Here is a 55,749-nt window from a genome sequence, read left to right as displayed (position 1 = left end):
GTAAGGGGCTCACGGCGTCCAGCCTCGGCCAGCTGCTGACCGCGCGGGGCCTGCAGGTCACGATGCAGAAGCTCGACCCGTATCTCAACGTCGACCCCGGCACGATGAACCCGTTCCAGCACGGTGAGGTCTTCGTCACCGAGGACGGCGCCGAAACCGACCTCGACGTCGGCCACTACGAGCGCTTCCTCGACCGGAACCTGTCCGGGTCGGCGAATGTGACCACCGGGCAGGTGTATTCGACGGTCATCGCCAAGGAGCGCCGCGGCGAGTACCTCGGCGACACGGTGCAGGTGATCCCGCACATCACCGACGAGATCAAGCGCCGGGTGCTGGAGATGGCCGCCCCCGACGCCGACGGCAACCGGCCCGACGTGGTGATCACCGAGGTCGGCGGCACCGTCGGCGACATCGAATCGCTGCCGTTCCTGGAGGCCGCGCGCCAGGTCCGCCACGAGGTGGGCCGCGACAACTGCTTCTTCCTGCACTGCTCGCTGGTGCCCTACATGGCGCCGTCGGGTGAGCTCAAGACCAAGCCGACCCAGCACTCGGTCGCCGCGCTGCGCAACATCGGTATCCAGCCCGACGCGCTGATCCTGCGCTGCGACCGCGACGTGCCGGAGCCGTTGAAGGTCAAGATCGCGCTGATGTGCGACGTCGACATCGACGGGGTCATCTCGACCCCGGACGCGCCGTCGATCTACGACATCCCCAAGGTGCTGCACCGCGAGGAGCTCGACGCGTACGTCGTGCGCCGGCTCAACCTGCCGTTCCGCGACGTCGACTGGACGCAGTGGAACGATCTGCTGCACCGCGTCCACGAGCCTCGCGACACCGTCCGAATCGCGTTGGTGGGCAAGTACATCGACCTGTCGGATGCGTATCTGTCGGTCGCCGAGGCGTTGCGGGCCGGCGGGTTCGCCCACCACGTCAAGGTGGACATCCGCTGGATCCCGTCCGATGACTGCGAGACCGAGGCCGGTGCCGCCGCCGCGCTGGGCGACGTCGACGGGGTGCTGATTCCCGGCGGGTTCGGGATCCGCGGCATCGAGGGCAAGCTCGGTGCCATCCGGTTTGCGCGCAGGCGCGGCCTGCCGTTGCTGGGGCTGTGCCTGGGCCTGCAGTGCATCGTGATCGAGGCCGCCCGCTCGGTGGGGCTGACCGAGGCGAACTCCGCCGAGTTCGATCCCGACACCCCCGACCCGGTGATCTCCACGATGGCCGATCAGCGCGACGCCGTGGCCGGCGAGGCCGACCTCGGCGGCACCATGCGGCTGGGCGCATATCCCGCTGTGCTGGAGAAGGATTCGCTGGTCGCCAAGGCCTACGGAGCCACCGAGGTCTCGGAGCGGCACCGGCACCGCTACGAGGTGAACAACACCTACCGCGAGCGGATCGCCGAGAGCGGGCTGCGGTTCTCCGGCACCTCACCCGACGGGCACCTGGTCGAGTTCGTCGAGTATCCCGCCGACGTGCACCCGTTCCTCGTCGGCACTCAGGCCCACCCGGAGCTCAAGAGCAGGCCGACCCGCCCCCACCCGTTGTTCATCGCGTTCGTCGGTGCGGCCGTCGAGTACAACAACGGGGAACGACTGCCCGTCGAAATTCCGGAGCTTCCGGACTCGCAGGCCAACGGTGCCGAGCAGCACGCACTCGAGGACGCCCCGGCTCGTGGCTGAGGACGACCCGGGCACCCACGAGTTCTCCACCGCAAGTTCGGAAACCCTGCACGTCGGCAAGATCCTGGCGTTGCGCGCCGACGAGGTGCGGATGCCCGGCGGGGGAACCGCCCGGCGCGAGGTGGTGGAGCACTTCGGTGCGGTGGCCGTGGTCGCACTCGACGAGGACGGTCGGGTGGTGCTGGTCCATCAGTACCGCCACCCGTTCGGCAGGCGGTTGTGGGAGCTGCCCGCGGGGCTGCTGGATTTCGGCGGCGAGGAGCCGCATGTGACCGCGGCCCGCGAACTCGTCGAGGAGGTGGGGCTGGCGGCACGCGAGTGGCACACGCTGGTCGACACCGCGTCCGCGCCGGGTTTCTGCGATGAGAGCGTCCGGATCTTCCTGGCCACCGGACTCAGCGAGGTGGAGCGCCCCGAGGCCCACGACGAGGAGGCCGACCTGACCGTGACCCGGGTCGACCTCGCCGACGCGGTGGCCCGGGTGTACTCCGGGGACATCGTCAACTCCATCGCGGTGGCGGGCATCCTGGCCGCCCACGCGCTGCCGGACCCCTCGTCGTTGCGGCCGGTCGACGCGCCGTGGGTGGACCGGCCCCGGGCGTTCGCCCGCCGGATCGGGCATACGTGAGCGAGGCGGCGGCGATGGACGTCGGAACCGCCCTCGACGATCAACTCCAGGGCTACCTCGATCACCTGGCGATCGAGCGTGGGGTCGCCGCCAACACGCTGAGCTCCTACCGGCGCGATCTTCGCCGCTACGCCGAACATCTGCGGGCACGGGGAATCGGCGACCTCGCCGAGGTCGCCGAGACCGACGTCAGCGAGTTCCTGGTCGCGCTGCGCCAGGGTGACCCCGACAACGGCGTGGTGCCGCTGTCGGCGGTGTCCGCCGCGCGGGCACTGATCGCGGTGCGGGGTCTGCACCGGTTCGCCGCATCCGAGGGATTCGCCGCGATCGACGTGGCCCGCGACGTCAAACCGCCGACCCCGAGCAGGCGGCTGCCGAAGAGCCTGACCATCGACGAGGTGCTGGCGCTGCTGGACGCCGCCGGTGGTGACAGCGAGGCCGACTCACCGCTGACGCTGCGCAACCGGGCGCTGCTGGAACTGCTGTACTCGACCGGCGCCCGGATCTCCGAGGCGGTCGGGCTCGACGTCGACGACGTGGACACCGAGGCCCGGTCGGTGCTGCTGCGCGGTAAGGGTGGCAAGCAGCGGCTGATCCCGATCGGGCGCCCCGCGGTCAGTGCACTGGACACCTACCTGGTGCGGGGCCGTCCCGACCTGGCCCGCCGCGGACGCGGGACCCCGGCGATCTTCCTCAACGCCCGCGGTGGCCGGTTGTCGCGGCAGAGCGCGTGGCAGGTGCTGCAGGACGCCGCCGAACGCGCGGGCGTCACCGCGACGGTGTCCCCGCACGTGCTGCGGCACTCGTTCGCGACCCATCTGCTCGACGGCGGCGCCGACGTGCGGGTGGTGCAGGAACTGCTCGGCCACGCCTCGGTGACGACCACGCAGATCTACACGATGGTCACCGTCAACGCGCTGCGCGAGGTGTGGGCCGGCGCCCACCCGCGGGCCCGCTAACCGACCAGGTACTCCGATTCGAGCACCAGGTCGGGCAGCAGCGACTGGTATTCGACATGGGTCTTGTGCTCGACGGTGTCCCACCGCACGCCCTGCTGTTCGCGCATGTAGCGCCGGTAGCCCGGTGCGCCGGGGATGCGCACGTTGTCGGCGACGACGATCGAGCCCCGGTGCAGCCAGCCGCGTTCCTCGATGGCGAGCAGATCGGGCAGGTACGCGCTCTTGTCGTGGTCGATGAACAGCAGGTCGACACCGCCCGCGGTGACGTCGTGCTCGCCGGCGAGGGTGTCGAGGGTGTGCCCGCCGTCCCCGATCGTGCCGACGACGCAGGTGACCCGGCCGGCGACCCCGGCGTGGGCCCAGATGCGGCGCGCCACCTCGGCGTTGGCCGCGGAGAACTCCACCGACAGCACCTTGACGAGCATCGCCTCGCGGGTGGCGAAGGTGTCGATCGCGGCGAGCGCCGCAGCCACGTCACCGCGCGGTGCGGTGGCCTCGACGAAGTCCGCGCACGCGGTCTCCCGGCCGTCACCGAACTGGCCGGTGCGCACGAACGACGGCATGCCCAGCGCCAGCCGGGCCCACCTCCGCAGACCGTTCATGGCGTGAGATTAGCCGCGATATCCGGCCTTCGTGCGGGTCTGCCTCACCGATTCGTCTCTCCCCGTTAAACTTGCCCGGATGTCCGCCATGCCTGCAGGTTGCCTGACCAGCGAAGGTCTGGCATGACCGACCCGACAGGCGCCCCGGACCCCGAACCCACTCCCGGTCTGACCGGCCGGCTCCCACGTCAGACCCCCGAACCCACGCCCCGCACCTCGCACGGACCCGCGAAGGTCATCGCGATGTGCAACCAGAAGGGCGGCGTCGGAAAGACCACCTCGACGATCAACCTCGGCGCGAGCCTGGCCGAGTACGGCCGACGCGTGCTGCTCGTCGACCTGGACCCGCAGGGGGCGTTGTCGGCCGGGCTGGGTGTGCCGCACTACGAGCTCGAGCACACCGTGCACAACCTGCTGGTGGAGCCGCGGGTGTCGATCGACCAGGTGCTGATCAAGACCCGGGTGCCCGGGCTGGACCTGGTGCCGAGCAACATCGACCTGTCCGCCGCCGAGATCCAGCTCGTCAACGAGGTCGGCCGTGAGCAGACGCTGGCCCGCGCGCTGTACCCGGTGCTGGACCGCTACGACTACGTGCTGATCGACTGCCAGCCGTCGCTGGGCCTGCTCACCGTCAACGGGCTGGCCTGCAGCGACGGGGTGATCATCCCGACCGAGTGTGAGTTCTTCTCGCTGCGCGGGCTGGCGCTGCTCACCGACACCGTCGAGAAGGTGCACGACCGGCTGAACCCGAAGCTGGAGATCAGCGGCATCCTGATCACCCGTTACGACCCGCGCACGGTGAACTCGCGCGAGGTGATGGCCCGTGTCGTGGAACGCTTCGGGGACCTGGTGTTCGACACCGTGGTGACCCGCACCGTGCGATTCCCCGAGACCAGTGTGGCCGGCGAACCGATCACCACGTGGGCGCCGAAATCTGCTGGCGCCGAGGCATATCGGGCGCTGGCGCGTGAGGTCATCTACCGGTTCGGCGCGTGAGCGAGACCACGACCGCGGATCAGCCCACCGATGCGTCGCCCCAGGCCGGGTTCAAGGTCCGGCTCAGCAACTTCGAGGGCCCGTTCGATCTGCTGCTGCAGCTGATCTTCGCGCACCGGCTCGACGTCACCGAGGTCGCGCTGCACCAGGTGACCGACGAGTTCATCGCGTACACCAAGCAGATCGGGCCGCAGCTGGGCCTCGACGAGACCACGTCGTTCCTGGTCGTCGCCGCGACACTGCTGGACCTGAAGGCCGCGCGTCTGCTGCCGGCCGGCGAGATCCACGACGAAGAGGATCTTGCGCTGCTGGAGGTCCGTGACCTGCTGTTCGCCCGGCTGCTGCAGTACCGGGCGTTCAAGCACGTCGCCGAGATGTTCGCCGAGCTGGAAGCCGCGGCGATGCGCAGCTACCCGCGGGCGGTGTCCCTGGAGGACCGGTATTCCGAGCTGCTGCCCGAGGTGATGCTCGGCGTCGACGCGGCCCGGTTCGCCGAGATCGCCGCCGCGGCGTTCACCCCCCGCCCGGTGCCGTCCGTGCGCCTCGACCATCTGCACCAGGTGTCGGTCTCGGTTCCCGAGCAGGCGGCCAAGCTGGTCTCGTTGCTGGAGCAGCGCGGGGTCGGGGAGTGGGCGTCGTTCTCCGAGCTGGTCTCCGATTGTGAGGTGCCGATCGAGATCGTCGGGCGGTTCCTCGCGCTCCTCGAGCTGTACCGGGCGCGGGCGGTAACATTTGAGCAGCCCGAGGCGCTTGGCGTGCTCCAGATCGCGTGGACCGGAGAGCGGCCGACCAGCCAACAGTTGGCGACCGCGGACGCGGAATAGAAAAGACTATGACAGAAGAGATCTCGACGGACAGCCCCTCGGATGTGGAGACCGTCGACACCGACGGGCATGACCCGGCCGAGGCCGACGGCGACGAACTCGTCGACTTCGCACCGGCCGAACTGGACGACACCGAACTGGATTCCGTCCTCGAAGCGCTGCTCCTGGTGGTCGACACCCCGGTGACAATCGACACACTGGCCACCGTCACCGAGCAGCCCGCCGAACGCATCACCGACCGCCTGCGGCTGCTCGCCGACGGGTACGTCGCCCGCGACAGCGGCATCGACCTGCGCGAGGCGGGCGGTGGCTGGCGGATGTACACGAGGGCCCGCTATGCGCCGTATGTGGAGAAACTGCTGCTCGACGGGGCCCGCTCGAAGCTGACCCGCGCGGCGCTGGAGACCCTGGCGGTGGTCGCGTACCGGCAGCCGGTGACGCGGGCCCGGGTCAGCGCGGTGCGCGGGGTCAACGTCGACGCGGTGATGCGCACGCTGCTCGCGCGCGGGCTCATCACCGAGGCGGGCACCGACGCGGATTCGGGGGCGGTGACCTTCGCGACGACCGAACTGTTCCTCGAGCGGCTCGGGCTGACATCGCTGACCGATCTGCCCGACATCGCGCCGCTGCTGCCGGACGTCGACGTGATCGACGACATCAGCGAAAACCTCGGTGAGGAACCGCGATTCATGAAACTCAACGGCGCCCGGGCTCCCGAAGCCCCGGCCGCCATCGACGTCGATCAGGACTGAGGATGACAGAAAACGACGGAGTGCGCCTGCAGAAGGTGTTGTCCCAGGCCGGAATCGCGTCGCGGCGCGTCGCGGAGAAGATGATCCGCGACGGCCGCGTGGAGGTCGACGACCAGATCGTCACCGAACTCGGCACCCGTGTCGACCCCGCGGTGCAGGTGATCCGCGTCGACGGCGCCAGGATCACCGTCGACGAGGAGCGGGTGTACCTCGCGATCAACAAGCCGCGCGGCATGCACTCGACGATGTCCGACGACCGCGGCCGGCCGTGCGTCGGCGATCTGGTCGAACACCGGGTCCGCGGCACCAAGAAGCTGTTCCACGTCGGGCGCCTCGACGCCGACACCGAGGGATTGCTGTTGCTGACCAACGACGGTGAGCTCGCGCACCGGTTGATGCACCCGTCCTACGAGGTGCCCAAGTCCTATGTCGCCACCGTGCTCGGATCGGTGCCAAAGGGGCTGGGCCGCAAGCTGCGCGACGGAGTCGTACTCGACGACGGGCCGGTGCGGGTCGACGATTTCGCGTTGGTGGACACGGTGCCCGGACGCACCCTGGTGCGGGTCACCCTGCACGAGGGCCGCAAGCACATCGTGAGGCGGCTGCTGGCCGAAGTCGGCTTCCCCGTGCAGGAACTCGTCCGCACCGACATCGGCTCGGTGACGCTCGGCGACCAACGCCCGGGCAGCATCCGCGCGTTGACCCAGAAGGAGATCGGCGAACTGTACAAGGCGGTGGGACTGTGAGCCCCTCTGTGGTGATCGCGATCGACGGCCCTGCCGGAACCGGAAAGTCCTCGGTGGCACGAGGTTTGGCCCGCGCACTGCACGCCCGCTATCTCGACACCGGGGCGATGTACCGCATCGTGACGCTCAGCGTGCTGCGCGCCGGCATCGATCTGGCCGACGCCTCGGCGATCGCGGACGCCGCCCGCCGGGTGGATCTGGCGGTCGGTTTCGACCCGGACGAGGACCGCTCGTATCTGGCCGGTGAGGACGTCTCGGCCGAGATCCGTGGCGATGCCGTCACCAAGGCCGTCTCGGCGGTCTCAGCGGTGCCGCAGGTCCGGGCCCGGCTGGTCGAGTTGCAGCGTGAACTCGCCTCTGCGCCGGGCAGTGTCGTCGTCGAGGGCCGCGACATCGGCACCGTGGTGCTGCCGGACGCGGACGTGAAGATCTTCCTGACCGCCTCGGCCGAGGTGCGTGCCAGGCGGCGCACCGACCAGAACATCGCCAACGGCAGGCCCGCCGACTACGACGCGGTCCTCGCCGACGTCAAACGCCGGGACCACCTGGACTCCACCAGGGCGGTGTCACCGCTGCGGGCGGCCGACGACGCGATCGTCGTCGACACCAGCGAGATGAATCAGGACGAGGTCGTGACGTACCTGACCGAACTCGTTGCACAGAGAGCAGGAGTGTCCCGATGACCGAGGACGGCGCCGGCGACGGCGTGTGGTTCGACGAGGGCGACTGGGAGCTGGGCGCCGAAGAGGTCGCCGAAGCCATCGAGGAGGCCTCGGCTCCGCCGCCGGTGGTCGCCGTCGTGGGCCGGCCCAACGTCGGCAAATCCACTCTGGTGAACCGGATCCTGGGCCGGCGTGAAGCCGTCGTACAGGACGTGCCCGGCGTGACGCGGGACCGGGTGTCCTATGACGCGTCCTGGGGCACCCAGCGATTCGTCGTGCAGGACACCGGCGGGTGGGAACCCGACGCCAAGGGTCTGCAGCAGCTGGTGGCCGAGCAGGCGTCGGTCGCGATGCGCACCGCCGACGCGATCATCTTCGTCGTCGACGCGGTGGTCGGAGCGACCACCGCCGACGAGGCCGCGGCAAAACTGTTGCAGCGCTCCGGGAAACCGGTGTTCCTGGCCGCCAACAAGGTCGACAACGAGCGCGGCGAGGCCGACGCGGCCGCGCTGTGGTCGCTGGGGCTGGGGGAGCCGCATCCGATCAGCGCGATGCACGGCCGCGGCGTCGCCGACCTGCTCGACTCCGTCGTCGCGGAGCTGCCGTCTGTCTCCGAGGTTTCCGGGGCAGGAGGCGGCGGCCCGCGCCGGGTCGCGCTGGTGGGTAAGCCCAACGTCGGGAAATCGTCTCTGCTGAACCGGCTTTCGGGCGATGTGCGCTCGGTGGTGCACGATGTCGCGGGCACCACCGTCGACCCGGTCGACTCGCTGATCGAGATGGACGGCAAGCTCTGGCGTTTCGTCGACACCGCGGGCTTGCGCCGCAAGGTCGGGCAGGCCAGCGGACACGAGTTCTACGCGTCGGTGCGCACCCACGGCGCGATCGACGCGGCCGAGGTCGCGATCGTGCTCGTCGATGCGTCCCAGCCGCTGACCGAACAGGACCAGCGGGTGCTGTCGATGGTGATCGAGGCGGGCCGGGCGCTGGTGCTGGCTTTCAACAAGTGGGACCTGGTGGACGAGGACCGCCGCTACGTGCTGGACCGCGAGATCGACCTGCAGCTGGCCCAGATCCAGTGGGCGCCGCGGGTGAACATCTCGGCCAAGACCGGCCGCGCCGTGCAGAAACTGGTGCCCGCGCTGGAGACGTCGTTGGCGTCCTGGGACAAGCGCATCACCACCGGGCAGCTGAACTCCTTCCTCAAGGAGGTCGTCGCCGCGACCCCGCCGCCGGTTCGTGGCGGCAAGCAGCCCCGCATCCTGTTCGCTACGCAGGCGGCGTCGCGTCCGCCGACGTTCGTGTTGTTCACCTCCGGCTTCCTGGAGGCCGGTTACCGCCGCTTCCTGGAGCGCCGGCTGCGTGAGACGTTCGGGTTCGAGGGCAGCCCGATCCGGATCAACGTGCGGGTGCGTGAGAAAAGGGGTTCGAAGTCGCGGCGGTGACTTCGCTAGGGTCGGTTGAGTGTCCGTACTCGACATGGTCCTCATCGCGCTCGCGGGTGTCGGGGCGGGAGCCATCAACGCCGTCGTCGGTTCCGGCACGCTGATCACGTTTCCCACCCTGGTGACGCTGGGTTTCCCGCCGGTCACGGCGACGATGTCGAACGCGGTGGGCCTGGTCGCCGGCGGGGTGTCGGGGACCTGGGGTTACCGCCGCGAGCTGCGCGGTCAGTGGCACCGGCTGCGCTGGCAGCTGCCCGCGTCGTTCATCGGCGCTGCCGGCGGTGCGTGGCTGCTGCTGCATCTGCCGGAGAAGGTCTTCATCCAGGTGGTGCCCGGGCTGCTGATACTGGCCCTGGTGCTGGTGGTGCTCGGTCCGCGGATCCAGAACTGGGCCAAACAGCGCGCCGAAGCTGCGGGCCGGTCCGTCGACCACGTCTCGACGGCCCGGATGATCGCGCTGGTGGCCGGGACGTTCGCGGTCGGCGTCTACGGCGGCTATTTCACCGCGGCACAAGGCATTCTGCTGATCGCGGTGATGGGTGCGCTGCTGCCCGAGGATATGCAGCGGATGAACGCCGCGAAGAACCTGCTGTCGTTGGTCGTGAACATCGTCGCGGCGGTCGCCTACACGGTGGTCGCGTTCGACCGGATCAGCTGGGCGGCGGCCGCGCTGATCGCGGTCGGGTCGCTCGCCGGCGGATTCCTCGGTGCCCACTACGGGCGCCGGCTCTCGCCGGCGGCGCTGCGCGCGGTGATCGTCGTGGTGGGGCTGATCGGGTTGTGGCGCCTGCTGGCGGTGTAGCTCAGAACGTGCGGCGGTGCGCCTCCTGCTCCAGCACGGCATCGAGGTCCCCGAGACGCTCCATCGAGGACACCGCGCGGCGGGTGCGCATGTTGGCGGCCAGCCGGTCGCGGTGGCGATGGGTGAAAGCCCAGTAGCCGGCGGTGAACGGGCACGCGTCGTCGCCGAGGCGCTTCTTCGGGTCGTAGGCGCAGTCGCGGCAGTGGTCGCTCATCTTGTTGATGTAGGCGCCGCCGGAGGTGTAGGGCTTGGTGGCCAGGCGCCCGCCGTCGGCGTGCTGGCTCATACCGACGACGTTGGTCGGCATCACCCAGCGGAAGCCGTCGACGAACGCGGTGGCGAACCATTCGGTGAGTTCGTCGGGTCGGTAGCCGCGCTGCAGTGCGTGGCTACCGAGGATCATCAGGCGCTGGATGTGGTGGGTCCAGCCGCGGTCGCGGACGCCTTCGAGCGCGTCGTGCAGGCATCGGGCGGTGACGGCGTCGGCGTCGAGGTCGGCCCACCAGTCAGGCAGCTCGGTGTGGGCATTCAGTTCGTTGGCCTGGGTGTAGCCGGGCCCGAAGTGCCAGTACAGGTGCCACATGTATTCGCGCCAGCCCAGGATCTGGCGGATGAAGCCTTCGACGGCGGACAGCGGGGCCGCACCGTCGCGGTAGGCGCGTTCGGCGGCCTCCACGGCGTCGAGGGGATGCAGCACACCGAGGTTCAGCGGCACCGACAGCAGGGAGTGCGACATCGCCCAGTCCTCAGTCAGGATCGCGTCCTCGTAGCGGCCGAAGTGGGGGAGCCGGTGCTCGATGAAGCGGGCGAGCGCGCGTTTCGCCTCGGCCGGGGTGACGGCGAACAACCGCGGTCCGTCCGCGCCGACGGTGTCGAGGCCCATCGTGTCGAGGTCGTGGCGGACGTGCGCGTCGATGTCGTCCTCGCGCGGTCGGTACGGGGCCGGTACCCCGAGGGTGGGTGTCTTGGGTGGCGGTTCGCGGTTGTCCTCGTCGTAGTTCCAGCGGTTGCCGACCGGGTCGGCGCCGTTCATCAGCACGTCGAAGCGGCGCCGCTGATCGCGGTAGAAGTCCTCCATCCGGAACCGGGTGCGCGCCCCGGCCCACTCGGCGAAGTCGTTGCGGGACAGGGCGAAGGTGGGCGCGGGCAGCACGTCGGCGACGAGGCCCTGCTGCATGAGCCGGTGCACGAACTGTTCGGCAGCGTGCGAGGTGGGCTGGTGGACCAGCACGGGGCGGCCGAAGCGTCGCAGGCCCTCGGTGTAGGTGCCGGCCTGGATCAGGGTGGCCCGGTCGCCGAGGTCCCGCGCGGCGTGGCGCAGCGCGGACAGCACCAGGTGCAGTTTCTGGCGGTGATGGCGGCGCTTGCGCAGCGCGGAGGTGGCCTCGATCAGCACGATGTCCCGGTGGGCGTGCTCGCCGCCGTACACGGCGGGGCCGAGCTGGTCGGCGAACAGCCACAGCGCAGTGTCGTCGGTGGGCACGGTGTCGGGATGCCCGATCTGCGGGGCGACACGCGGTTGGGATTCCGGTGTCACGCTGATGTAAGCTTTCGACCGCCTACCGGCGATCCCGGAAGGCACCGCGGGCTGTGGCGCAGCTTGGTAGCGCACTTGACTGGGGGTCAAGTGGTCGCAGGTTCAAATCCTGTCAGCCCGACGCGAGAACGAAGGCCAGGACCGGCGTAAACCGGCCTGGCCTTCGTGCTGCGGAGGTCACGAGGCGCTCTCTCAGCCTGAGGACGCGTCAGGTGCCCAGACGCCATACCCAGACGGGCCGCAGGCCGAGTGCGCACCCCATCACGTGCTCATGTCGTGCTGTCCTGCAGGACGCGGACGACGTGGTGGAGGGGTTCGGGCACCGTGGAGACTGCGCCGACGTACGGGTGGGAGAGTTCGACGACGAGGAACAGTTGGGCGCCGACCAGGGTGCCGATGATGGCGACCATGGCGTAGTGGTTGGTGGCTTTCTCGACGCCGTAGATGATCGCGCAGCCCAGAAGCAGACCGCTGGTGACGAATATGACCGCCCACAGCGACCAGGGTGGGCCGGTGTCTGTCCGGGCCTGCAGAACGCGTTCGGCGCGATTCTTGCTGGCATCGTTCAGGTTGCTGAAAGAGGATGCGAGAAGCGTCTTTTGGGCATCTGTGCTCGCTTGCACGTTCTCGTAGGCGGCGTAGAGGCGATCGAGTGCGCGGTCCGCCTCGGGAAAGGAGCGCCCTTCGTTGACTTCGTCCCATTCGGTGATCGCTGCCTGTTCGTATTCCAGCAGGGCTTGCCGAATCCGGTCCCTGTCGGGCTGGTCGAAGATATGCGAATCCCTGGCCAGTTGAGCACCAGCGGTGCCCTCGGTGCGCACGAGGTCATCGGCATGGCTGATCTGTCCCCACATCGCCGTGACGACGAAGCCGATGAAGAACGCGAACACGAAACCCACAACGCCGAACGCGAACTTGATGACGTCGTTGTGTTCCTCGCCTCGCAGGTTGGGGAATCGACGACGCACGACGGTCTGGGCCACGACCGCGATGCCCGCGGTGCAGGTGACCATGAGAAGCAGGAGCAGCCACGGCGGCACGTGCGAGACCATCCACTGACTCACATTTCCCCCTTGGCTCGCGATCTCCGGCCCGGCTGGGCGCGGCGCCGAAACATGACTGTAGGTGTGGGGCACCCAGGGTGGGAGCGATCCGGGATTCCGCTCCCTGGTCCGGCCTACGGCCGATTCGCGGGGGCTCCGTGCCGGCCTGGTGCTTCGAGTTCGGTCGAGAGTGTCCGGACACGCTTCTCGATGTCGTCGCGGATGAGGCGGACGGCGTCGACCCCTTGGCCTGCCGGGTCGGCGAGTTCCCAGTTCTCGTAGCGCTTCCCGGGGATGTAGGGGCATTCGTCGCCGCACCCCATGGTGACGACCACCTGGACGGATTCCAGATCGTCCATGGTCCAGCGTCGGGGTTGTTCTCCGCTGATGTCGATGCCCTTCTCTGCCATGGCTTCGACGGCAGCGGGGTTGACGTGGTCGGCGGGTTCAGAGCCACCCGAGTAGACGGTGACGCGATCGCCCGAGAAGTGTTTCAGGAAACCCATGGCCATCTGGGAACGCCCGGCGTTGTGGGTGCACAGGAACAGCACGGCGGGTTTCGCGTCGGTCACGGGTTTGGCCTCTCTGTCGCTGGTGCGACGGTGTGCGGGTCTCTGAACTTCTTGCGGAGCAGCAGGGCCACGTAGACCAGTGCGACGAGGACGGGCACTTCGATGAGCGGGCCGACCACGCCGGCCAGCGCTTGACCGGACGTGGCGCCGTAGGTGGCGATGGCGACAGCGATAGCGAGTTCGAAGTTGTTGCCTGCGGCGGTGAACGCCAAGGTGGTGGTGCGCTCATAGCCGAGCCCCAGTACGGCACCCAGGAGGTAGCCGCCGCCCCACATGATCGTGAAGTAGGCCAGCAGCGGGATCGCGATGCGAATGACATCCATTGGGCGGCTGGTGATCTGAGCACCTTGCAGCGCGAACAGGATCACGACGGTGAACAGAAGACCGTAGAGCGCCCACGGCCCGACCCTCGGGAGGAACTGAGTCTCGTACCAATGCCTGCCTTTCGCTCGCTCACCGAGCCGTCGAGACAGGTAGCCGGCGGCGAGCGGGATTCCCAGGAAGATCAGCACGGATTTGGCGATCTGCCACGGTGATGTGCTGATCGTGGCTTGTTCCAGGCCGAGCCAACCCGGCAGCACCGACAGGTAGAACCACCCCAGCACCGCGAACATCACCACTTGGAAGATCGAGTTCAACGCCACCAGGACTGCTGCTGCTTCCCGGTCGCCGCAGGCGAGGTCGTTCCAGACGATGACCATGGCGATACAACGCGCCAGACCCACGATGATCAGCCCGGTGCGGTACTCGGGAAGGTCAGGCAGGAACAGCCACGCCAAGGCGAACATCAACGCCGGGCCTACCACCCAGTTCAGCACCAGGGAACTGACAAGCAGTTTGCGGTCGCCGGTCACGGTATCGAGGCGGTCGTAGCGGACCTTGGCCAGCACCGGGTACATCATGACCAGAAGCCCGAGGGCGATCGGCACCGAGATGCCGTCGAACTGGACACTGTTGAGCCACGTATCGAGGCCGGGCACCCCTCTGCCGAGGAGCAGGCCCGCCGCCACAGCGACGCCGATCCACACCGGCAGGAGCCGTTCCAGCGTCGACATCCTCTCCACGACCGCGATACGCGGCGCGGACTCACCGCTATCGGTTGGCGCCATCAGCAGCAGGACTGCGCGGGCTCGGTCTCGGCTGTCTTGGCAGCGGGACCGCCACAGCACACCCCCGACTCGCCGGCGGTGCTCTCTTCGAGGTGCTGCGGGCTGGTGCCGAACGTCTCCGAATCGGCGAGCACGGTGTAGACCTCCCACTTCTCGCCGGCGGGGCCGGTCACCCAGACCTTGTCCTGTGTGGCGAAGCAGCAGGTGGTGTTGATCTCCTCCTCGGTGAACAGGCCCTCGCCGGTGAGGCGCGCGATCTCGGCGTGGACGGTCTCGCTGGACTCGACCTCGACGCCCAGGTGGTTGATCGTTCCGCCCTTGCCGGGGTTCTCCAGGAGCACGAGCTTCAGCGGCGGCTCGGCGACCGCGAAGTTGGCGTAGCCCGGCTTCACCTTGGCAGGGGTGGTGTTGAACAGTTTCGAGTAGAACGTGACCGCCTCGTCGAGGTCGTCGACGTTGAGCGCGAGTTGCATGCGGGACATGGGAACCTCCAGAACCTGTGTGACATATATCGAACTACCAGTGGAGGTCAGAATGCCACCTTTTTGATAAATGTCAATCTAGTGGCACACTGGGTTCGTGCCCAAAGCTCTGCCAACCATCGACATGTCGGCTCCGGTGTGCTGCGCCCCGGTCGCCTCGGGTCCGATGAGCGAGGACGACGCGCTCCAGGTGGCATTGCGGCTGAAGGCGCTTGCCGACCCGGCGCGCGTCAGAATCATGTCGATGCTGTTCAGTTCCCCAGCGGGCGAGGAGAACAGCGGCGATTTGGCGGCGGCGTTGGAGTTGACCGAGTCCACGATCAGCCACCATCTCGCCCAACTGAGGCGTGCTGGATTCGTCGTGTCGGATCGCCGGGGAATGAACGTCTTTCATCGGCCGGCCTCCGCTGCGCTGGGGGCGCTGTGCGCCGTACTCGACCCGAACTGCTGTCGCTGACTCAGCCTCCATAGTTTCGGCCTGCATGAACTGGCGGTTTCAGGGACCACAGGCCCTAGCGGCGCATCCTGGCATCGCCGCACGCTCGGTGTATGAATCATCAACTGGCGACAAGCGTGGCCGTTGTCGGGGTGTTGTATGCGGCGCGCCGCTACTTCCGGGACTGGAACACCACCAAAGAGGAGTCGCACGGCGCGCTTGCCGGTGACGCTCTCATGGCGCGGCCGATGATGCAGGCCACGGAGGCGGTCTGGATCGACACCGACGCTGAACTGGTATGGCCGTGGCTTGTGCAAATGGGGCAGGACCGCGGTGGTCTCTACAGCTTCACGCGGCTGGAGAATGCCGCAGGGTTGCACTATCGCAACGCTGACCGCATACATCCCGAATGGCAGAAGCTCAGGGTCGGTGACTGTGTCCGCCTGGCACCTCCGGGGTGGCTCGGTCTCGGCGACGGCGTCGCATTGGAGGTCGCCGACGTCGATGAACCCGCCGCGATCGTCCTGCGCGCGACTCCACCGGCGTCGCGGTGGGAGATGGTGTGGTCCTTCCATCTGGTGCCGCACGGGCAGGACCGCTGCCGGCTTATCGTCAGATCACGGCTCGCGCTCAGGCATCCTGGCGATGTCTTGTGGGCCGAACTGTTCGGGCCGGCCCGTGCGTTCCTCACGCGGGGCATTCTGATCGGCATCAAGCGGCGCGCGGAGTCCCAGCCGCCTGCGAAGGCGCCCAAGAGCGTTGTGCAACAGTGATGTTCGAACCTTTCTGGCCGCTGACGTGCCGCGTTGCCATGCCGGTTGCCGTCGGCTGGTCGACGGGGCATCGCCGAGGGCAGGGGAGGCCGCGACGCTCGCCGCGCGTCATAGGTGGGGGACTTTCGCCAGTGAAATGGGGACCAAAGACTGTGGGAAGCGCCGTCGATCGTCCGTAGCGTCGGTTCGCAGCGGTCAGCGGCATCGCCCGAACGGAGACTCGTCGTGAACTCACACCTGGCATCGAAGCCCCACGGCATTGTGGCCGCCGTCGACGGTTCTGCGGGATCCCGCACGGCGGCGGTCTGGGCGGCGCGAGAGGCCGCGATGCGTGGCCTCCCCCTGACGGTGGTTCACGCACAGACGCTGGACGACCTCATTGTTTGGGCGGACTGGCCGGTGCCCGAGGAGTACCTCACAGCCCGTGCCAAGCAGGTTGCCGAGGTGATGAACGCCGCGCTCGGCGTGGTGCATGCGGCATTGGCGGGTGGACGGGCAGTACCGGTCAAGGAGATGGTGGTCCCGGGTTCGGACGCGCAGGTGTTGATCGATGTCTCGAAAGAGGCCGACATGATTGTCGTCGGGCGTCGGGGTCTGGGAGCCCTGGAGGGACTGCTGCTCGGGTCCACAAGCTTTGCACTGGTCCATCATTCGCATTGCCCGGTGGTGGTGCTCCACGACGGCGGGGATGAGGTGGGGCCGATGCCGCCGGCCTCGGCGCCGATTGTCGTCGGAGTGGATGGCTCGCCTGCCTCGGAACAGGCGGTCTCCATCGCCTTCGAGGAGGCGTCGTTTCGGAATGTCGAACTCATCGCCGTGCACACCTGGATGAATCCCGCCGACTTTTATGTCGATTTCGATTCGACGGCGGCGGCCGATCAAGCTTCGGAGGAACTGGCCCAGCGCTTGGCGGGATGGGGCGAACGTTACCCCGATGTCGTGGTTCGCCGCGTTGTCGGGCAGGACAATCCGGCACATCGGCTGATCGAGGAATCGCGCGACGCACAATTACTCGTTGTGGGCAGTCGCGGCCGGGGCGGTTTCGCCGGGATGCTTCTGGGTTCGGTCAGCTGGGCGGTAGCCCAGGCTGCGCGGGTGCCGGTGATGGTGGCGCGTCCTTCCTGACCACGACACCGGCGCCCGGTAGGGGCGTTCGACCGACGGTGGGGACTTTTGACTCTGCTGCCGCGTCGGGCAGCCGACGACGATGAGGTGACCACGGTCAGACGTCGAAGGTATCGGAGTCCAGCCCATGCAGACTGCAACGCTTCCCCTCATGGTCTGGCTTCGGCGCTTGATGCTGCCCCACCCGCTCGTGCGCGCTGCAGACCGTATCGAATCGGCGGCGATCCTGGTGATCGCCGTACTTGCACTGCTCGCCGTACCGGTGGCCGGAGCCGTCGGCACGGCGCAGTATGACCATTTGCGACATACCTTTGCCGCCGACCGCGAGGCTCTGCATGAGGTGCGCGCCAGCGCGGTCAGTGACAGTCGCACCGATCCCGGCGGCTATCAGACGTCGTATCGCACGGACGTTCAATGGGTGTTCGGCGGCGAGCTGCACCGCGCGGAGATCGTGACGCCGGGCATGTCCGGCGGTGAGGAGATGGTGCTGCAGGTCGACGACGAGGGCCACCCCGCGGGACCCGTGCCAAGTGACCAGGACGCCGCGGTGGAAGCGGTGATGACGGCCGTGTTGGTGTGGTCGGCCGTGGTGGGCGTCGCACTCGCGGTCGGGGTGATGGTGCGTATTCGATTGAATCTGACCAGATTTGCAGCTTGGGACCGTGAGTTGACAGATCTGGTCGGCGACGGAGGTCACCAGTCGAACGGCCCGAGTTGACCGTCACCTCGGTGCTCAACGGCGTATTTGAAACTGGGAAAGGAAACCTGATGAACGCGATTGTCCATCCCCGCCGAGGCATCAAGGACCTGGCCATCACCAACGGGTTGATGGACACGCACTCCATCCCGACAACGATCGGGCTGGTGGCCGACGAGCAGATCGACTCCGCCTGCGACGTTTTCAAGGATGCGTCACACTCCGAAGCGTTGAAGGTGCTGAGGACGGCGATCCCATGAGGGCAGCGCTGTGGTTCGATGACGGGCCGGTCGTCGTGGGCATGGACGGCTCACACGCCGCGCTGAATGCCATGCGGTGGGCCGCTGAGGAGGCCCTTGCGCTCCACAGGTGCCTTCGGCTGGTGCACGCGGTCGTTGCGCCGTCCGAGGGTGCCGTGCCAGCGGTTGATGAGGACGCAGTGCTGGTGCAGGCTGCACGGCTTGCGCAGGCCTCGTCGGGTCAGTTGCGGGTACAGACGGCGGCGATCGTCGGAGACCCCTGTGCGGTGCTACTGCGCGAATCTGAGGAGGCGGCGCTGGTGTGCCTCGGCGCGGAGGCGCCACGATTGCCGGGGCAGCGCCCGTTCGGCGTCGTCGCCGAGGCGTTGGCGGGCGAGGCCGGGTGCCCGGTCGCTGTGATCCGGTCCCGCCCTGACGGCACCCCGCAGATCGACGGCGTCATCTCGGTGGTGTTGGACGATAGCCCTGACAATGAGGATGTGCTTCGTGTGGCGATGCACGAGGGGCGGGTGCGTCGCGCCGTGGTGCGACAGATCGACCAGCGCGCTGATAGTTGGGTGCGCCGGTACCCGGATGTGCGGGTGGAGATCGTCGCCGCCGGGACAGGGCAGCAGTACCGGCGGGATGACTCCCACAGCAGCAGTGTGGGATTGGCCGTCGTCGGTCGCAGCGATTCCGACGCGGCGGCCTCCGGGCGCGTTTCCGGGTGTCATGCCATCCCGAACTATCCTGATTGCTCGGTGTTGATGGTGCGCCGCCGCTTGGGTGCGGCGCTGCATGCCCAGCTTCACCAGTAATCGGGACACATAGTTCTTCACCGTTTTCTCGGAAAGGAACATGCGCTCGGCGATCTGCTTGTTGGTCAGTTCCTCACCGGAGTCGGGCCATCAATGCTGCCGCGCCGCGGTTGTCGAGCAGTGAGCGGCCCGCGCCCACATCCTTGACCGCCTGGGCCAGCGCCAGCCCTTTGATGTCTTTGATCACGAAACCGCTGGCGCCGGCGAAAACGGCGTCGAGCATCGCCTCGTCGGAGGTGTGGGAAGTCAGCATCAGGCAACGTAGTTCGGGCAACTCGGCGCACAGATCAACACGTCGAAACAGAGATCAGCTGCCCCGGCGTCCCGGCTGACGTCGAGGAACTCCGCGATCCCGGTGGCCCGGATGCCGGGAACGACTGCCAGACCGATCCGATGCCGTTGGCGGGCCAGGTAATTCAGGATGTTTCCCGGTGTGGCTTCGACCCGGACATCGAGTTGGGAGTGGTGAGCCCGAAACGGAGTCAGGTGGCGCTGCCAGGCCGCGCGGACCATCCGGGCCTTGGCCGCCTGCGCCCGGTTGTCATAGACGTCGGGATATCGCGACGGCCAGGTGGCCACGACCCGCAATGGACGCCTGCGCAGCATCGCTTCCTCGACGGCATATCCGAGCACGCCGTCACCGGTGGGGAATTCGCCGACCTCGGCGACAACCCAGCGAGAATTGTCGGTCTGGCTGGAATCGGAATGGATGATCGCCACTGCGCAATTCGTGCGCGACGGGAGCGCCGCGGCAGTGGAGCCGAGGCGCCCGATCCCGCCATGGCGACGTCCGACAGAGCCCAGACAGAGCATGGCGGCCGTGCGTGACTGCTGGATGAGGACGTCGACCGGTTCGCCGCGCAGGACATGGGCTTCACACCTGACAGCGTGTGTACGGGTGTGGATGAGAGCGAGCATCTCGTGCACGAGCGCATCCGCATCATTGGTGCTGCGGGGATCCTGGAGGCCGGCGACGACGTGGATCAAGCGCAGCGGCAGGTCTCGGGCCGAGGCCTCCTCGATCGCCCACAGCGCCGCGGCGGCGGACGAGGGGGAGCCGTCGATGCCGACGAGGACGGCCTGCGAGCTCGGCATCACGGTCAGGTCTCGCGCTGGAGCACATCGTCGACGCGACGGCGGGGTGTCAGCGGGCCCGGTCGGGCAAGGGAGGGTGCGCATCCCACGCGCACGAGGACTTGCGGTATGAGGGCCGCATCGGTCACTGCGGCGACGATGTCGCGGCTTGCGGGGATCTCGGTCAGATGCGACAGGGTGCAGGTGGCGAACCCCGCGAGGGTCGCATCCAGCAACAGCGAGGACAGTCGTTCTCCGCAGGCCACCGCATCCTCGCGCGTGGCTTCTTCTGTCGAGAGGACCACCACCCTGGCGTGGTCCGTCTGGACGGTGCTGCGGCGGTCATGATCACCCGAGGAGGGGAAATCCCTGCCGATGTCGACGCGTTCGCTCTCCGTCGGCGAGAGCAGGGTCGCGGTGGGAATTCCCTCAGCGACGACGACGTCGGCGGTCCAGCCGAGAAGCTCAGCGTGGTAAAGCGAGTCGTAGCGGCGGATGGCCCGCACCAATTTGGAGGCTCTGGCCAGTTCGCCGTGAAGCTCATCGGGGACGAGGTGCAGGTGCACCCCGGATGCGACGAGGGGGTCGGTGAGTTCGGCGATGAAATCGTTCCAGTCCGGCGGTGCGGTGAACGGCAGCCGATCGGTGTGCCGGCGCAGGATGGCCCGGGCCCGGTCGAGATGGGCGTCGGTGACAAAGTCGACCGGAGTGAAATCGATGGATGCCAGGTGATCGCGGTAATTCGGGTTGGGGAAACGATCGACGTTGGCCCGCCACCCCGCCGCGGCCATCGCCACCCGGAAGTGATCGAGGACCGCGCCGCAGCTGATGAGCAGCTCGCGTCCGGTGGGGTCCGTGTATTTCGGTGCCGGCGCGGCGTCGAGGAACAGGTCGACGGTGGAACCTCTACAGACAAAGCGCCAGGGCTGGCTGTTGTGCAGCGAGGGCGCCCGGCACGCCAAAGCGACTGCATCCCTGATGACATCGATGTCTACGATTGCGTCTCGCATCGCTGGACCTCCGTCTGCGTTCCTCCCACCCTGCACCGATGCCGCGCACTCGAACCAGGGCCAATGGTCCCCAACGCGGGCTTACCGCCGAGAATCCCTGATTCTCGGGTCGATGTCCTTGAGCGAGGCCGAGGGACTTATGCCTCTGGTCGCGCGCGTGGTCGAAGTCGAACATGGATCCCGGGAACCGCAGTGAGGAGCTCGGGTGATGACGGAGCCGATCTTTGTCGATCCCCGCGACCGGGACGCCGTGTTGATCGAACTCGACTCTGTGATCGCCGGGGCACGCCTGCAGCGCAGGCCCTACCACCGCACCCGTGAGTTCGTTCGTGAGCTGTCCGCGGCAGGGGTTGCCGCGGCGGTGTACTGCGCAGCCGGCGGCTCCACGCCGAAACTGTCCTCGACCGGACTCACCGGCGTGTTCACCGCCGTGGTGGACGGTACGGCTACCACGGCCGCCGAACGGCTCGGTCTTTCGCCGAATCGTTGTGTCATCGTCGATCACACCGTGTCCGGGGTCGCGGCCGCGCATGCGGCCGGTTTCGGACTCGTGCTCGGCGTCGCGCACGAAGGTAAGGGTGAGGACCTCCTCGAGGCCGGGGCCGACGCGGTGGTACCTGACATCGTCACGGTCAATGTGCGGAGCGGATTCGCCCGGGTCAGCGACATGCCCGACGCCCTGTCGGCGTACGACGAGTTCGCCTCCCTGGCCGCGACCAGACGGCCGGTGGTCCTGCTTGACTTCGACGGCACCCTATCGACCATCGTGGATGATCCGACCGCGGCGGAACTGTTGCCACAGGCCGCCGACATCGTCCGATCTCTTGTCACGCACTGCCCGGTCGCCGTCCTGAGCGGACGCAGCCTCGACGACATCCGCGCCCGCGTCGGAGTCGACGGTCTGTGGTACGGCGGCACCCATGGCGTCGAGCTGGTGTCCCCAGAGGGCGTGACACTCCAGAACCCGATGATCGGCGGTGCCGCCGCCCCGTTGCGGCCCGCGATGACCGAGCTGACCGCCCAGCTCGGGCCGGTGTCAGGGGTCTATATCGAAGACAAACAGTTCGCGATCGCGGTGCATTACCGCAACGTCGCGCCCGAGGCAGTCGACCGGGTGATCGCCGTGGTGCGCAACGTCGCCCGAGGTCACCGTCTCCGCGTAACCGTGGGACGCAAGGTGGTCGAGATCGGTCCCGACGTCGCCTGGGACAAAGGGCAGGCGGTGAACTGGATTCTCAACCAAATCGACGGGACCGACCTGGTATTACCGATCTACATCGGCGACGACAGCACCGATGAGGACGCCTTCGATGTGCTGCGCCACACCGGCGTGGGAATCGCCGTGCGCCACAACGTCTCTGATATCCGCCGATCCTCGGCGCGCTTTGCGCTGGCCGACCCGGAGGCGGTGTGCGCATTCCTGGACCGGCTCAACGACCAACTCAGCGCCGACGCCGACGGTCCCGACGACGCCTGGATGCTGACGTTCACCGGCTATGATCCCCATCAGGAGAGGCTCCGAGAAACGCTGTGCACGAACGGAAACGGCTACTGCGGGGTGCGGGGCGCCGCGCCCGAAAGTGGCGCAGGGGAGTTCCATTATCCCGGCCACTACGTCGCCGGTATCTACAACCGGCTGACCGACACCGTGCAAGCGACATCGGTCACCAACGAAAGCTTGGTGAATCTGCCCAACTGGCTGCCGGTGACATTCCGGATCAACGGAGGGGACTGGTTCGACCCCGATCGCTGCCCGCCGAAGTCCTATCAGGTGACCTTCGATCTGCGTCGCGCGCTGCAGACCCGCGTGCTCACCGTTCGCGACCAGCACGGGCACACCACCGAGGTGATACAGCAACGGTTCACGAGCATGGAGCGGCCGCATGTGAGCGCGATGCGCACCGTGGTGCGCGCCCTGGACTGGTCGGGGTTGCTGGAGTTGCGATCGAGCATCGACGGCGCTGTCACCAATTCCGGTGTCGAACGCTACCGGGAGTTGTCCAGCCGGCACCTGCGCGTCACCGACATGCGGACACTGGGCGAGGACGGCCTTGTGCTGGCCGTGGAGACAACCCAGTCGAAGATCCGAGTAGCACTCGCGGTGAAGAACACCCTCCGCTACGACGCCTCCGACGGGGGCAACCACCACCTTCGACACGGCCCGGTCGTGGGAGACCTGACCATCGGTCACGATTTCGCCGTCAGCATCGACGCGGGCGAAGACGTCACACTCGACAAAATCGCCTACACCTACACCAGCCGTGACCACGGGATCGGCGAACCGGTCGACGCCGCGACCGGCGAACTCGACCGCACGCCAGATTTCGCGGAGCTCCAGCGCGGCCACCAGCTGGCATGGGCGCACCTGTGGGACCGCTTCGCCATCACGGTGGGCCACGACCCCGAGGTCTCGCGGATCGTCCGGTTACACCAAGTCCATCTGCTCCAGACGCTCTCGCGCCACACGGCCGACCTCGATGCCGGTGTCCCGGCACGCGGACTGCATGGTGAGGCCTACCGGGGACACGTCTTCTGGGATGAGTTGTTCGTCTTCCCGGTCACCAATCTGCGCATGCCCGAGGTGACCCGCTCACTGTTGATGTACCGGTACCGGCGGCTTCCCGCAGCGCGTATCGCCGCTCGTGAACGCGGCTACCGCGGCGCCATGTTTCCCTGGCAATCCGGCAGCAGCGGCAGCGAAGAGAGCCAGCAACTGCACCTCAATCCGCAGTCCGGGCACTGGAACCCGGACCCGAGCGCTCGCGCGCACCACGTCGGCATCGCGGTGGCCTACAACATCTGGCAGTACTACCAAGCGACCGGCGATTCCGGATTCGCGGTCGACTACGGCGCGGAGATGCTGTGCGAAATCGCCCGGTTCTGGGCCAGCCTGGCCAGACTCGATCCCGACCGCGGCAGGTATGTGATCACCGGGGTCATCGGTCCTGACGAGTTCCACTCCGGCTACCCGGGCCGCCACTACGACGGAATCAGCAACAACGCCTATACCAACCTGATGGCCGTCTGGGTGATCCTTCGCGCCCTGGAGGGCCTGGACCGGCTACCGCTGTCCTACCGGCTGGCGTTGCTGGAGAAACTGGGCATCGACGATGACGAACTCGTGCGCTGGGAAGACGTCAGCCGCAGAATGTTCGTGCCGTTCCACGACGGAGTGATCAGTCAATTCGAAGGCTATGAGAATCTGCGCGAGCTCGACTGGGACGGCTACCGTCACCGCTACGGCAACCTCCAACGGCTCGACCGCATCCTCGAAGCCGAAAACGACAGCGTGAACAACTACAAGGCCGCCAAACAGGCCGACACTCTGATGCTGTTCTATCTGCTGTCGGCCGACGAACTCTACGAGTTGTTCGACCGCCTCGGCTACGCCTTCTCGCCGGAGCAGATCCCCGCCACCATCAACTACTACCGGGCGAGGACGTCGCACGGATCGACGCTGAGCGCGGTGGTGCACGCCTGGGTGACAGCGCGCGGCAACCGCGCCGAAGCCATGCGGTATTTCCAGCAGGCGCTGGACTCCGACGTCGTCGACATCCAGCGGGGTACCACCGCCGAAGGCATCCATCTGGCCGCCATGGCCGGCAGCATCGATCTTTTGCAACGCTGTTTCACCGGGTTGGAGCTGCGCGGCGACCGCATCGTCGTAGGTCCACTATGGCCGCAAGCGTTGGGCGGGTTGGCCTTCCCGTTCCGCTACCGCGGACATCGGCTCCGCCTCAGCGTCGCCGGCCGTGGATTCACCCTCAGCGCCGAACCTGGTGAGGCGGGGCCAATCGTCGTGGAATGCCGTGGCCACTGCCAAACGTTGGTGGCCGGTGCTACCGTCCGCTTCACCCAATAGCGACTCCGACACGTGCCCGAACCGGGTTGCGGGGCAAAAAACCGCCGTGCGTTGTCAGCGTTGCCCTTCGGCGCACAAACAAGTGACTTTATGCCACAGACATGCGAGGGTGGCCCCACCTACGGTCGTGACATGGCTGACGTAGCCGTACCTTCCGTTCTCTCGGTGACCGAGTGCGGGGAAAACGGCACCTCATCCGTATCCACCCGCGCAACGTCACCGGCCGACGATTCCAGTTCGCGGCCGGAGCCACCGCAGCATCCGCTGCTGAAGATCCTTTTCGGGATGATCCCGTAGGAAGGCGGGCCGCCATGACCACCACACAACGCGCCAACCGAGAACGTCCGCGGCGGGTCTTTCGCGACCGCAGGGAAGCCGGCCGGGTGCTCGCCGACCTACTTGGCGCCTACCGTGGCCGCGACCGCGTGATCGTGCTCGGCCTCGCCCGCGGCGGCATCCCGGTCGCCTGGGAGATCGCCGCAGCACTGGCGGCGCCGCTGGACGCCTTCATCGTGCGCAAACTCGGCGCTCCGGGAAATGACGAATTCGCAATGGGCGCCCTGGCCAGCGGCGGTCGGGTGGTCCTCAACGACGACGTGGTACGGGCACTGCGGGTTTCGCCCCAGCAAGTGCGTGACGTCGCCGAACGTGAAGGCCGAGAACTGCTGCGACGGGAAGCCGCCTACCGCAGCGGACGACCGCCGCTGGACCTGGCCGGCAGGACGGTGATCCTCGTCGATGACGGACTGGCCACCGGGTCAACCATGATGGCCGCCGTCCAGGCGATACTAGAGATGAGTCCTCGTGAAATCGTCATCGCCGTGCCGGCGGCACCGGAGTCCACCTGTCGAGAGTTCGCTCGGATCGTCGATGACGTGGTGTGCGCGTCGATGCCCACACCGTTTCTCGCCGTAGGCGAATCCTTCTGGGATTTCACGCAAGTCAGTGACGACGAGGTGCGCCGGCTACTCGCCACACCGACCACCGGGCTGGCCACCGCCGCCCGCCGTCTGGCCGAGACGCCCGCCGAGGTCATCGACCGCGCCGCGATCGACGCGCCGTCCGGTGTGCCGCCGCGTGAGGCACTTGAGGAACTGATCGGCGACGCCCGTGTGGTGCTCATCGGCGAAAGTTCACACGGCACAGAGGAGTTCTACGCCGCCCGTGCCGAGATCACCAAGTGGCTGATCGAGGAAAAGGGGTTCTGCGGCGTTGCCGCCGAAGCGGACTGGCCTGATGCCTACCGGGTGAACAGGTACGTGCGAGGGCAAGGCAGCGACATCTCGGCTGACGCCGCGCTCAGCGGGTTCGAACGCTTCCCCGCGTGGATGTGGCGCAACACCGTGGTGCGCGATTTCGTGGATTGGCTGCACCGCCACAATGGGCGCCAGCGCGGCCTCGGCGCCCGCGAAGCGGGCTTCTACGGCCTTGACCTGTACAGCATGCACCGTTCGATGCGCGAGGTGGTCGACTACCTGGACAGCGTTGATCCCGCTGCCGGGCAGCGGGCACGCGAAAGGTATGCCTGCTTCGACCGCGCCTCCGCCGACGACGGGCAGGCCTACGGGTTTGCCGCAGCCTTCGGCGCCGGCCTGTCCTGTGAACGGCAGGCGGTCGAACAACTCGTCGAAATGCAGCAGTCCACGTTCGACCACGTGTTGCGCGACGGCATGTCGGCCGAGGATGAACACTTCCACGCACAGCAGAACGCCCAGCTCGTGCGCGACGCCGAAGCCTATTACCGCGCCATGTTCGGCACCCGGGTCAACTCTTGGAACCTGCGTGACCGGCACATGGCACAGGCTCTCGACGCGCTGCTGGCTCATCTGGACCGGCGCACGGATGGTCGCGCGCGCTTGGTGGTGTGGGCACACAATTCTCACGTCGGTGACGCCCGCGCCACCGAGGTCGGCGGCGACGGGCAACTGACCGTGGGGCAATTGGCACGCCAACGCTACGGCGAGCGTGCCCGGCTGATCGGGTTCACGACTTACGCCGGCTCAGTGACCGCGGCCAGTGACTGGGGTGCAATCGCAGAACGCAAGGTGGTGCGCCCCGCCCTCAACGGCAGTGTGGAAGAACTGTTCCACGAAGTCGACAGGCCGGCCTTTCTGATCTCCTCACTGCTGACCCGTGCGGCGGCCCAACCGCTGGACACCATCCGGCTCGGACGTGCGATCGGCGTGATCTACCTGCCCGCCTCCGAGCGGCAGAGCCACTACTACCATGTCCGTCCCGGCGAGCAGTTCGACGCGATCATTCACATCGACCGAACCACCGCGCTGCAACCCCTGGAGGTCACCAGCGGGTGGATTGCCGGGGAGACACCCGAGACCTACCCCTCCGGGTTATGAGCCGCCCAGACATCGTCACGCTGACGGTGAATCCGGCTCTCGATGTCACCGCTGCCGCCGAAAAAGTCGTTCCCACCGAGAAGATCCGTTGTCAGGCCGAGCGTTACGATGCCGGCGGCGGCGGCCTCAACGTCGCACGGTTTGCCACCGCGCTGGGCGCGGCGGTGGCCGCGGTGTACACCGCCGGCGGCGCGACCGGGACCCGCATCACCGAAATGCTCGCCGCCGAAAACGTCTCCGGCACGGCGATTCCCATCAAGGGCCCCACCCGGGAAAGTTTCACCGTCAACGAACTATCGACCGGAAGGCAATACCGATTCGTGCTCCCTGGACCCACGCTGACCGCCGGGGAGCAAGCCCAATGTCTCGATGCGCTTCGGCGGGCCGCCGCCGAAGCACAATTCGTGGTCGCCAGCGGAAGTCTGCCACCGGGCGTGCCACCGGACTTCTACCAACTCGTCGCCGGCCTGTGCGCGGACCTCGGTGCCCGGCTCATCCTCGACACCTCCGGAGGCGGATTGACGCACATCAGCTCCGGAGTTTTTCTGCTCAAACCCAGCGTCCGGGAACTGCGCGAGTGCGTGGGCCACGAGGTCGACACAGTCGAAGGGCAACGCAGCCGCGCGCGCCCTGATCGATCGTGGCGTGGCAGAAACCATCGTGGTGTCCCTGGGTGCAGGCGGGGCGCTTCTGGTCACCTCTGCTGTGAGCAAACACTTTTCGGCGATTCCGGTGACCACGGTCAGTGGTGTCGGTGCCGGCGACGCGATGGTCGCCGGCATTACCTTAGGACTTACCCGCAGATGGGATCTGCCGCATGCGGTCCATTACGGGATCGCCGCAGCGACAGCCAAGCTGAGCACTGTCGGCACCTCGGCGTTTCGCCGCGACGAGGTCGATCGTTTGTTCGGCCTGCCGTCTGCGCCTTGCGCAAATTAGCGTTGATCTTGTGTGCCCTGGCCCGATCGGTGGCACCATGGCGGTGTGTCCGAGAAGAGCCCGGCGGACGCTGACAATGGCAGTCGTCCCCTGCGCGACACGTTGTCTCAACTCCGGCTCCGGGAGTTGCTCAACGAGGTCCATGATCGCGTCGAACAGATCGTCGAGGGCCGCGACCGCCTCGACGGATTGCTCGAGGCCATGCTCGTGGTCACCTCCGGCCTCGAGCTCGACGAAACGCTGCGCACCATCGTGCGTACCGCGATTGATCTGGTCGATGCCCGCTACGGCGCGTTGGGCGTGCGCGGTCACGGCCACGAACTCGTGGAATTCATCTACCACGGCATCGACGAAGAGACCCGGGAGCGCATCGGTCACCTGCCTGAAGGTCGAGGGGTGCTAGGCGTTCTGATCGATGACCCGAAGCCGATCCGGCTGGACACCATCGCCCACCATCCGGCCTCGGTGGGATTCCCCGCCCATCACCCACCGATGCGGACGTTTCTCGGGGTGCCGGTGCGCATCCGCGACGAGGTGTTCGGCAATCTCTACCTGACAGAGAAAGCCGACGGCCAGGCGTTCAACGAAGACGACGAGGTCCTCGTCCAGGCGCTGGCCGCCGCGGCGGGGATCGCGATCGAGAACGCCCGCCTCTACCAACAAGCCAAACTCAGGCAGTCCTGGATCGCCGCCACCCGCGATATCGGCACCGAAATGTTGTCCGGCGTCGACCCCTCGCGGGTGTTTACGCTGGTGGCGGACGAATCACGGCATCTCAGCGGTGCCCAGGCCACGCTGGTGGCTGTGCGCGCAGACCTCGAGGCGACCGACGACCGGCCCGAGGAACTGGTGGTAGCCGCCACCGCGGGCGATGGGCCCGCCACCGCGCTTCGCACGATCCTCATCGGCGACAGCCCTATCGGCGCGATCTTCACCAGCCAGGACCCGGGATGCTTCGACAGCCTGAGTCTCGGGGATGCGCTCACCACCGGGCCGGCATTAGTGTTGCCGTTCCGCGCTGCCGACAGTTCCGCGGACACCGTGGCCGGCATCGTCATCGCCGTGCGGCAGCCCGAGGACCGTCCATTCACCGCGGACGAACGCGACATGATGGCGGCCTTCGTCGACCAAGCAGCGTTGGCGTGGCAATTGGCCATCGCCCAACGCCGGGTGCGTCAACTCGACGTCCTCACCGACCGCGACCGCATCGCCCGCGACCTCCATGATCACGTCATCCAGCGGCTGTTCGCCGTCGGTTTGACCTTGCAGGGCACCATCCCGCGCGTACGCCCCGCAGATGCCCATGGCCGGCTCAGCGAGTGCGTCGACGATCTGCAACAGGTCATCCAGGAGATCCGTACCGCGATCTTTGATCTGCACGGGGGTCGATCCGCCAGCACCCGGCTACGTCAGCGCCTCGACGACGCTATCGCCGCATTCACCGACTCTGACCTCCACGCCAGCGTGCAGTTTTCCGGCCCGCTGTCGGTCATCGACGCACAGCTCGCCGACCACGCCGAGGCGGTCGTGCGTGAAGGGGTCAGTAACGCTGTGCGGCATGCCAAGGCCAGTCGGCTCGCCGTCAGCGTCGCCGCCGCCGACGAACTCTGCATCGAGGTCGTCGACGACGGCCGCGGCCTTCCGCCCGATATCACCGGCAGTGGGCTGACCAACCTGCGTGAGCGCGCCGCCGCGGTGGGCGGCAGCTTCACTGTCGAGGCAGGCCCGCAAGGTGGCACCCGGCTGCGGTGGTGTGCGCCGCTGCGCTGACGGGATCGCGAGGCTCCGTCGTCAGCGCAGCCCGTCCCTCATCGTCGCATCGGCCGACAACCCGTCGGTGTAGAGCTCAAGGGCCGGGCCGATCATGTCGCGGGCGTAATCGCGTAGCACAGCGGCCATGTCGCCGGGTGTCGGATGACGGTGGCGGTACAACAGAAATCCACCGGCATTGTTCAGCGCAAGGAAGGTCGCGCGGGCCCGGGGGTCGCGGCTGGCCTTGACGGTTCCGGCGCGCACCCCGTCGTCGAGGTACGCGACGACGTTCTCGATCATTCTGTCCAGTAAACCGTTACCCAGGTCCTGGCCATCTTCCATGCTGCGGATCAGGTAGGACATCAAAGGCGCGAAGGACTCGATCCCGGCGAGGGCAGCCTGCCATGTCGCGGGGTCGTGCGATTGCAGCGCCTGGGATTTCGTGGCGCGATCGCGGCATTGCGGATGCGTGCGCGAAGCTGCTCCTCGGCGGCGTGCGCCGCGAGCTCTTCGTTGTCCAAAACGGTCATGGTGGGCTCCTGGCGAATAGCTGTCTACGCCTAGGGTCGCGTGGTGAGATCCGCTCGCGTTAGGGGCTTTCGGTGTGCTCGGAGGAGGCGAAAGTCCTCTGCGGCGGCCACCAGCCGATGTAGACCAAATACAGTCCAGCGGCTCCGAATCCGAGATCAACGATGAGCCACAGTGCGCTGGCGCCGAGGCTGCGGTCCACAGCGTCAGCGGACCACTCCGGGAACAGCATCAGCAGTAGTCCCCTCACGACGAGCAACCACCCTAAGGACGAGACGAGAATCGCTGCCCCGCCGCGCCAGCGGCGGTGGAACGTCACGATGGTGATTCCGCCCAGAATTCCGAGGGCGCCCAACACCATCGGCCATAACGCGCTGCGGGCAAGCTCGGCGGAGGCTACCTCGACGCGCGACGTGCGCACCATCGCCACGATCGATGTGATCGCCAGGAACGGCCCCAGCACACGTGCGAACTGGACGGTGCGGTAGATGCTGTGTGTATCGGTCATGATGGCCCCGATCCGCTTTCGGTCGAGACTTCGAACGTGACGAACTCGTTGATCCCGAAGCGTTGGAAGATTCGTCGTCGTCGTGCGGGCAGTTGATCGGCCACCGCTTCGAAGCTGACGATGCGCGGGTCGCTGACAGCGAAGGATTGGCCGTCGACGACGAGTGTCGCCGCGTTCGCGGCCTGTGCGTTGCGCAGCCAATCGACTTTCTGCCCGTAGGGCAGAGGGATGATGAATCCATCAGCGACGCGGTCGGCCACCACGGGCGTCGAGTAGTGGCGGCCTGTGGCGCGTCCGGAATGCCGAATCACCGCCGCATACCAATGGCGGCGTCCGGCAAGCCGCAGCATCACCGGGTTGAGGACGTGCTTGTTGAACACCCGCACCGCGTCTGTGACGGTGTGTCCGGTCGTGTTGAGCATGCTGTCGATGGTGGCTGGCCGGGGCCGCGTGTGGTCAGGGTCATCCGGACGCGGTTTCGACGACCTTTGGCACTTTATGGGCAGGGGAGTGACTTTCGTCCCTATCGTGCCGCGGTTGCGGTGTCCGACGATGATGTCGGTCAATGCCGAGGAGGAACTTGCCATGCCCGCCACGTCGACTCCCCGCCTCGCTTTGACCCAGCGCCAACTCGATGGCATGGCATGGCAATTTCTTCGCTCGGAGTTCACCGCAGACCGCTATGCGCAGTGGCCGCTCGACCGCCGTCTGGACGTCTTCCTCCTGCACTGCGGCTACCGAAGGCTCCACGATGACGGCTCGGCCTACAGCGCGTTGCTTGAGAGGGTGATGGCCAACTTGCCCGAGGCTGTCCGCCTCGGTGTTCTGCCCTCTCCGAATGCCGGCGCCGGGTCGTGAGAGAGATCTACAACGCGGTCTCTTCCCTTGACTCCGCGGAAATCACGACTGCTGACGGTTGTCGGGCAAGGCCACGCAGATGAGCAGCGAGCGAGCGCGATTCGGGATTGTCGTCGGTGTCGATGGGTCGCAGGAGTCGGCGGCGGCGGTCCGGTGGGCCGTAGTTGAGGCTCAACTGACCGGCAAGCCGATCACTCTTCTGTCCGCGGTGCCACCACCGATCGTCACGTGGCCACTGGCGCCGTCGGACGGTGCGGTCGACGACGAACTCCGCTACGCCGAAACCGTGTTGAAGGAGGCAGGCGAGCTGGTCGCCGAGGTTGCCGCCGAAGATCCTCCCGCCATCCGTACCGAGATTGTTCGCTCCGGAGCCGTTGAGGCTCTCGTGGAGGCCTCGCGATCGGCGCACATGGTCGTCGTCGGCAGTCGTGGGACGGGAGCGGTGGGGCGGTTGCTGCTGGGCTCGGTGAGCTCTGGGATCCTGCACCACGGGTCCGGCCCAGTGGCCGTAGTTCACAGCCAGACCGGACTTGCGCCCAAGGCCACCGAACCGGTGTTGTTGGGAATCGACGGCCCGTCGTCGTACGCGGCCACCGCACTGGCCTTCGAGGAGGCGTCCCGGCGGGGAGTGAGCGTGCTGGCGGTCCACGTCATCAGCGACATCGGCGAAGCGCTCAGCCGGGGTGGCGAGTGGGGCAACGCCAAGGGGCACGGCGAGGAGTATGTTGCCCAGCGCCTGGAACCCTGGAAGGAACGTTATCCGGAGGTGCCAGTTCGTGCTGAGGTGGAGTTCGATCGACCCGTCCACCGTCTGGTGGAACGCTGTGCCGCAGCACAACTCGCCGTCGTGGGTAGCCACGGCCGCGGCGGCTTCGCCGGCATGCTGCTCGGCTCCGTCAGTTCAGCGGTGGCACAGCTGGCCGCTATCCCCGTCATCGTGGTCAGACCGCGCTGAGTCCCCGAGCCTGCGCCGGCGCAAGGCGGTGGGTTATCCACCAACCTGATCTCCCGGCGGAGGCACTCGCCCTGCCGCCTGCCGCGTCAGGTCGGCCACGGCATCGGCAATTCCGTCCGCCAGCTCGGCGACGTCCGGGAAGGCATCGAAATCGGTGGTGATCCCGAAGACAAGGTCGTCGCCATAGCTCAGGATCCCCACGGCGGCGCGAAGGCGTAACGCGACAGGAGGTACTGGAAGCATGCGCACGACGTCGTGACCCATCAGCCGCAGCCGATCTCGGGGCCCGGGAACATTCGTCGCCAGCGCCACAACGCCACGCTGGGGCAGGGCCGTCACCGTTCTGATCACGCGGGAGGCCACTGCGAACGGCACCGATTTGACGATGCTGACCGCCGTACTGCCGGCGCTTCGTTGGCCACCCGCTTTCACCCGTGTCAGCGTGCGGTGCACCGCACGCAGCTGCTCCAACCGATCGGATTCATCCACCGGTAGATAGGGCAACATCACCGACACCTGATTGTCGGCACGGTTCATCGCATCTGCTGGGCGCACCGAGACCGGGACGAGCGTGCGCAGCGAGTGGTGCCGGGGTTCAGCACCGCGTCGTATCAGGGCGGCGCGGAAGCTGTCGGTAATCGCCGCTAGCGCAACATCATTGAGGGTGACGTCGAAAGTGCGACATACCGTCAGCGCATCGGCCAATGACACCTGGACCGCGCTGTAGCGGCGCATCGAGGTGATGGGACCGTTGAACACGGAGTCGTCGCTGGGCCGGACCAGGCTGTCAAGGATCTCGATACCGCCGACCAGCGTTGTGGTCGCGGTGGAGGCCACCGCTGATGCCGTGCTCCACGCGTCCTGCGCCCAGCGAATCGGGTTGAGCGACAGTCGCCGTGCGGCCTCTGGGTCGGGTTGGTGAGCGGGCTGAATCGCGCCGACATATGTGGTGTGCTCACCACCGTCACACAGCCCGGACAGCATGTGCAATGCGGCGATGCCGTCGGCGATGCAGTGGTGCACTTTCATCAGGATCGCCCATCGGCCGCGGGGTAGGCCTTCGATGATCCAGCACTGCCAAAGTGGGCGTTCGCGGTCTAATCGGGACTCCATCGCTTCGGCGGTGAATCGGAAGAGCGCCTCGTCGTCACCGGGGTGCGGTAACGCAGCTCGGCGAATGTGGTGGGCAAGATCCGGTGCGGGATCGGCCACCCACTGCGGAGCCGACAGGTCGAACGGCGCGCGACGGACAACTTGGCCCAGCCGGGGGATGGCCAGAATGCGTGCAGCCAGCGCAGTGACGATGTCGTCCTGAGAGGGAACGGGACCCTCCAAGACCGAAACCGCACCGACCGCGAGACTGATATGCGGGTCGGCGTCCTCGGCATCGAGGAATCCCGCATCAAAGGCCGACAAGCGCTCCACGGATCCACTATCTCCTCGATCAGAACCGATGCGCAGGGTCTGAGGCCATAAAGGGTGAGGACTTGCGGCCCTAGTAGTCGGATGCGGCCAGAGTCGACCATGAGCGTCAGGAGAAAGGGCGAGTGGAATGGTTCGCGTGTTTCTGGTCGACGACCACGAGGTGGTCAGGCGAGGTCTGATCGACCTCCTCGGCGCGGACGAGGAACTCGAGATCGTCGGCGAGGCCGGGTCGGTGGCGGAAGCGATGGTGCGTATCCCCGCCTCACAACCCGATGTCGCGGTCTTGGATCTACGTCTCCCCGACGGCAACGGCATCGAATTGTGCCGCGACCTGCTGTCCCAGCTGCCGGACCTGCGGTGTTTGATGCTGACCTCATTCACGTCAGAAGAAGCCATGCTGGATGCGGTGCTGGCCGGAGCAAGTGGTTATGTCATCAAAGACATCAGGGGTATGGAGCTCGCCAAGGCGATCAAAGATGTCGGTGCGGGACGGTCACTGCTCGACAACCGGGCAGTGAAAGCGCTGATGTCGAAGCTGCGCACTGCCCCTGAACACGATGACCCTCTGGCGGGTTTGAGCGAGCAGGAGCGGGTGCTCCTGGACCTTCTCGGGGAAGGCCTCACCAACCGTCAGATCGCCGAACGGATGTTCCTCGCCGAGAAGACCATCAAGAACTACGTGTCTCGGCTGCTCGCCAAACTTGGAATGGAACGCCGCACTCAAGCAGCGGCCTTCGTCTCCCGACTTGATCGGCCGCGTCCGCCAACCTTCGAGTGAACGACCTCATGGCGGGGGCGGGTTGCGGCTCATCCCCAACTTGAGGTGATCGCGAGCGCGACGACACAGATCAGGACGACTGCCGTCGTTACCCCGTAGCACACCGTTCCGGTTGTGCTCAAACGGTATTGGCCCATCGTCCGTGCATCGCGTGCGACGCCGATGATCACGACCAACAGGGGTAGGAGCAGGACGGCGTTGAGGACCTGGGTGGCAACGAGGATCGTCACCAGTGGTGCGCCGGGAATCATGACGATCAGGGCGCCGAGCCCGGTGACGGCACCGAAGGTGAGGTAGAAAGTTCTGGCTTCGCGGAAGGGATCATTGAGCGCGGCTTCCACTCCGGCGTATTCGCATACGGAGTACGCGGTCGACAACGGCAGGATGGCCGCCGCCAGGATGGCTGCACCGATGAGCCCGATACCGAACAAGCTCGATGCGAGGTCACCGGCGAGGGGTTGCAGTGCCAGGGCGGCGTCCGCGGCATCGGTGATGGAGCGGCCGTCGCGGTGCAGTGTTGCCGCGCACGCGACCACCACGAAGAAGCCGATGACTCCGGTCAGCAGCGCTCCGGTCACGACGTCGATGCGTTCGAGCCGGAGGTCCTCGATCCGCAACTTCTTGTCGACGGCGTAGGACTGGATGAACGACAAACCCCACGGGGCGAGAGTTGTTCCGACAGTGGCGGTGACGATCGCCACCGCTTCGCCGTTGACGGGCATCGTCGGGATCAGCAATCCGCGGGTGGCTGCACCCCAATCAGGATCAGCCAGGATCCCTGACGCGATGTACGCGAGGAAGACCGTCGACAACAACAGTAGGAAGTGTTCGACGCGATGGAAGCTGCCGCGCAGCACCAGTGCGGAGACGAGTAGTGCCACGGCTGGGACGCTGAGGTGGCGGCTGACGCCGAAAAGCTCGAAACCGGCTGCGATACCGGCGAACTCGGCGCATGTGGTTCCGATGTTGGCGACGACGAGAGCGACCAGGGCGGCGCCGCCGACTCGAACCCCGTAGCGCTGCCGAACCAGGCCGATCAATCCCTGGCCGGTCACCACTCCCATCCGCGCCGCCAGGGTATGAAACATGACTAGGGCCAGTGTCGAGAGCAGCAACACCCAGAGCAGCTGGTAGCCGTAGTCGGCGCCGAGTACCGAGTAGGTGGTGATCCCGGCGGGGTCGTCGTCGGAGAGCCCGGCGAGCAGACCGGGGCCGACGACGGCGACCAGTGCGCCGATCGACAACCGCCGGTGCTTCATGGCTGCCGCGCTCACCTCGCCCCGGGCCGGCGGCGGGGCCAGACGCCCGAGCGAAGAAGATGCCGCTGCCTGCGGGGTGAGCGGGAGAGCCGATCCGTCCAGTGGCGGGCATGCTCGATCGGCATGGCGGCCACAATGTCGGCGGACTTGCTCGCCGGCATGGCGCGGAGCATGCGCTCCGCATCGAAGGGGTGGCTGGCGCGCACGACGTCGGCGGCCGTGTTGGTGTCCTGACTGTCGAGGATCTCCGCCGCCGGACCGCTCGCCAGCCGGGTGACCAGGGTCGCCAGCCCGCGGACATCGAGTCGGTGGATCGCCGAGCGCGGTGTCGCGAGTTGCACCGTGTGCCCGCGGTCGGACATCAAATGCAGGTCTGTCCAGGCGATGGCGTCCCTGCGCATGGGCTCGGCCACCCAGTCCATGCCCAGACGGCGCAGCACGGCGTCGAATCCGACCTCCACGCCAACGACTTCGATGCGCCCGTCGTGTCGACGGGCAAGCACGACATCGGCCACGCGGGTGACGCGCTGGCCCGCGATGTCGATGACCTGGCTGTCAAGCACATCACGGACCAGCAAGATCGCGTCGTCTGCCAACGATTCGGTGGCGAATGAGGGGAGATCTGAGACGTCGTCGTTCAGCCGAAGATGGTGCGGGTGAACAAGGTCGACGGCCCCGAGCGGGACCACCACCGATCCCTTTCCGCGGCGGGACAGCACCGCCTGGTCGGCGACCGGCAGGTCTGCCTCGCCGGCAGGGCGAGCGATCAGATCCGCGATGCGCCCGACGACACCTCCGTCTGCACCCACAACTCGTCGGCGTACCAGGGCACTGAGGAGCAGCACCTCAGCAGCGCACCGTCAGCGCCATCGCAGACCGCGCCCTCACCCGGCGGCCCAGGACTTGGCCTTCTCCAGGTCGTCAAGGCTGAACAGTGCGATTTCGCCGGGGACCATCCAGGCCAGCGCCTGCAGAGTGTGTATCGCCCACTCTTTGTCGGTGACCACGGCGATGCGTTTGAAGGCTGAATGGTGATGGATCAGCGCTCCGAACCCCATCTTCAGATCTTCGGCCAGCCCACCGGGACCGAAACCCTCGTAGGTGGGTGCGATGACCTCCACGATCCGGACCTCGCCGGTTTGGAGCATTTTCTCCATGGTGGGTTTGAAGTTGCGTAGGTCCTCACCGCTGGCCCGGCCCGACACCCTGAACCCTGACACACCTTCGGGCATGTCCGACAACACCTCGATCATCGGACCATCTCCTTTCCAGCGGATCGCGGGTCTCGCCCTCTCGGCGCAACGCTACGACCCGCTGGAATCGATTGTCGGCGGTCTGACAAAACATGCACCAGGGTCGTTGGTCCTTACACGTGGTCAGTCCAGACTCCAGGTGTAGAGGTAGTCGGCCTGGGCAAGGATCGCGGCCTCGTCATCGACGGGCGGGTAGATCCATTCGGTGTTGATCCGATGCTTGAAGGCTTTGGCCTCGCTGCCCGTCATCTGCACTTCGCGGTCCCAGCCGGTGGTGAGAACGGCACCGGCGGCGCCGAGGTCCAGACAGGTCACGTAGGGATTCGGCGCGAAGGGGACCGGCGGAAGGCCCAACAGGTCGGCGGCGACGTTGTAGCCCGCGAACTTGCCCAGCGGTGTGGCGTGCTGGCAGCTCTGCATCGTGACATGGCCGTCCTCGACCGTCGCGGCGGCGGTGTCACCGGCGGCATAGACATCCGGAGTCGAAGGCACACGCAGGTATTCGTCGACGATCAACCGGCCGATCGGGTCTCGGTCGCCGGGAACCATCGCGGTGAGCGGGCTCGCGGTCATGCCCACGGTCCACACCGTCGTCGACGCGGCAATGACCTCGCCGTCGATGAGGCGCACCTGGGAATCGGTGACTTCGCTGACCCCGGAACCCAGCCGGACCTCGATCCCCAGCTGTTCCAGCGACGAGGTGATGAACGGACGCGGGCCCTCACCGAGTTGGGGGCCGACTTCGGTGCTCCGATCGACAAGGATCACCCTGGCGTGGGCCGAATTGGCCTGCGCCAGCTCGCGCAGCCGGCCGATGAGCTCGGTGGCGATCTCCAGGCCGGTGAACCCGGCGCCGATCACCACAGCGGTGAACCGCCCCTCGTGAGCGTCGCTGACCGACGCCAGCTTCCGGACGTGCTGCTCAAGGGTGTCGGCCGCGGCGATCGTATCGATGTTGAACAGAAACTCTCGTCCGGGGATGTTGGGCGTGAGCACCTGGCTTCCCGCGGCGAGAACAAGCCGGTCATAGTCGAGAACCCGGACCTGGCCCATCGTGTCGGCCACGGTGACAGCTCTTGCGGCAGTATCGATGTCGATCACACGGGCGTGCACCCTCTCGACGCCGATCGGCTTGAGTACCCGGTCGAGCAGAACCGACATCTGCACGGGATCGCGTTCATACAGCCGAGGGCGGATCACCATCTCGTCGCTGTCGCTGACCAGGGTGATGTGCGGACGAGCGCCGGCCGATGCATGGTCACGTCCGACACGTGCCGCGGCTGCTGCGCTCCATACGCCGGCAAAGCCGCCGCCAATTACCAGTATTTCCATGGTGTTCGACTCCTTCTTGGGTGGGGAACGGACACCGGCCCGATGGCCGTTGGTGTGCCCACCGTTGTGACGCCGCAGCGGTCCAGATTGTGAGGTCCGGGATGACTCGGGAATCCGCGCAGTGACGTTCTCGCTAAAGGATGTCCGTCTGCCAGAAGCGAAGCTTGTCGGGATTGAGCACCATCCACACCCGGGTGACGAGACCGTCGTCGACACCGATCGACGCCACCGCCACTGTTGCTCCGCGCAGCCGGCATACCAGGCCTGGTCGCCCGCTCACTTCTGCCGGGGCGATGTGGATGTCGGGTTGGCGTCGACGCAACCCCATCAGGAACCGCACCACCTTCTCGGCCCCGATCACCTCCCGCAGCGCGGCACGCACCTGTCCGCCGCCGTCGTTGACCACGTGGACGTCGGGATCGAGCAGTTCGATCAGCGCGCCGATGTCCCCGCGCTCAAGCGCATTCTTGAAACCGCGAACCGCCGCGGCGTGCTGGGCGGCATCGACAACCTGGCTGCGGTCGCTCCTGAGCCGCCGTCGTGCCGAAGTGGCCAACTGGCGGCAGGCGTCGGGGGAGCGACCGACGATGTCGCCGATCTCGGCGAACGGGTACTGGAACACGTCGTGCAGCACGAAGGACACGCGCTCCGCGGGTGTCATCGCGTCCAGAACCGTCAGCACCGCGGTCGTCACCGATTCGTCGAGGGTGATGCGATCGGCGGGGTCGACAGTGGGTGAGGCGTCGGCGGTCGCGTGGTGGGGTAGCGGTTCGGGTAGCCACGGGCCGACGTAGGCCTCCCGTCGGTGCCGGGAGGACTTCAGCAGGTCGAGGCAGATCCGCGTCGCGACACGAACGCACCACGCCGGCGGGTTGCGGATGTCGGCCCTGGCGTCGAGCGGCATCGTGTACCACCGCGTGAACGTCTCCTGCACGACGTCCTCGGCGTCGGAAAGTGAGCCGAGCATCCGGTAGGCCACGTTGATCAGCAATCCCCGGTCGGCGGATACATCGTGCTCGCCGTCGGCGGCCGCGACCGCGACGTCGCCGGGAGTTGTCGGCGCTGCGGGCGTGCTCTGGCGTTCCTCCACGGTGCCCTCTTCTGCGTATCTCATTGCGGCCATACCTGCTTGACGAGCCAGGATCGCCTTATGTGACATGCAACGCGGCGGTGCCGCGAAACTCATCCGGCCGGTACAGACCGTCGCCGACCAGTGCCTGCCGCAGGGCGCGACGTCCCCGGTGCAGCCGTGACATCACCGTTCCGACAGGGATGTCGAGGAGTTCGGCGACCTCTGCGTAGCGGAACCCCTCGACGTCGACGTAGAACACCGTCATGCGTTGGCCCTCGGGCAGAGCTGCCAGTGCGGCTTTGACGTCGCTGTCTGCCAGCGCTTCCAACGCGACCAATTCCGCCGATGCGGAGGCGATCGACGACTGCGGCACCGCAGCGTCGAACTCGAGGTCGCCGAGCCGCTCGGTGAGCACCTCGGCAGGACGCCGCTGGGTGCGGCGCCAGCGGTTGATCCACGTGGTGACCAGGATCCGGAACAGCCAGGCTCGAATGTTGGTTCCGCTCTCGAACTGCCCGAAGCTGCGGTATGCCTTCAGCATCGTCTCCTGCACGAGGTCCTCGGCATCCGCGTGATTGCGGGTGTAACCACATGCCGCCCGGTACAGCTGATCCAGCAGCGGCCAGGCCTCCTGAACGAATCGTTTACGCTGATCTTCACGGTCATAGACTCCGATGGCGAGCGTCATCTGTCGCACCTCCTGAGGAATGAAAACGTCCCTTTTGCTGCTTGTTTGACGATTTCTCTGTCGCCGGCGTGATGCTTTTCGAATGGATGGTGCTGCAACTCACGGTATTTGGTCGGACGGTGGCCGGCAGTCGTGGACCGACGCCCTGACCGGAAGCGCTATTGCCAGCGAGCACAGCAGGACGACCGTCAGACTGACGGCGTTGAGCGTGGCATCCAGCGGGCCGTACATGTGCAGCATGGGCACGTGGTAGATCAGGTGCAGCAGGTTGAACACCGACAGCGTCAACGCCGTGGCATGCATCAACGCGCGGTTTCCCAGGTAGAGGAAAGCCATGATGCTGAGCGCGGCCATCGCCAGATTCATCGCGCCGACATCTTTGACGAAGTGTTCGTTGTACGGCCCCAGTACCGGCAGCCATCGAAATCCCATGCCGGGGAACGTGTTGTACCAATGCCAGGGCGCAAAGTACGCCCAACCGCCGACGAACAGTCCGGTCAGTGTCAGCACTGTCAAACAGCTGCGGTGCAGTAAAGCATTCATACCGAGACGACGACATTGCACGCCGCGATGTGAGGCGCATCCGGTGACCTCCGCCACTCCCGCCGGTTCGGCATCACATTCCCGGTCGGCTCGGCGTCATAAGGATGTCCGCATCGAGTAGGAGGAGCCAGATGTCTGTCCACAACGCGCGGCCCGGGTCGGTCCGCAAGCCTCACGTCGTCGTGATCGGAGCGGGCTACGCCGGTGCGCTGGCCGCAAACCGACTCCAGCAGAACCGCGACATCCACATCACGATCATCAATCCCCGCCCCGTCTTCGTCGAACGGGTGCGCCTGCACGAACTCGTAGCCGGCACCGGAAACGCGACGGTCGAATTGGCCGGCCTCTTGGGTGAACGGGTCAGACTCGTCATCGATACCGCGACCCGGATCAACTCGACGACACGGACTGTCGAGCTCGAGTCAGGGTCCCACGTCACCTACGACTATCTGATCTACGCGGTCGGGAGCACCGGGGCGGTACCCGCGAGTGTCCCAGGGGCCGTCGAATACGCCTACCCCATCAGCGAACTCGAACATGCCGAGCGGCTGCGGGCCACGATCGATGTACTTCCCGACAACGCCCCCATCTGTGTCGTCGGCGGAGGTTTGACGGGTATCGAAGCCGCCTCGGAACTGGCCGAGCAGCGCCCCCACGCGAAGGTGACCCTGCTGTGCGGCGGCATCCTGGCGCCGTCGGTGGGTGAGAAAGCTCGCGCATCGGTGCTCAGGCAACTCACCAAGCTGGGCGTCATCGTGGAGGACGAGGCGGTGGTCGCCGAGGTCGGTCCGGACCGCGTCCGCCTCTCTGACGGCCACAGTCTTCCCAGCGCCGCAACGGTGTGGACCGCCGGCTTCGGCGTACCGGACTTGGCTGCTCGCAGCGGATTGACCACCGACGGCATCGGCCGTCTGGTCACCGATGAGACGCTTACCAGCGTTGACGATCCCTGGATCTTCGGCGCCGGTGACGCGTCGGCGCCGGCGGGCCCGCAGCTGCGGATGAGTTGCCAGGCGGCGATGCCGCTGGCGGCGCGGGCGACGAGCACCGTGCTGGCACGCATCGCAGGCGACGAGGTGAAGGTTCTGCATCAGTCGTTCGTCGGGTCGAACATCAGCATCGGGCGTCGCCACGGAACCATCGCCGCTGCCCGCCAAGATGATTCACCGCGCAGCTTCTACCTGGGCGGCAGGTTGGCGGCGTTCGTCAAGGAGATGGTCTGCACCACCGTCGTCAAGCAGATCGCCAAAGAAGGTCGTAGGCCTGGTAGCTACCGCTGGCCGGGCGCCACGAAGCGGCCGGCCTCCCTGGATTCCGTGGCTGGATAAGACGGCCGAAGGTTCCGCGGACGGGAGGGTGCCGACATGGCCGACGTCGAGATCGAAAGACCGGCAGCTGATCTGGACCGCGCACTGCTGATCAATGTCGCATACCGGCTCCTGGGTTCGATGGCGGACGCCGAGGACGCTGCGCAGGAAGCCTACGTGCGCTGGTATCGAATGGCGGCCGCCGATCGTGATGCCATCCGCACTCCGGCGGCGTGGGGTGTCCGCGTGGTCACCCGCATCTGTCTGGACAACCTGACCTCGGCGAGGCGCCGGCGTGAACAGTATGTGGGTCCGTGGTTGCCCGAACCGATTCCGGGCCGGAGCTTCCCGACCTCCTCGCAACCAACCGATCCTGCCGAGCTGGTCGCGCTCGACGAGCATGTCACCCTGGCCATGTTGGTGGTCCTGGACTCGATGACTCCCGCGGAGCGCATCTCTTTCGTGCTGCGGGATGTGTTCGGCTATCCGTTCTCGGAGATCAGCGAGATCCTGGGGAGGTCGGAGGCGGCATGCCGGCAACTCGCGGTGTCGGCCCGGCGACGGGTCGAACCGGCGCGGCGATGCGCACGCGATCGACTGCGCCACAACGACGCCACGATCGTCCTGTCGAAAGCGTTTCAGCGCGGTGACATCGTATCCGTGATCGAACTTCTCGACCCCGACGTCACCGTGACCAACGATGGCGGCGGCCGGGTTCGGGCCGCTGTGCGGCCCATCGTCGGTGTGCAGCGAGTCCTGCGTTATCTGACCGGCATTCGGCGCAGGGAAGCCGACGTGGAGACTTCGGTGGTCGATGTCAACGGCCAGGCCGGTCTGCGTATGCAGCGCGGGGGCGTCACCGTGGCGGTCGGGGCACTGGAGGTGCGCGATGGGCTGGTCTCCCGGCTCTGGATCGTCAGAAACTCTGACAAGCTCCAATACTGGAACCTCGACCAGGCGATGCGGCCAGTGACGACGTCGAATCTATAGACGCCTACCGCCGGTTCAGCGCACTTCACGACGATCCCGTTTCGGGACGGACGTGGCGGCGCGCGACGACTGCCAGGTGCCGGCAGGCTGCCGGTGAGCACCCGACGATTTCGCCGATATCGGTGAACGAGAGACCGAAGACGTCATGCAGAATGACGATCGCGCGGGCGGTCGGAGTCACCTCTTCCAAAAGGATCACGAGGGCGATGCTGACGGACTCGTCCAAGGTGATGTCGCACAGCGGGTCGCCACGCCGGTCCGGTAGTGGCTCGGGAAGCCAGTCGCCGACGGAGGTTCTCCTCTGGAATCCCGCCGATCTCCGATGGTCGAGGCACACCCGGCTGACGACCCGCAGCAGCCACGAACGCGGGGAGACGATCAGCGCCCGCTCATCGGGATCGAGTCGATTCCACCGCGAGAAGGACTCCTGCACCACGTTTTCCGCGTCGTGTGCGGTACCGACCAAGCGGTACGCGACGCCGAACAAGACCCCGCGATAGCACTCCACGGCGCCGGCCCCGGTTGGCTCGGGTTCCTCCAACGCACACCTCCAGCTGTCGCAGTCTCTTCGATCCGAACGACCGTCCCGCCCGGAGGTAAGACGACGTAGGCGGCGAGATTGTGAGGGAGATGCCGTGGCGATCTGCAGTCACGCCCCGGGTGCTGCCGAATGACGCTACTGCGCCAGATACCCGCCGTCGACGGGGAGTACGGCGCCGGTGATGAAGGAGGCGTCGTCGGAGGCGAGGAAGGCGATGGCGCTGGCGACCTCGGCGGGTTCACCCATGCGGCCCATCGGGTGCTGGGCCTCGACCGCGGCCAGGTATTCCGCGCCGCCCGGCTCGTCTCGCATCTGGTTGACCCGCTCGGTGGTGATCGTTCCGGGGGCGACGGCGTTGACTCTGATGCCCCGGTCGGCCCACTCGATCGCGAGGTGCTTGGCCAATCCGGTGGCGACGAATTTGGCAGGCCCGTAGGCCGCCTGCCGTTTCTGTCCGGCCACCCCCGAGATCGAGGACAGGCACACGATGGAGCCTCCGCCGGTCGCCAGCATTGCCTCGATGCCGAACTTGCACGACAGGAACATGCCCCGACCGTCGATGGCCATCACGTCGTCCCAGGCGGCGGCCGTCATCTCCTGCACGTCACCGAGCGGGATGATGCCCGCGTTGGCGACCAGGACGTCGAGGCGGCCGAAGCGCTCGGTTGCCGCGGTGATCATCCGGCGCGCATCGTCCTCGCGGGAAACGTCGCCGATGACCGTCTCGACGTCCACCCCGGTCTCGCGCAGTTCGTCGGCGAACGCCAGCAGCGGCTCGCCCTGGATGTCGGTCACCGTCAGCCGAGCCCCTTCGCGCGCGAAGAGCGCAGCGGTCGCCCGGCCGATGCCGTATGCGGCCCCGGTGATCACCGCTGATTTTCCGAGAAGTCGTCCTGATCCTTGAGTCACGGCGCCCGTTCTTGTCGTCGCGGTGTGTCTTGGACACCGCCTCCGGCACAGCGTTGCACGACGACGGAAATCCGAGGGCGGAAATCCAGATCGCGGTCGATCGACGAACTTCCGACGACCCCGCCTACAGCGGATTGGCGCGGTCGTCGCAGGGTGCCTGGACCCCGTTGTCGATGCGGGCCAGCGTGCGGGTCATCTCGGTCGGTTCGACGCTGGCATGCTCACCCGAGTAGGGACGATCGAGGAAGAAGACCACCAGCAGACCCGCGGTGATGAGGGCGGACACGCAGCCGATCGGCAGAGCCTGGATCTTGCGGCTCTCACGGGGATCGGCCTGAACGACCATGTAGGTCAACGTCATCGCGGCGCCCACCGCCAACGCGAACCACAACGGTGCCGGAAGCGTCGGAGTCGCCTCGGACAGTCGCTCGCGCCGGCCGTCACGGCGCTGAGCCTCTTGATCGAACCACTGTCCATAGGCCGCCTCGTGGCGTCCATCTGACAGGGCCGCCCCCGCGAAGTCGTTGTGCAGCCTGTCCACCCACGCCTCTGTCACCTCGCTCGGGCGCCCGTCGCGCATGGCGGGCCATTCGTCATGGATCACCGTTCTGGCGTAACACACCAGATCGCCGCGGAGACGTTCTCCGACCGGGTCGGGGAGGATGTTGGCGACCGACGCCAGTTCGGTGGTGGCGACCGCTTCGATGCTGGAGCCTTCGCGGGCACGCTGAAAACTCTGCAGCGCGAACAGGATCACGAACGCGAGCATCACCGCGAACATCGTGCCGATCACCGTCAGTGAACCCGCGCTGCGGGTCAGGTCGGTGAACCATCCCCCTTCAGGCGCGCGGGTGCGCACGGCGAGTTTCGCGGCGACCGCGACCGCGACCACGGCGAGAACGACCAGGGGCATCAGCCAGATGGGCACAGCCACCGACTTTATGGGGGAGTGGCCCTGCTGCGGAGGTAGGCGCTTGGAATGCCGAGAGCAACATCCGTGGTCAGTACGTCTAGCAGAACACGCGCGGCGGTCCCGCCGCCCAGCCCGGAGAGCCCGTCCGCGCGAACCGGATCCAGGCACCATGCATCTCATCGGCCAGGCGCTGCGGAGGCATGCCGGCACCCAGCAGCCCGTCCGGCCCACGTAGAGCAGGCAGATGCAGTCGGTCGAACACGAACGGCAACTCGACGGTGTGTGCTGCGCCGAGGCGCCCGCCGACCGCCGGGGAGCGCCAGGCGAACTCGTACCGATAGGTGCTGCCGCTGCCGTGCGCGTCGGCCAACCGGCGCGACCCCCGGACGAACAACGCGTCACCGAGGAGCGCCGAGCGCACCTCACCCCAGTCGGCCGACGGCATCCGTGCCCGGTAGTGGCCGATCACGACGGCTGGATCGTCGTGGGTCTGCCCGGCCAGCCCGACGACGTCGTCCTCGGTCGACCGTTCGAGCGCCCCGCTCGGCGCGAGATACAGGTTGCCCTCCTCGGCGTTGGTGCCGATCAGCAGCGGGATGTCGGCACCGTTCCCCGACGCGGCCGCGTCGGCGGGCTGTGTGTCGAGCACCAGGCTGAACGCGCTCAGGCCGACCAGCGGGTCGAACCGGTCCGCGGTGCGCAGGGACAACCCGGTCAGATCTGTTGCGGTCCGGGTCAACTCGCCGTCGGGAAACGCGGCGAACCCGGCGGCGGTCGGTTCGACGCCCAACAACTCTGCGGCACGGTGGGTCACCCTGGCCGCCTGCTCGCGCGAGAAGGCGCCGAGTCCGTTCCCGCTCTGGACGATCGCCCGCGCGATCAGATCGGCGGCGCCCGGTGTCGTCAGCACTGCCGACACGAGCGTCGCCCCCGCCGACTGCCCGAACAAGGTGACGTTGCCCGGATCTCCGCCGAAGGCGCCGATGTTGGTCTGCACCCAGTCCAGCGCCGCGAGCACGTCGAGCAGGCCGCGGTTGGGCGGCGCATCCGGCAGATCCAGGAACCCGGGGATGCCGAGGCGATAGGTGACGGTCACCAGGATCACCCCGTCGCGCGCGAACGTCGCCCCGTCGTACAGCGGTGCGCGAGGTGACCCCGATACGAAACCTCCGCCGTGCACGAAAACCATCACCGGGCACCGCGACGCATCGGTTGGCGCCCACACATTGAGGGTCAGGTAGTCGCGGCCGAAATCCGTTGCATCACCGAAATACGCTGCCATGTCCAGGCTTCCGAATCCCGTTCGCGGCGCCTGCGGGGCGGCGGGCCCGAATTCGACGGCGTCGCGGACGCGCGGCCAGCCGTCGTGCGGTGCCGGCGCGGCGAACCGGTTCGCGCCGGTGGGCGGCGCCGCATAGGGGATACCCAGATATGCCCGGTATCCGGGATGCGCCCGACCCCGCACCGCGCCGGTCGCGGTCCGCACGCTGGGCTCAGACATCGGTGATCCGGTCGAACGGCGCCCACCGCTCGATCGTGAGCCGGCTTCCGTCGCGGCGCAGTTCCGCCCCGCCGTGACCGCCCAGGTGCGCCGGGAACACCAATGTGTGGGTGTCGGCGGCATGATTGAGGACCCGCCGGCGGGTGGCGATCGCCTCGTCGGGTTCCACGCAGAAGCAGCTGTTGACGTCGGGCTCGAGGAACTGCAGCGGCGTGTGCAGCATGTCGCCGACGAACAGGGCGCGATCGGTGCCCGAGCGCAGCGAGACCACCGACGAGCCGGGCGTGTGACCGGGCGCCGGCTCCAGGCGGACGTTCGCGTCGATCTGGAAACCGTCCTCCCACAACGTCACCAACCCCGCGTCGTACACGGGAGCGACGCTGTCCTCGAACACGTTCAGATGACCGCGGCCGCGGTAGGTGTTGCCGCTGTCCGGGTGCCAGTACTCGAACTCGGCACGGGGGATCAGATAGGTCGCGTTCGGGAACGTCGGAATCCACCGGCGGTCGTGCAGCACGGTGTTCCAGCCGACGTGGTCGTTGTGAAGGTGGGTGTTGATCACGATGTCGACGTCCTCGGGGCGGATGCCGGCCGCCGCGAGGTTGTCGAGGAACCCGGATTCGCGGTGGCTCCACAACGGTGCGTACGGACGCTCCTTGTGGTCACCGACGCCGGTGTCGACGAGGATGGTTCTGCCCTCGCTGCGCAACACCCAGGTCTGGATGGCACTGATGCACACGTCGGCGGCGGGGTCCCAGAAGTCCGGGACCAAAAGGTCCCGGTTGTAGTCCCAGGACGCCTCGGCGCTTTCCGGGAAGAACGTCTTCGGGGCCAACTCGACCGAGCCGTAGTACTCCGGTACGCGGGTGAGTGTGACGTCACCCAACACGATGTCGTTCATACGAACCAGCGTGCGGCGGTGGCCGTCCGGCAGCCAGCCCCGGCGGTGCCTACCCCTGACAGTGGCAGGCAGGCGCACCGGCCGCGGGCGCATAGTGGATTCATGACCGTCAACGGCCTGGCCGAGTTCCTGCGGACCCGGCGTGCTCAGCTGACACCCGAAGACGTCGGGTTGAGCGCGTTCCCCGAGCGCCGCCGGGTCGCCGGTCTGCGGCGCGAGGAGTTGGCGCAGCTCGCGGGCGTCAGCGTGTCCTACTACACCCGCCTGGAACAGGGGCAGGCATCACACGCCTCGGAGGCGGTTCTCGACGCGATCGCCACGGCGCTGCGCCTCGACGACCACGAACGCCGGCACCTGCACGCGCTGGCCGCAGTGCGGCCGAACCGGCCGAGGAGGCCACCGGCCGAACGGGTCGACGCGGCCACCCAGGACCTGCTCCGCACGCTCGCCGACGTTCCCGCCATGGTCCTCGGCCGGCGCACCGACATCCTGGCCTGGAACGACCTCGGTCACGCGCTGCTGGCCGGGCACATCGACCGGCACGCCGTCGACCGCCCCGCTGAGCGACCGAACCTGGCGCGCCTGCTGTTCCTGGACTCGCACACCCGGGAGCTCTATGTGGACTGGCCGGCCAAGGCGCGCACGGTCGTCGGGCACCTGCACCACGTCGCCGGTCAGTTTCCCGATGACGCGCTGCTGGCCGGACTGGTCGGTGAACTGTCGGTCAAGAGCGACGACTTCGCGGCGCTGTGGAGCGACCACCGGGTCAAGCCCTGTGAGGCAGGGTCTTACCGGATGCGCCATCCCACCGTGGGCCCGCTGACCGTCACCCAGCAGAACCTGGTGATCGCGCGGTCCCCGGAGCAGTCGTTGTGTCTGGTGACCACGGAGGACGGGTCGAGTGCGGCCGATACGATCGCGCTGCTGCGCAATTCGCTCGGACAGCGCCGCGACTCAGCCTCCGCAGCGGTTGCGGAAGTCCACCATCGGCTGGCGAATCCCCTGTAACTCGGCACGCACCTGCGGATTCTGGTCCATGAAGGTCTGCAGTGCGGCGCGCCGTTCCTCCGGAGGTTGCCCCTTGAGGCTGGAGAAGAAGTCGTTGACCTGCGGATGGGTGAACAGGTACGCCGACGTGGCTGCCATCACCCCGGTCAGCGTTCCCGTGAGATCCGCCGAGGAGCAGTTCGGCGGCGAGGGCGGCGGTTGGGCCGCGGCGGGTGCGGCGGTGCCGAGCACTGCGGCGCAGCCGATCGCGGCCAGCATGGGCGCCAGGTAACGGGGTGACATAGGGATCTCCTTCGTGTTCATCGTCCGCCGCGGCCTCCACCGCCGCCTCCGGGCCGGCCTCCACCGCCGCCGCCGGGTCGTCCCGGGTTGCCGAAGTCCGGACGGCCGGGGCGCCCCAGGTCGGGCGGCCCGGGGCCGGGGTCGACGATGACGTCGAAGTCGGCTTCCCACCAGGCTTCGCAGTCGTAGTAGTTCTCATCGCACGGGTACGGGGCGTAGGGACCCGACCCGCTCGGTCCGTCCCCGGTGTTCGAGCCGCGCACCGTGCCCTGCGAGCAGATCGTCGTCCCACCCGCGCTCGTGCAGTCCGCCACGGCGGGCGGGGCTATGGCGATCCCGGTGGATATCGCCACCGGGGGCACAATCAGTAAAACCCACCGCATTTGCGACTCCTATGCGTTGGTTCGGTAGCAGCCACCGATGCGCGACTGTGTACCGGCACCGTAGGCACCAGGGGGCGTCGGCGGCGTCCCCCACATCGGGGGAAAACCGGCATGAACCGTCGTTTCCGGGTTTCCCCCGAAACGGGGGAGTCCGGCCGGAGAGGACCGGCCTACGGTCGTGGGCGTCGACCCTTCCGGAGGTTCAGCATGGTTGCACGGGAAAACAATTGGTCACAACCGTCGGCCATGGCGATCCCGCCCGAGGGCTACTTCGAACTCGAGCGGGGGCGCTACGGGCCCACGTATCCACGCACCCCGGCGTGTCACGGCTTCTCCATCATCGCGAAGGTCAAGCAAGGGCGCGAAGAGTCGGTGCGCGCGTACGGCAAACAGATCGAGGACGCCGTCGCCGGCAGCCCCGACGTGCTCGCGCCGCTGCGCCTGCACTACCTACGCTGGGTGCTCTTCGATGTCGGATCCGGTCTGCATTTCCAGTACCAGGGCATCTTCGACACCGATTTCGACAAGTACACCGAAGACGCGGTGCGCCTGTTCAGCGCCACCGGGATCACGACTGTGTTCACCAATCTCGAAGGCTTTCCCGAGGATTGGCAGACCAACCCGGAGGCGTTCATCAAGTTCGTCCGCGACCACCAATACCCGAGCTTCCTCGAATACGGCGAGTACCCGTATGTGACCGCCGACGAGATCAAGAAGGCGTTGCGCCTCAAGGATGCTTTCTCGACGATGCTCGATCAGATGCAGTGATGAGCGCTTGCGCGAAGAACAGATAACAGTGATGAGTACGCTGGAACTGGACGACATTCAGCACATCCTGCTCACCCGGACACCGGCGATGACGGGACGTTACGAGTTCCTGACCTTCGATCACGCGGAGGGCGGGCGGGCGTGGCTGACCGAACTTCTCGATGTCGTCCAATCGGCCGCCGACGTCACGGCGACGATGGACGATGCGAAACGCTGGGTGACGCTGGCGTTCACCTGGACCGGCTTGCGCGCCCTCGGGGTGCCCGAGTCCGCGCTGGCGACGTTCCCCGACGCGTTCCGCGAGGGGATGGCGGCGCGCGCCGACATCCTCGGCGACACCGGCGTCAATGCGCCGCAGCACTGGCTCGGCGGGCTGGCGGGAGATGACCTGCACGCCATCGCGATCCTGTTCGCCCGCGACGACGACGAGCATGCCCGCTGCGTGGGCGCACACGACGATCTGGTGGCCCGCTGCGACGGTGTCCGCACGCTGTCGTATCTGGATCTGAACGCTCATCCGCCGTTCAACTACGCGCACGACCATTTCGGCTTCCGCGACCGGTTGTCCCAGCCGGTCATGAAGGGCTCGGGGGAGGACCCGACTCCGGGGTCGGGCCCAGCGTTGCAGCCCGGCGAGTTCATCCTCGGATACCCCGACGAAGACGGCCCCGTGGCCGGCCTTCCCGAACCAACTGAACTGTCCCGCAACGGAAGCTACATGGCCTACCGGCGGCTCGAAGAACACGTCGGCGCGTTCCGTTCCTACCTGTCCGACAACGCCGAGACTCCCGAGGAGCAGGAGTTGCTGGCGGCGAAATTCATGGGCCGCTGGCGCAGCGGCGCACCGCTGGTTCTCGCGCCCGAGCACGACGACCCCGAACTGGGTGCCGACCCGATGCGCAACAACGACTTCAACTACAAGGAGATGGATCCGTTCGGGTATGCCTGCCCGCTGGGGTCTCACGCTCGCCGGCTCAATCCGCGCGACACCGCGCACTTCATGAACCGGCGCAGGATGATCCGCAGGGGTGCGACCTACGGGCCGGCACTGCCCGACGGCGCACCCGACGACGACATCGAGCGCGGTATCGCCGCGTTCATCATCTGCGCAGACCTGGTGCGGCAGTTCGAGTTCGCGCAGAACGTGTGGATCAACGACAGGTCCTTCCACGAACTCGGCAACGAACGCGACCCGATCTGCGGCACGCAGGACGGAACGCTGGACTTCACCATGCCGAAACGCCCCATCCGTAAGGTGCACCGGGGTATACCGGCGTTCACCACGCTGCGCGGAGGTGCCTACTTCTTCCTTCCGGGCCTCGACGCACTGCGCTATCTCGCCGCCGCCGGAACCCGGGAGTGATGATGACCCTGCGTCCAGCCCGCACCTACAACCAGGACCACGTGGCGCGGCCCCGCGACGGACAGCGGCGCGTCAGCATCTACTGGACATGGAGTTATCCCTGGGAAGCGCAGCGTGATCCGGCCGCGATGAGTAACCGCTTCTCGACCATGACCGAAGTCCGCAACGTGGCGTACCCCGGTTACGAGACACCCGGATTCGGCGCCGCGAATTTCCTTCAGGGCATCGCCGGAACGCTGGAGTTGTTCCACCGCTCGACGCTGACCTTTCAGGATCTGGTCGCAGAACTCACCGGGCACCCGGTCGGTGTCTTCCAGCGGGTCGACCAGGCCGGCTACACCCAACCCATCGACGAACGCATCCTGGCCGATACCGACACGCTGATGGTGTTCGGTCTGGACCACCTGAACTCCGAATTGGAGGCCACCCGCGGCGAAGTGCAGGCGCTGCGGGAATGGCTACGCCGCGAGGGCACATGCCTGCTGCTGGCCCCCCATCACGATGTCGGGTTCACCGACGACCTCAACCAGCGGCAGATCGAATACGAACATCACGGAGACCGGCTGGTGCCCCGCCAGCAACGGTTCAGCAGGTACACCCGGTCGCTGATGCGCGCGCTCGGGGTGCCCGTGCACAACATCTGGGGTCTACGGCCCGCGGTTGTCGAAGGCACGCGAGACCCGGTGGAACTGACCGCCTATCGTGACTGCGACGAGAAAGGTCTTCTCGCCGACGTGCCCGCCCTGAGCTTCCATCAGCACCTTCCGCACTACGAACTGACCGCCCCGGAGGGCGCCAATCTGCGTGTGCTGGCCCGCCAACCCATCGACCCGCGCCGACCGCACCCGTTCACCGTTGCCGGCAATACCGCGTTCAACGCGGTCATCTGGATGCCTCCTGACGGGGACCGGGCCGGTGACATCGTGCTGCTGGACTCCACGCACTTCACCACGCTCTTCGGCGCGTCGGCCAGCCTGCACAACCTGTGGCGCAACGTGGCGACGATGGCCTATGGCTGACAGTCCTTTTGACGCGGTGCGTCGCTACGTCGCGGCGTTCGACGCCGCCGACATCGATGCGATGGCGGCGGCCTGTGACGACACCATGCAGATCCTCGACGGCATGCCGCCGCATACCTGGCAAGGTCCCACCGCAACCCGCGCGTGGTGGCGTGACGTGATGGCCGAGAGCGAGCATCTCGGCTTCAGCGGCTATCACATCACGCTCGGCGACCCGAGCCACGTCGAGGACAACGGCATATTCGGCTATGTGGTGGTGCCGGCCGCCATGGCCTTCTCGGTCGCCGGTGCCCAGCGCACCCAGACCGGGTCCACCTTCACCGTCGCGCTGCGCAACAGCGGGTCCGGTTGGAGATTGACCGCGTGGAGTTGGTCCAAGGGCCGCTGAGCGTCAATCCGGGATCAGCCCGACCCGTTTCGCCTCGGCGACCGCCTCGCCACGAGACGTCACCCCGAGCTTGCGGTAGATCGATGCCGCCTGGGTCTTGACTGTCTCCCGTCCGATCACCAGATCCGCGGCGATCTGCTGCAACGACAGATGCTTGGCGAGATAGGGCAGCAGGCGCAGTTCGGCGGCGGTCAACGGGCGGGCACCACCTGCGACCATCGCCTTGACCCGATCGACCCGCTGAATCAGTGCCAGCGCGTACGGTTCCCGGTGACAGAGGCGCTCGGCCACCGACAAATGCCTGCGGAGCAGCTCGGCGTCCTGGACCACCGCGGCCGTCCACGCAAGCAGGCCGTGACCCAGAAGCGCAGTGCGCGCAGCCAGATGGCCGAGGCGGGAAAGCAAGGTCTCCGTCACTTCCGCCGAGTGCCGGGCCGCGATCTCGTCGCCGATGCGCGCGGCCATCACCGCGCTGGTCGCGTACACGACGATCATCGGTACGACGTCGCACAGGTCGTACTTGTCCACCAGCATCCGGGCGGCCTCGCTGCGTTCCACAGCCGATTCATCGTTACCCGCTGCCAGATCGAGCAACGCGAGGTGGGCCAATGCCGCGGCGTGGAACCCCGGCAGGTCGTCGATGACGGCCAGTGCCGATTCCAAGAGGTTGCGCGCCTGCGACGCCTGGCCGCGCATCGCCTCCGCCGTTCCCTTCATGACGGTGGCGGCTCCCCACCACGGGTTCACCAGCTGTCCGCCCGCGGCGCGGACAACGTCGGCCTGGTGCGCCACATCGACGACACCGCCGGCGCCCACCAGTGAATTGATCAGTGCCACAGCCACGTTCACCGACGGAGTGCCGTCGGACAGTGCCTGTCCCCGGTCGGCGCGCACCGCGAGCATCAACGAACGCTGGATCAGCTCCGCGTCGGCCGTCGTCACCCCCAACCACGCGCGCGCCACCGCGGCATCGGGATGTTCGGCGAACGTCCGGGGATCCAGCATCGCCAGCCGCCTCGCCAACACTCCGGCGCGCCCGTCGAATCCGAGGCGGACCGCCTCGCGACCCGCCAACGCGGCCGCGCGGGCACGGTCCCCGGCGTCCAGGGCCTGGACCAGCGCGCCGTCGATGTCACCGTCGCGCTCGAGAAGGTCGGCCGCGCGGGTGGCGAGTTCACGGAAGCGCGTCGGCGCCGTATCGCGCAACCGGGCCCGCAGGACGTCTCCGAAGAGATGGTGATACCGGTACCACACCCTGTGGTGATCCACCGCGATCAGGAACGGATTACCCAGCCCGGACAGCAGCGCCAGCATGTGGGCCGAATCGTCGCGTCCGAGGACGGCATCGAGTTGCTCGGCGGTGAAGCGTTCCAGCACCGCCGATTCCGTCAGGAACGCCGCGGTCGCGTCGTCGAGGCGATCGACGACCTCTTCGACCACGTAATCGACCACGAGGTTGTCGCGCCTGACCAAGCCCTCCAGCGACGTGCCCTCTCGCAGCGCCATCGCCGTCAAGATCACCCCGGCGGGCCAACCTTCGCAGAGCTCGATCACCGCCGAGACCGTCGCCTCGTCGTGGACGCCGCCGGCCAAATCGAGAGCCTGCGCGGCCTCGGCGGCGGAGAACCGCAGCACCTCCTGGTCGATCTGCACCGCGGTGTGCTGCAGCCGGCGACGGCCGAGTCCCAGCGGCAGCATGAACCGGCCCACCAGAGCAGGGATCACGGTGGCGGGCAGTTCCTGCAGCAGCATCCGCAGCGTGGTCACCGCGGTGGGATCGGAGAGTTTGTGCACGTCGTCGAGGACGAGCACCACCGGTCCGGACTGTTCGAACAGGTGCACCACCTCGGGCAACAGCTGATTCGCCGGACTGCGGCCGGGGCCGCCCAGATAGCGCAGCAGCTCAGGCGCGTTGCCCGACGGCCGGACCAGAGCCGTCGCGATGTGCAGCAGCAGGTGGGCCGGATCGTCGTCGAGGTGGTCCACCCGCACCCACACGAACGGTCGCTCGTCGGAGGTATCCCACAGTGCGACGGTCGTGGTCTTGCCGTAGCCGGCAGCACCGCAGACCACGACGACGTCGCCGCCATCCGCCGCCGCCATCCGCCGAAGGGCATCCGGGCGGCCGACCACACGGTCGGCGATGCGTGGCCGGCCGATCGTCGCGGCCGGAACACGGGGTCGCCAGTCTCCCGCCACCACATCGCGATCGTAAGCCGGTAAGTGAACGTCTGACATGCGTTTTTTCGCATTCGGACCCGTGCGGCCGGCTCGCATCTCACATTCGGCGTGCAGTCGCCGTCTTCCCGGTATGCAAACCTTCACCGATTGCACCCACATCCTGCGCGGCATGTACGCCGCCG

At 67.1% G+C, this 55,749-nt stretch carries 58 protein-coding genes, 1 tRNA gene and 2 pseudogenes (2 of these 61 cut by a window edge); 33 read left to right on the top strand and 28 right to left on the bottom strand.

Annotated elements, in window-relative coordinates; genetic code table 11:
* The 3 genes in view from pyrG to xerD are tightly spaced (at most 14 nt apart) and all read left to right on the top strand, a layout consistent with a single transcriptional unit that may run on beyond the window.
* A protein-coding gene (pyrG, locus tag BST38_RS19550; protein WP_083145118.1) for a CTP synthase crosses the window boundary here: on the top strand, positions 1-1,679 show its 3' portion. 76 nt of this gene lie to the left of the window's left edge; only the last 1,679 of its 1,755 coding nucleotides appear in the window; the start codon falls outside the window, past its left edge; it ends in the stop codon at positions 1,677-1,679.
* Positions 1,672-2,307, top strand: a complete 636-nt coding sequence (locus BST38_RS19545) for an NUDIX domain-containing protein (RefSeq protein ID WP_083145117.1) — start codon at positions 1,672-1,674, stop codon at positions 2,305-2,307. The genes pyrG and BST38_RS19545 overlap by 8 nt, the downstream gene beginning before the upstream one ends.
* Positions 2,308-2,321: 14 nt before the next feature.
* Positions 2,322-3,266 carry a site-specific tyrosine recombinase XerD gene (xerD, locus tag BST38_RS19540; RefSeq protein WP_083145140.1) on the top strand — a complete coding sequence of 315 codons (945 nt, stop codon included), beginning with the start codon at positions 2,322-2,324 and terminating at the stop codon, positions 3,264-3,266.
* Here xerD and BST38_RS19535 read toward each other — a convergent pair.
* Positions 3,263-3,868, bottom strand: a complete 606-nt coding sequence (locus BST38_RS19535; RefSeq protein WP_083145116.1) for an O-methyltransferase — start codon at positions 3,866-3,868, stop codon at positions 3,263-3,265. The two genes, xerD and BST38_RS19535, sit on opposite strands and share 4 nt — an antisense overlap.
* A gap of 123 nt (positions 3,869-3,991) precedes the next feature.
* Here BST38_RS19535 and BST38_RS19530 point away from each other — a divergent pair, with 123 nt between their 5' ends.
* The 7 genes from BST38_RS19530 to BST38_RS19500 are packed head-to-tail and all read left to right on the top strand — an operon-like array spanning position 3,992 to position 10,092.
* Positions 3,992-4,864, top strand: a complete 873-nt coding sequence (locus BST38_RS19530) for a ParA family protein (RefSeq protein WP_083145115.1) — start codon at positions 3,992-3,994, stop codon at positions 4,862-4,864.
* Positions 4,861-5,688 carry a segregation/condensation protein A gene (locus tag BST38_RS19525; protein ID WP_083145114.1) on the top strand — a complete coding sequence of 276 codons (828 nt, stop codon included), beginning with the start codon at positions 4,861-4,863 and terminating at the stop codon, positions 5,686-5,688. Before BST38_RS19530 ends, BST38_RS19525 begins: the two co-directional genes overlap by 4 nt.
* 8 nt (positions 5,689-5,696) lie before the next feature.
* The gene (gene scpB, locus BST38_RS19520; RefSeq protein ID WP_083145113.1) at positions 5,697-6,440 is read left to right on the top strand and encodes an SMC-Scp complex subunit ScpB; all 744 of its coding nucleotides are present in this window, start codon (positions 5,697-5,699) and stop codon (positions 6,438-6,440) included.
* A 2-nt stretch (positions 6,441-6,442) separates the two neighbouring features.
* The gene (locus BST38_RS19515) at positions 6,443-7,186 is read left to right on the top strand and encodes a pseudouridine synthase (protein WP_083145112.1); all 744 of its coding nucleotides are present in this window, start codon (positions 6,443-6,445) and stop codon (positions 7,184-7,186) included.
* Complete coding sequence (gene cmk / locus BST38_RS19510; protein ID WP_083145111.1) at positions 7,183-7,869, top strand: (d)CMP kinase; 687 nt, start codon at positions 7,183-7,185, stop codon at positions 7,867-7,869. The genes BST38_RS19515 and cmk overlap by 4 nt, the downstream gene beginning before the upstream one ends.
* Complete coding sequence (gene der / locus BST38_RS19505) at positions 7,866-9,290, top strand: ribosome biogenesis GTPase Der (RefSeq protein WP_083145110.1); 1,425 nt, start codon at positions 7,866-7,868, stop codon at positions 9,288-9,290. Before cmk ends, der begins: the two co-directional genes overlap by 4 nt.
* A gap of 34 nt (positions 9,291-9,324) precedes the next feature.
* Positions 9,325-10,092: a sulfite exporter TauE/SafE family protein gene (locus BST38_RS19500; protein WP_165761617.1), complete on the top strand. Its 768-nt coding sequence runs from the start codon at positions 9,325-9,327 to the stop codon at positions 10,090-10,092.
* A 1-nt stretch (position 10,093) separates the two neighbouring features.
* Here BST38_RS19500 and BST38_RS19495 read toward each other — a convergent pair whose 3' ends face one another.
* Entirely contained in the window at positions 10,094-11,575 is a 1,482-nt protein-coding gene (locus BST38_RS19495; RefSeq protein WP_181792133.1) for a cryptochrome/photolyase family protein, read from the bottom strand.
* Positions 11,576-11,676: 101 nt separating this feature from the next.
* Here BST38_RS19495 and BST38_RS19490 point away from each other — a divergent pair.
* Positions 11,677-11,750: transfer RNA gene (locus BST38_RS19490), tRNA-Pro, on the top strand.
* A gap of 148 nt (positions 11,751-11,898) precedes the next feature.
* Here BST38_RS19490 and BST38_RS19485 read toward each other — a convergent pair.
* The 4 genes from BST38_RS19485 to BST38_RS19470 all read right to left on the bottom strand — a co-directional run bounded on the left by BST38_RS19485 (position 11,899) and on the right by BST38_RS19470 (position 14,835).
* Positions 11,899-12,681 (bottom strand): bestrophin-like domain, encoded by a 783-nt coding sequence (locus tag BST38_RS19485; RefSeq protein ID WP_083145107.1) that lies wholly within the window; start codon positions 12,679-12,681, stop codon positions 11,899-11,901.
* A gap of 125 nt (positions 12,682-12,806) precedes the next feature.
* Positions 12,807-13,244, bottom strand: coding sequence for an arsenate reductase ArsC (locus tag BST38_RS19480; protein ID WP_083145106.1), 438 nt, complete (start codon positions 13,242-13,244; stop codon positions 12,807-12,809).
* Positions 13,241-14,353 carry an ACR3 family arsenite efflux transporter gene (arsB, locus tag BST38_RS19475; protein ID WP_083145105.1) on the bottom strand — a complete coding sequence of 371 codons (1,113 nt, stop codon included), beginning with the start codon at positions 14,351-14,353 and terminating at the stop codon, positions 13,241-13,243. Before arsB ends, BST38_RS19480 begins: the two co-directional genes overlap by 4 nt.
* Entirely contained in the window at positions 14,353-14,835 is a 483-nt protein-coding gene (locus BST38_RS19470) for an ArsI/CadI family heavy metal resistance metalloenzyme (protein ID WP_083145104.1), read from the bottom strand. Before BST38_RS19470 ends, arsB begins: the two co-directional genes overlap by 1 nt.
* Positions 14,836-14,932: 97 nt before the next feature.
* Between BST38_RS19470 and BST38_RS19465 the strand changes: the two genes are divergently transcribed.
* The 6 genes from BST38_RS19465 to BST38_RS19440 all read left to right on the top strand — a co-directional run bounded on the left by BST38_RS19465 (position 14,933) and on the right by BST38_RS19440 (position 18,923).
* Entirely contained in the window at positions 14,933-15,292 is a 360-nt protein-coding gene (locus tag BST38_RS19465; RefSeq protein ID WP_083145103.1) for an Rv2640c family ArsR-like transcriptional regulator, read from the top strand.
* Between the two features lie 92 nt (positions 15,293-15,384).
* Positions 15,385-16,044: an SRPBCC family protein gene (locus tag BST38_RS19460; protein ID WP_083145102.1), complete on the top strand. Its 660-nt coding sequence runs from the start codon at positions 15,385-15,387 to the stop codon at positions 16,042-16,044.
* A gap of 225 nt (positions 16,045-16,269) precedes the next feature.
* Complete coding sequence (locus BST38_RS19455) at positions 16,270-17,169, top strand: universal stress protein (RefSeq protein WP_083145101.1); 900 nt, start codon at positions 16,270-16,272, stop codon at positions 17,167-17,169.
* Between the two features lie 127 nt (positions 17,170-17,296).
* Positions 17,297-17,887 (top strand): Rv1733c family protein, encoded by a 591-nt coding sequence (locus BST38_RS19450; RefSeq protein ID WP_083145100.1) that lies wholly within the window; start codon positions 17,297-17,299, stop codon positions 17,885-17,887.
* 50 nt (positions 17,888-17,937) lie between these two features.
* Positions 17,938-18,126 carry a hypothetical protein gene (locus tag BST38_RS19445; protein ID WP_083145099.1) on the top strand — a complete coding sequence of 63 codons (189 nt, stop codon included), beginning with the start codon at positions 17,938-17,940 and terminating at the stop codon, positions 18,124-18,126.
* Positions 18,123-18,923, top strand: a complete 801-nt coding sequence (locus tag BST38_RS19440; protein ID WP_083145098.1) for a universal stress protein — start codon at positions 18,123-18,125, stop codon at positions 18,921-18,923. Before BST38_RS19445 ends, BST38_RS19440 begins: the two co-directional genes overlap by 4 nt.
* Here BST38_RS19440 and BST38_RS29895 read toward each other — a convergent pair.
* From BST38_RS29895 to BST38_RS19425, 3 genes and pseudogenes are all read right to left on the bottom strand, one after another.
* Positions 18,882-19,212, bottom strand: a pseudogene (locus BST38_RS29895) (response regulator transcription factor); the annotation flags it as partial. The gene BST38_RS19440 and the pseudogene BST38_RS29895 sit on opposite strands and share 42 nt — an antisense overlap.
* Positions 19,176-20,018 (bottom strand): universal stress protein, encoded by an 843-nt coding sequence (locus tag BST38_RS29890; RefSeq protein ID WP_165761614.1) that lies wholly within the window; start codon positions 20,016-20,018, stop codon positions 19,176-19,178. The gene BST38_RS29890 and the pseudogene BST38_RS29895, both read right to left, overlap by 37 nt.
* Before the next feature lie 5 nt (positions 20,019-20,023).
* The gene (locus tag BST38_RS19425; protein ID WP_083145096.1) at positions 20,024-21,007 is read right to left on the bottom strand and encodes an Acg family FMN-binding oxidoreductase; all 984 of its coding nucleotides are present in this window, start codon (positions 21,005-21,007) and stop codon (positions 20,024-20,026) included.
* Between the two features lie 208 nt (positions 21,008-21,215).
* On the opposite strand from BST38_RS19425, the gene otsB reads away from it, so the two are divergent.
* The 5 genes and pseudogenes from otsB to BST38_RS19405 all read left to right on the top strand — a co-directional run bounded on the left by otsB (position 21,216) and on the right by BST38_RS19405 (position 29,932).
* Positions 21,216-24,869: a trehalose-phosphatase gene (gene otsB, locus BST38_RS19420; protein WP_083145139.1), complete on the top strand. Its 3,654-nt coding sequence runs from the start codon at positions 21,216-21,218 to the stop codon at positions 24,867-24,869.
* A gap of 132 nt (positions 24,870-25,001) precedes the next feature.
* On the top strand, positions 25,002-25,166 hold the full coding sequence (locus BST38_RS29405) for a hypothetical protein (protein WP_165761613.1): 165 nt from the start codon (positions 25,002-25,004) through the stop codon (positions 25,164-25,166).
* 14 nt (positions 25,167-25,180) lie between these two features.
* Positions 25,181-27,223, top strand: a complete 2,043-nt coding sequence (locus BST38_RS19415; RefSeq protein WP_083145095.1) for an erythromycin esterase family protein — start codon at positions 25,181-25,183, stop codon at positions 27,221-27,223.
* Positions 27,220-28,162 (top strand): annotated as a pseudogene (locus BST38_RS19410) (1-phosphofructokinase family hexose kinase). The gene BST38_RS19415 and the pseudogene BST38_RS19410 overlap by 4 nt, the downstream one beginning before the upstream one ends.
* 45 nt (positions 28,163-28,207) lie before the next feature.
* Entirely contained in the window at positions 28,208-29,932 is a 1,725-nt protein-coding gene (locus BST38_RS19405; RefSeq protein ID WP_181792051.1) for a sensor histidine kinase, read from the top strand.
* 21 nt (positions 29,933-29,953) lie between these two features.
* Here the strand turns inward: BST38_RS19405 and BST38_RS29400 are convergent, their stop codons facing one another.
* The 3 genes from BST38_RS29400 to BST38_RS19390 all read right to left on the bottom strand — a co-directional run bounded on the left by BST38_RS29400 (position 29,954) and on the right by BST38_RS19390 (position 31,372).
* A complete protein-coding gene (locus BST38_RS29400; protein ID WP_420872542.1) occupies positions 29,954-30,256 on the bottom strand; it encodes a hypothetical protein in 303 nt (100 codons plus the stop codon).
* A 247-nt stretch (positions 30,257-30,503) separates the two neighbouring features.
* On the bottom strand, positions 30,504-30,950 hold the full coding sequence (locus tag BST38_RS19395; RefSeq protein WP_083145093.1) for a hypothetical protein: 447 nt from the start codon (positions 30,948-30,950) through the stop codon (positions 30,504-30,506).
* Positions 30,947-31,372, bottom strand: a complete 426-nt coding sequence (locus BST38_RS19390) for a PNPOx family protein (RefSeq protein WP_083145092.1) — start codon at positions 31,370-31,372, stop codon at positions 30,947-30,949. The genes BST38_RS19395 and BST38_RS19390 overlap by 4 nt, the downstream gene beginning before the upstream one ends.
* A 163-nt stretch (positions 31,373-31,535) precedes the next feature.
* Here BST38_RS19390 and BST38_RS19385 point away from each other — a divergent pair, with 163 nt between their 5' ends.
* Positions 31,536-31,808 carry a hypothetical protein gene (locus BST38_RS19385; protein WP_083145137.1) on the top strand — a complete coding sequence of 91 codons (273 nt, stop codon included), beginning with the start codon at positions 31,536-31,538 and terminating at the stop codon, positions 31,806-31,808.
* A 79-nt stretch (positions 31,809-31,887) separates the two neighbouring features.
* Entirely contained in the window at positions 31,888-32,763 is an 876-nt protein-coding gene (locus tag BST38_RS19380; RefSeq protein ID WP_083145136.1) for a universal stress protein, read from the top strand.
* Positions 32,764-32,796: 33 nt separating this feature from the next.
* Here BST38_RS19380 and BST38_RS19375 read toward each other — a convergent pair whose 3' ends face one another.
* Positions 32,797-34,188 (bottom strand): wax ester/triacylglycerol synthase family O-acyltransferase, encoded by a 1,392-nt coding sequence (locus BST38_RS19375; RefSeq protein ID WP_083145091.1) that lies wholly within the window; start codon positions 34,186-34,188, stop codon positions 32,797-32,799.
* Between the two features lie 127 nt (positions 34,189-34,315).
* Between BST38_RS19375 and BST38_RS19370 the strand changes: the two genes are divergently transcribed.
* Entirely contained in the window at positions 34,316-34,966 is a 651-nt protein-coding gene (locus BST38_RS19370) for a response regulator (RefSeq protein WP_083145090.1), read from the top strand.
* A gap of 29 nt (positions 34,967-34,995) precedes the next feature.
* Here BST38_RS19370 and BST38_RS19365 read toward each other — a convergent pair whose 3' ends face one another.
* From BST38_RS19365 to BST38_RS19335, 7 genes are all read right to left on the bottom strand, one after another.
* Positions 34,996-36,225, bottom strand: coding sequence for an NRAMP family divalent metal transporter (locus tag BST38_RS19365; RefSeq protein WP_083145135.1), 1,230 nt, complete (start codon positions 36,223-36,225; stop codon positions 34,996-34,998).
* Positions 36,226-36,236: 11 nt separating this feature from the next.
* Positions 36,237-37,070: a hypothetical protein gene (locus tag BST38_RS19360; RefSeq protein WP_083145089.1), complete on the bottom strand. Its 834-nt coding sequence runs from the start codon at positions 37,068-37,070 to the stop codon at positions 36,237-36,239.
* A gap of 39 nt (positions 37,071-37,109) precedes the next feature.
* Entirely contained in the window at positions 37,110-37,478 is a 369-nt protein-coding gene (locus BST38_RS19355) for a SpoIIAA family protein (protein ID WP_083145088.1), read from the bottom strand.
* A gap of 123 nt (positions 37,479-37,601) precedes the next feature.
* Positions 37,602-38,810, bottom strand: a complete 1,209-nt coding sequence (locus BST38_RS19350; protein WP_083145087.1) for an NAD(P)/FAD-dependent oxidoreductase — start codon at positions 38,808-38,810, stop codon at positions 37,602-37,604.
* A 133-nt stretch (positions 38,811-38,943) separates the two neighbouring features.
* A complete protein-coding gene (gene sigJ / locus BST38_RS19345; RefSeq protein ID WP_083145086.1) occupies positions 38,944-39,924 on the bottom strand; it encodes an RNA polymerase sigma factor SigJ in 981 nt (326 codons plus the stop codon).
* A gap of 34 nt (positions 39,925-39,958) precedes the next feature.
* The gene (locus BST38_RS19340) at positions 39,959-40,570 is read right to left on the bottom strand and encodes a sigma-70 family RNA polymerase sigma factor (protein WP_083145085.1); all 612 of its coding nucleotides are present in this window, start codon (positions 40,568-40,570) and stop codon (positions 39,959-39,961) included.
* 99 nt (positions 40,571-40,669) lie between these two features.
* Positions 40,670-41,080: a hypothetical protein gene (locus tag BST38_RS19335; protein WP_237160851.1), complete on the bottom strand. Its 411-nt coding sequence runs from the start codon at positions 41,078-41,080 to the stop codon at positions 40,670-40,672.
* Between the two features lie 164 nt (positions 41,081-41,244).
* Here BST38_RS19335 and BST38_RS19330 point away from each other — a divergent pair, with 164 nt between their 5' ends.
* Together BST38_RS19330 and sigJ (BST38_RS19325) are read left to right on the top strand one after the other, a co-directional pair.
* Complete coding sequence (locus BST38_RS19330) at positions 41,245-42,441, top strand: NAD(P)/FAD-dependent oxidoreductase (RefSeq protein WP_083145083.1); 1,197 nt, start codon at positions 41,245-41,247, stop codon at positions 42,439-42,441.
* A 36-nt stretch (positions 42,442-42,477) separates the two neighbouring features.
* Positions 42,478-43,410, top strand: coding sequence for an RNA polymerase sigma factor SigJ (sigJ, locus tag BST38_RS19325; protein ID WP_083145082.1), 933 nt, complete (start codon positions 42,478-42,480; stop codon positions 43,408-43,410).
* Between the two features lie 25 nt (positions 43,411-43,435).
* On the opposite strand, the gene BST38_RS19320 is transcribed toward sigJ (BST38_RS19325), so the two are convergent.
* The 5 genes from BST38_RS19320 to BST38_RS19300 form a co-directional block, all read right to left on the bottom strand.
* Positions 43,436-43,951 (bottom strand): sigma factor, encoded by a 516-nt coding sequence (locus BST38_RS19320; protein WP_083145081.1) that lies wholly within the window; start codon positions 43,949-43,951, stop codon positions 43,436-43,438.
* Between the two features lie 135 nt (positions 43,952-44,086).
* Entirely contained in the window at positions 44,087-44,860 is a 774-nt protein-coding gene (locus BST38_RS19315) for an SDR family NAD(P)-dependent oxidoreductase (RefSeq protein ID WP_083145080.1), read from the bottom strand.
* Positions 44,861-44,984: 124 nt separating this feature from the next.
* Positions 44,985-45,788: a bestrophin-like domain gene (locus BST38_RS19310; RefSeq protein WP_237160848.1), complete on the bottom strand. Its 804-nt coding sequence runs from the start codon at positions 45,786-45,788 to the stop codon at positions 44,985-44,987.
* Between the two features lie 82 nt (positions 45,789-45,870).
* Positions 45,871-47,274 (bottom strand): carboxylesterase/lipase family protein, encoded by a 1,404-nt coding sequence (locus tag BST38_RS19305; protein WP_083145079.1) that lies wholly within the window; start codon positions 47,272-47,274, stop codon positions 45,871-45,873.
* Complete coding sequence (locus BST38_RS19300) at positions 47,267-48,175, bottom strand: MBL fold metallo-hydrolase (protein WP_083145078.1); 909 nt, start codon at positions 48,173-48,175, stop codon at positions 47,267-47,269. Before BST38_RS19300 ends, BST38_RS19305 begins: the two co-directional genes overlap by 8 nt.
* A 102-nt stretch (positions 48,176-48,277) precedes the next feature.
* On the opposite strand from BST38_RS19300, the gene BST38_RS19295 reads away from it, so the two are divergent.
* Positions 48,278-49,183: a helix-turn-helix transcriptional regulator gene (locus BST38_RS19295; protein ID WP_083145077.1), complete on the top strand. Its 906-nt coding sequence runs from the start codon at positions 48,278-48,280 to the stop codon at positions 49,181-49,183.
* Here the strand turns inward: BST38_RS19295 and BST38_RS19290 are convergent.
* A complete protein-coding gene (locus BST38_RS19290) occupies positions 49,130-49,465 on the bottom strand; it encodes a heme-binding protein (protein ID WP_083145076.1) in 336 nt (111 codons plus the stop codon). The genes BST38_RS19295 and BST38_RS19290 overlap by 54 nt on opposite strands.
* A 17-nt stretch (positions 49,466-49,482) precedes the next feature.
* Positions 49,483-49,818 carry a hypothetical protein gene (locus BST38_RS29265; protein ID WP_133057248.1) on the bottom strand — a complete coding sequence of 112 codons (336 nt, stop codon included), beginning with the start codon at positions 49,816-49,818 and terminating at the stop codon, positions 49,483-49,485.
* Between the two features lie 237 nt (positions 49,819-50,055).
* On the opposite strand from BST38_RS29265, the gene BST38_RS19280 reads away from it, so the two are divergent.
* From BST38_RS19280 to BST38_RS19265, 4 genes are read left to right on the top strand one after another with little or no spacing between them, the layout of a single operon-like run.
* Positions 50,056-50,616: a hypothetical protein gene (locus BST38_RS19280; protein ID WP_083145074.1), complete on the top strand. Its 561-nt coding sequence runs from the start codon at positions 50,056-50,058 to the stop codon at positions 50,614-50,616.
* 31 nt (positions 50,617-50,647) lie between these two features.
* Positions 50,648-51,979 (top strand): Dyp-type peroxidase, encoded by a 1,332-nt coding sequence (locus BST38_RS19275; protein WP_083145073.1) that lies wholly within the window; start codon positions 50,648-50,650, stop codon positions 51,977-51,979.
* A 2-nt stretch (positions 51,980-51,981) separates the two neighbouring features.
* Positions 51,982-52,998: a hypothetical protein gene (locus tag BST38_RS19270; RefSeq protein ID WP_083145072.1), complete on the top strand. Its 1,017-nt coding sequence runs from the start codon at positions 51,982-51,984 to the stop codon at positions 52,996-52,998.
* A complete protein-coding gene (locus BST38_RS19265; protein WP_083145071.1) occupies positions 52,991-53,386 on the top strand; it encodes a nuclear transport factor 2 family protein in 396 nt (131 codons plus the stop codon). The genes BST38_RS19270 and BST38_RS19265 overlap by 8 nt, the downstream gene beginning before the upstream one ends.
* Positions 53,387-53,389: 3 nt before the next feature.
* Here the strand turns inward: BST38_RS19265 and BST38_RS19260 are convergent, their stop codons facing one another.
* The gene (locus BST38_RS19260; RefSeq protein WP_083145070.1) at positions 53,390-55,588 is read right to left on the bottom strand and encodes a LuxR family transcriptional regulator; all 2,199 of its coding nucleotides are present in this window, start codon (positions 55,586-55,588) and stop codon (positions 53,390-53,392) included.
* 109 nt (positions 55,589-55,697) lie between these two features.
* Here BST38_RS19260 and BST38_RS19255 point away from each other — a divergent pair, with 109 nt between their 5' ends.
* Positions 55,698-55,749, top strand: the 5' end (the start) of a protein-coding gene (locus BST38_RS19255; RefSeq protein ID WP_083145069.1) for a nuclear transport factor 2 family protein. Its footprint extends 383 nt past the window's final position; only the first 52 of its 435 coding nucleotides appear in the window; it begins with the start codon at positions 55,698-55,700; its stop codon lies off the right edge, out of view.

The sequence above is a fragment of the Mycolicibacterium parafortuitum genome (genome assembly GCF_002086815.1).
GTDB lineage: Bacteria > Actinomycetota > Actinomycetes > Mycobacteriales > Mycobacteriaceae > Mycobacterium > Mycobacterium parafortuitum.
The sequence above is the reverse complement of the archived record's forward strand: the minus strand, read 5'-3'. Positions and strand labels throughout refer to the sequence as shown.

Bases quoted from the DNA above. Each gene is read 5' to 3' on its own strand.
- BST38_RS19390 (WP_083145092.1), bottom strand. From the start codon at position 31,372: ATGCTCAACACGACCGGACACACCGTCACAGACGCGGTGCGGGTGTTC.
- BST38_RS19460 (WP_083145102.1), top strand. From the start codon at position 15,385: ATGAATCATCAACTGGCGACAAGCGTGGCCGTTGTCGGGGTGTTGTAT.
- BST38_RS19445 (WP_083145099.1), top strand. From the start codon at position 17,938: ATGAACGCGATTGTCCATCCCCGCCGAGGCATCAAGGACCTGGCCATC.
- sigJ (WP_083145086.1), bottom strand. From the start codon at position 39,924: ATGAGATACGCAGAAGAGGGCACCGTGGAGGAACGCCAGAGCACGCCC.
- BST38_RS19270 (WP_083145072.1), top strand. From the start codon at position 51,982: ATGACCCTGCGTCCAGCCCGCACCTACAACCAGGACCACGTGGCGCGG.
- BST38_RS19355 (WP_083145088.1), bottom strand. From the start codon at position 37,478: ATGATCGAGGTGTTGTCGGACATGCCCGAAGGTGTGTCAGGGTTCAGG.
- BST38_RS19290 (WP_083145076.1), bottom strand. From the start codon at position 49,465: ATGTCACCCCGTTACCTGGCGCCCATGCTGGCCGCGATCGGCTGCGCC.
- BST38_RS19535 (WP_083145116.1), bottom strand. From the start codon at position 3,868: ATGAACGGTCTGCGGAGGTGGGCCCGGCTGGCGCTGGGCATGCCGTCG.
- BST38_RS19415 (WP_083145095.1), top strand. From the start codon at position 25,181: ATGACCACCACACAACGCGCCAACCGAGAACGTCCGCGGCGGGTCTTT.
- BST38_RS19370 (WP_083145090.1), top strand. From the start codon at position 34,316: ATGGTTCGCGTGTTTCTGGTCGACGACCACGAGGTGGTCAGGCGAGGT.
- BST38_RS19530 (WP_083145115.1), top strand. From the start codon at position 3,992: ATGACCGACCCGACAGGCGCCCCGGACCCCGAACCCACTCCCGGTCTG.
- BST38_RS19500 (WP_165761617.1), top strand. From the start codon at position 9,325: ATGGTCCTCATCGCGCTCGCGGGTGTCGGGGCGGGAGCCATCAACGCC.
- BST38_RS29890 (WP_165761614.1), bottom strand. From the start codon at position 20,018: ATGCCGAGCTCGCAGGCCGTCCTCGTCGGCATCGACGGCTCCCCCTCG.
- BST38_RS19425 (WP_083145096.1), bottom strand. From the start codon at position 21,007: ATGCGAGACGCAATCGTAGACATCGATGTCATCAGGGATGCAGTCGCT.
- BST38_RS29405 (WP_165761613.1), top strand. From the start codon at position 25,002: ATGGCTGACGTAGCCGTACCTTCCGTTCTCTCGGTGACCGAGTGCGGG.
- BST38_RS19395 (WP_083145093.1), bottom strand. From the start codon at position 30,950: ATGACCGATACACACAGCATCTACCGCACCGTCCAGTTCGCACGTGTG.
- BST38_RS19365 (WP_083145135.1), bottom strand. From the start codon at position 36,225: ATGAAGCACCGGCGGTTGTCGATCGGCGCACTGGTCGCCGTCGTCGGC.
- BST38_RS19350 (WP_083145087.1), bottom strand. From the start codon at position 38,810: ATGGAAATACTGGTAATTGGCGGCGGCTTTGCCGGCGTATGGAGCGCA.
- arsB (WP_083145105.1), bottom strand. From the start codon at position 14,353: ATGGCGCCAACCGATAGCGGTGAGTCCGCGCCGCGTATCGCGGTCGTG.
- BST38_RS19275 (WP_083145073.1), top strand. From the start codon at position 50,648: ATGAGTACGCTGGAACTGGACGACATTCAGCACATCCTGCTCACCCGG.
- scpB (WP_083145113.1), top strand. From the start codon at position 5,697: ATGACAGAAGAGATCTCGACGGACAGCCCCTCGGATGTGGAGACCGTC.
- BST38_RS19330 (WP_083145083.1), top strand. From the start codon at position 41,245: ATGTCTGTCCACAACGCGCGGCCCGGGTCGGTCCGCAAGCCTCACGTC.
- BST38_RS19440 (WP_083145098.1), top strand. From the start codon at position 18,123: ATGAGGGCAGCGCTGTGGTTCGATGACGGGCCGGTCGTCGTGGGCATG.
- BST38_RS19340 (WP_083145085.1), bottom strand. From the start codon at position 40,570: ATGACGCTCGCCATCGGAGTCTATGACCGTGAAGATCAGCGTAAACGA.
- BST38_RS19380 (WP_083145136.1), top strand. From the start codon at position 31,888: ATGAGCAGCGAGCGAGCGCGATTCGGGATTGTCGTCGGTGTCGATGGG.
- sigJ (WP_083145082.1), top strand. From the start codon at position 42,478: ATGGCCGACGTCGAGATCGAAAGACCGGCAGCTGATCTGGACCGCGCA.
- otsB (WP_083145139.1), top strand. From the start codon at position 21,216: ATGACGGAGCCGATCTTTGTCGATCCCCGCGACCGGGACGCCGTGTTG.
- BST38_RS19515 (WP_083145112.1), top strand. From the start codon at position 6,443: ATGACAGAAAACGACGGAGTGCGCCTGCAGAAGGTGTTGTCCCAGGCC.
- BST38_RS29400 (WP_420872542.1), bottom strand. From the start codon at position 30,256: ATGGAAGATGGCCAGGACCTGGGTAACGGTTTACTGGACAGAATGATC.
- BST38_RS19485 (WP_083145107.1), bottom strand. From the start codon at position 12,681: ATGGTCTCGCACGTGCCGCCGTGGCTGCTCCTGCTTCTCATGGTCACC.
- BST38_RS19385 (WP_083145137.1), top strand. From the start codon at position 31,536: ATGCCCGCCACGTCGACTCCCCGCCTCGCTTTGACCCAGCGCCAACTC.
- BST38_RS19470 (WP_083145104.1), bottom strand. From the start codon at position 14,835: ATGTCCCGCATGCAACTCGCGCTCAACGTCGACGACCTCGACGAGGCG.
- BST38_RS19300 (WP_083145078.1), bottom strand. From the start codon at position 48,175: ATGAACGACATCGTGTTGGGTGACGTCACACTCACCCGCGTACCGGAG.
- xerD (WP_083145140.1), top strand. From the start codon at position 2,322: ATGGACGTCGGAACCGCCCTCGACGATCAACTCCAGGGCTACCTCGAT.
- BST38_RS19280 (WP_083145074.1), top strand. From the start codon at position 50,056: ATGGTTGCACGGGAAAACAATTGGTCACAACCGTCGGCCATGGCGATC.
- BST38_RS19450 (WP_083145100.1), top strand. From the start codon at position 17,297: ATGCAGACTGCAACGCTTCCCCTCATGGTCTGGCTTCGGCGCTTGATG.
- der (WP_083145110.1), top strand. From the start codon at position 7,866: ATGACCGAGGACGGCGCCGGCGACGGCGTGTGGTTCGACGAGGGCGAC.
- BST38_RS19295 (WP_083145077.1), top strand. From the start codon at position 48,278: ATGACCGTCAACGGCCTGGCCGAGTTCCTGCGGACCCGGCGTGCTCAG.
- BST38_RS19305 (WP_083145079.1), bottom strand. From the start codon at position 47,274: ATGTCTGAGCCCAGCGTGCGGACCGCGACCGGCGCGGTGCGGGGTCGG.
- BST38_RS19265 (WP_083145071.1), top strand. From the start codon at position 52,991: ATGGCTGACAGTCCTTTTGACGCGGTGCGTCGCTACGTCGCGGCGTTC.